This window comes from Streptomyces sp. NPDC001843 (assembly GCF_042891955.1).
Taxonomy (GTDB): domain Bacteria; phylum Actinomycetota; class Actinomycetes; order Streptomycetales; family Streptomycetaceae; genus Streptomyces.
In genome coordinates this window covers 204,085-253,798 of sequence record NZ_JBIATQ010000014.1, presented here as the reverse complement: position 1 = coordinate 253,798, position 49,714 = coordinate 204,085, and the positions used below count along the sequence as shown (strand labels likewise).

Genomic DNA, 49,714 nt, shown 5'->3' with positions numbered 1-49,714 from the left:
GTTACATTCCGAACCCGGAAGCTAAGCCTCACAGCGCCGATGGTACTGCAGGGGGGACCCTGTGGGAGAGTAGGACACCGCCGAACAAATATTGAAAAAGGCCCACACCTAATCAGGTGTGGGCCTTTTTGTGTTTCCGGTTACTGTGAGACGCATGAACTACGTCATCCGCTCCATACGCGCCGACGAGTGGCCCGCAGTCAAAGCGTTGCGGCTGCTCGCGCTCCGGGACCCGATCGCGCACCTCGCCTTCCTGGAGACGTACGAGGAGGCCCAGGCCAAGCTGGACTCCTTCTGGCAGGAGCGGGCGGCCGGCGCCTCGGAAGGGTCCTCCACCGTCCGGCAGTTCGTCGTGGAAGGGCCCGACAGCGAGTGGGCCGGCACCCTCACCGTACTGATGGAGGAGCCCGGAACCAAGGACTGGGCGGGGCTTCCCGTGGAGCGGCGGCAGGGACACGTCGTCGGCGTGTACGTGCGGCCCGAGCACCGCGGGTGTGGTCTGACCGAGGTGCTGTTCGACGAGGCCGTGCAGTGGGCCTGGGCGGCCGGCGCGGAACGGGTGCGGCTCATGGTGCACGAGGACAACGGGCGCGCGCAGCGCTTCTACCGTAGGGCCGGGTTCAGGCCGAGCGGTGTCACTGTTGCGTTCTTCAGGGACGCTGCCCAGCAGGAGCTGGAGTTCGTGCTCGAGCGGGACTGACGCTCACACCGGCAGCTCGTCGTGGGGCCAGCGGCTGCGGGCCTGTTCGCGGGAGCGGAGCAGGGCCAGCGTGGGCAGGCCGCGGTCCTTTCCCGTGGACAGGAGGTCCGGGAGCTGGGAGAGCGGGGCGACGGCCGCGACGTCCTCCAGGACCAGGGTGAGTGGTGGGTCGAGCCGACCGGAGGATGACCGTTCGGCCATGCGCCGGCCGCGCTCGACCACGCTGGAGACGAGGGCCGTCAGGAACGGCATCGCACCGGGGCTCGTCCTGGGGTCCTCGATGGATTCACCGAGCACATAAAGCGTGCCCCCTTCGTCGACGAAGGAATCCAAGGCAAGGGCATCAGTTCGGTTTGCCGTGCAGGCCTCGCGGATGTTGACCGTGGACAGTGCCGACAGGGCACGGCTCGTCAACTCGTGTGCCATGTCCCGGCGGTCGGGGTGCGAGGTGAGCGCGGCCTCCAGCTCGCCCGCGGCGCCGGGAGCCGCCTTCGGGTGCGTACGCAGGGCGCGGACCGCGTCCTGGATCTGGGTGCCCTGGGCCCAGCGGTGGACGTGGCGGATGCTGCGGTTGTCGAGGGCGGCGGCGTGGAGGTAGCTGCGCAGGAGTGTCTGGGCGGTGTCGCTGACCGCCTGGTCCAGCCGGGCGGTCGGTCGGACCGGGGTGAGCAGGGCGGCCGCTCGCTGGACCGCCGTTTCCTTGTCCCCGCAGCCCGCGGTCGGGGACCAGTGCAGACGGGCCGGCGTGTCGCAGAGGTGGGCGGGATCGTAGAGGAGGACAGGGCCCAGTTTCGCTCTCGCGTCCTTGGTTTCCTGCCAGAGTGCGGCATTGGAGCTGACCACGACGAGGGGACCTTCGGCGTCGCGGATAGCCTGGGCCGCGCTGGTCTGACGGTCCGCGGGGGCGCCGTACAGCACCGCGCCTTCGGCGCGGTTCGTGAAGGTCCGAGGCTCCTCAGGCACCGGTTCCCGCCGAGGCGCGGGCACCTCGTGCACAGGTTCGGGCACCTCGTGCACAGGCTCGGGCACCTCGTGCACAGGCTGGGGAAGGTCGTTCACAGGCTCGGGAACGTCATAGGGAGACACTGGTGCCGGCGCCGCGGAAGCCGCCGCCGCCCCCGGCACAGCTCCCGAGACCGCCCCCGGCACGGCCCCCAGCCTCCGCCGGGCCCGCCCCGCCCGCCACCGTGCCACCGTGCCGATCACGAACACGGTCAGCACGAACAGCACCATCAGCTGCCCTATGAACAGCCCCCAGAACAGCCCGTAGCCCGACAGCTGGTCCGCCGGGGTGTCCGGCCAGGCGCCGGTCATGTCGTGCGGTCGGCCGATGAGGTGGCGCATGGCCGTGGGCGTGTGGGTGAAGGTGACCCCGGACGGCCACGCGCCGCCCGCGAACCAGCCCGCGAGACCCGTCGCCGTCCACACCAGCAGGGTCATGCCGAGCAGGAAGGCGAGCAGTCCGATCAGCAGGCCGTCGGGAACGCCGCCCTGGCCCTCCCGGCGTCCCCGCCCGTGGTCGCGGTCGTCGGGTCTCACGCCGCCTCCCCTACGCCACCGTCGACTCCGACGACCCGTCCAGGTCGCCGATGTGCTGTTCCACGAAGGCCGCCGCCCGCTGCTCCGCCTCCAGTTCGGCGGCGCGCAGGGCGTCGTCGTACGCCTCGAGGTCGCTGGACGACTCGGTCATCGCGCGGTCGGTGAAGACCAGGGGGCGTTCCGTCTCGGTGACCAGGTGTTTGACCACCTGGACGTTGCCGTTGACGTCCCAGACCGCGATACCCGGGGTGAGCGTCGGGATGATCTCCACCGCCCAGCGTGGCAGTCCGAGCACCCGGCCGGTCGCACGAGCCTCGTCCGCCTTCTGGGCGTAGATCGTCCGCGTCGACGCCATCTTCAGGATGGCCGCGGCCTCCTTCGCCGCCGCCCCGTCCACCACGTCACTCAGGTGGTGCACCACCGCTACGAACGAAAGACCCAGCCGGCGTCCGAACTTCAGCAGCCGCTGGAAGAGCTGCGCGACGAACGGGCTGTTGATGATGTGCCAGGCCTCCTCGACCAGGAAGATGCGCTTCTTCCGGTCGGGGCGGATCCACGTGTGCTCCAGCCACACTCCGACGATCGCCATCAGGATGGGCATGGCGATGGAGTTGCGGTCGATGTGGGAGAGGTCGAAGACGATCAGCGGGGCGTCGAGGTCGATGCCGACCGTGGTCGGGCCGTCGAACATGCCCCGCAGGTCACCGTCGACCAGCCGGTCCAGCACCAAGGCGACGTCGAGTCCCCAGGCCCGTACGTCGTCTATGGCGACGTTCATCGCCTCGGCCGACTCGGGCTCCGGGTGCCGTAGCTGCTCGACGATGTCGGAGAGCACGGGCTGGCGCTCGACGATCGTCTCGTTGACGAACGAGTGGGCGACCTTCAGCGCGAAGCCGGAGCGCTCGTCGAGGCCGTGGCCCATCGCGACCTCGACGATGGTGCGCAGCAGGGCCAGCTGACCGGTCGTCGTGATCGACGGGTCCAGGGGGTTGAGCCGGATCCCGTGGTTCAGGGCGGCCGTCGGGTCCAGCCGGATGGGGGTTATCCCCAGCTCCTCCGCGATGAGGTTCCACTCGCCCACCCCGTCCTCGCCCTGCGCGTCGAGGACGACGACCTGGCGGTCGCGGAAGCGGAGCTGGCGCAGGACATACGTTTTCTCCAGCGCCGACTTGCCGTTGCCGGACTCGCCGAGGACCAGCCAGTGCGGGGCGGGGAGCTGCTGGCCGTACAGCTGGAACGGGTCGTAGATGTAGCCCTTCCCGGAATACACCTCGCGGCCGATGATGACGCCCGAGTCGCCGAGGCCGGGAGCGGCGGTCGGCAGGTAGACGGCCTGGGCCTGGCCCGTGGAGGTGCGCACCGGCAGCCGGGTCGTCTCGACCTTCCCGAAGAGGAAGGACGTGAAGGCGTCCGTGATGGCGGACAGCGGGTCCCGCATCAGGGCATCAACCCCTACCTTCGGATTCCGGTGGCGAACGGCAGCGTGTTCACGAACGCGCGGTGGTGCTCGCGGTCGCACCACTCCAGCTTGAGGTACGACTTTCCGGCGGACGCCCTTATCGTGCGCTTGTCGCGGTTCAGCGCCTCCGGGGAGCGCGAGGAGACGGTGATGTAGCCGACCAGGTTCACTCCGGCGGCGCCGCTGGCGAGGTCCTCGCCGCGCTGGTCCAGGCGGTTGTGGGCGGCGACGTCGCGCGGGTCCACCGTCCGGTTCATCTTGGCGGCGCGGGACGCCTCGGCGACGTCGTTGGTCTTCTCGGTCAGCATCCGCTCGATGGCGAGCTCGGTGGGTTCGAGGTCCATCGTCACGGCGACCGTGCGGATCACGTCCGGGGTGTGGACGAGGAGCGGCGCCAGGAAGTTGACGCCGACCGGGGTCATCGGCCACTCCTTCACCCATGCCGTGGCATGGCACCAGGGCGCGCGGGTGGTGGACTCCCGGGTCTTCGCCTGGAGGTAGGTGGGCTCCATGGCGTCCAGCTCGGCCGGCCAGGCGTTGCGCTGGGTCATCGCCTGGATGTGGTCGATCGGGTGGTCGGGGTCGTACATGGAGTGGATGAGGGACGCCAGGCGCCCCTGCCCCAGGGGCTGGCGGACCCGGATGTCGGCCTCCTGCAGCCGCGAGCAGATGTCGGTCAGCTCACGGGCCATGACGACCGCGAGTCCCGCGTCCCGGTCCAGCTTCCGCCCGCCCTGCGGCCGGGCCGCGCGGGCCATGGCCTGTGCCTCGGCGGCCAGCTCGCGGGAGTAGTGCATGCAGGCGACGAGGTAGGCGCGGTGCTGCTCGCTGCTGGTGGACACCATCGACTGCAGCTGGTCGTACGACTGCCTGAGCCATCCCGGGGCCCGCTCGTCGCCGCGCTGGGTGACGTCCTTGGCGTGGGCGTCGGGGTCGGCGGGCAGGGTGCGGGCGAGCATCTGCAGGCGGGTGACGAAGCCGTCGCCGTTCGCCACGTGCTTGAGCAGCGTGCCGAACCGGTCGACCAGGGCCTCCTGGTCCTCGGAGTCGCGCAGACCGACGCCCGGGCCCTCGATCTCGATGGCGGCGGTGACGGTCTTGCGGTCGGCGTGCAGCAGTACGGCGATCTCGTCCGGCCCGAACGGCGCGGCCAGCCAGCTGATCCGTCCGATGCCGGGCGGCGGCCCGATCTCGACCTCACGCCCGTCCAGGCGCGTGCCGGCCTCCATCACGTCGGAGCGGTAGACGGCGGCCCGCTTGACGGTGCGTTTGAAGCTGCGGTTGATCTCGAACCACTTGTAGAAGGTGCGGCGCTTGTACGGCACGTACACCGCCGCCAGCGCCAGCATCGGAAAGCCGGTCAGCAGCACGATGCGCAGCGACAGGACGGGGACGAGGAGCCCGCACATCATGCCGAGGAACGCGCCCGCGATGATCAGCGCGATCTCGCCGGACTCGCGGTTCCGGCCGATGATGCCGTTCGGCCGGGCGCGGCCGATCAGATACGTACGGCGGGGCGTGACCGGATGCGACATGTGGGACTGGGTCGTCAACGCCCTTCACCTCCCGTGCGGTTGCTGCTGTTGCGGGTGTTGCCTGCGTGCGGTGTGTTGACCGGGCTCGGGGCGCGCGGCGCTGGGGCGGCCGCGCCGCCCCCGCTCGGGGTACGGCTGCTGTGCGCGGCCACTCCGCCGGAGGCCGGGTTGGCCGGCCGGGGGCCCCCGGACGACTGGCCTCCGCCTGAGCCGTTGCTGTCGGCGCGGGTGCTGTGCGTCTTGATGCCCTGGGCGACCAGGGTCGCCGGGGAGCTGATGACCGCGGCGGCCTTGCCCTCGGCGCCCTGCATGATGCGGTTGTTGCGGCCGCTGGCGATCTCGTCGCCGAAGCCCGGTACGAAACGGTAGATCATCGCGCTCGCGAAGATGGCGAGCAGGATGATGGCGAGTCCGGAGACGACCGCGGAGAAGGCGTCCGGGCCGTTGTCGCCGGACAGTGCCCCGGCGAGGCCCAGCACGATGACGATGACGGGCTTCACCAGGATGACCGCGATCATGATCCCGGCCCAGCGCCGGACGTGTCCCCACAGGTTCTTGTCCACCAGGCCCGCGTAGACGACGGTGCCGAGGAGGGCGCCGACGTAGAGCAGGGCGGCGCGGATGACGAGCTCCAGCCAGAGGATGCCGGCGGCGAGGATGCTGACCAGGGACACGACGATCAGCATGATCGGGCCGCCGCCGATGTCGTTGCCCTTGCCCAGGGCGCCGGAGAACGTCCCGAAGAACGTGTCCGTCTGGTCGCCGGTGGCTTTGGCGAGTACGTCCGTGACCCCGTCGGTGGCCGACACGACCGTGTACAGGATCAGCGGCGTGAACGCGCTGGCCAGCACGGTCAGCCAGAGGAACCCGACGGCTTCCGAGATGGCGGTGGTGAGCGGAACGCCGCGCACCGCCCGCTTGGCCACGGCCAGCAGCCACAGCAGGAGCGTGAGGATCGTCGACGCCGCGAAGACCACCGCGTACTGCTGGAGGAACTTCTCGTTCGTGAAGTCGACGTTGGCCGTCTCCTTCACCGCGTCACTCAACTTGTCGATCGTCCACGACGCCGCCTCGGCGCAGCCCTTGGCCAGGGAGGAGAGGGGGTCGAGGGTGCTGGAGACGGGGGGGTCGGATGTCAGGCCGCGTTTGTTGCCCTTTTCGCAGTAGTCCTTGGCGGCCCCGTGGATCAGGTTGCAGGGGTCGTTGCTCGGCGACGGTGACGGACTGGGCGCGGCAAAGGCCCGGGTGGCCATGAGAACTGCGACGGCCTGTATGGCCGTAACGGCACCGGTCAGCTTGAGTACGCGGCTAGCGGGCATAAGTGAAGCCTCCGTACTCCTCGACTGCCTTCGCCATGTCATCAGCGGTGGAGGCCTTGTCGTCGCCGGGAACGGGCGCCGGGCCTTCCTTCTGGGAGTGCGTCACGATCTTCCAGTCCCCATCGGTCCACTGCAGTTTCATGGTGATGGTGAACCAACTGTTGGTGACCGGGTTGGTGGAGCTCTGGCCCGCCAGTCCGAGCAGGCCGCTGCACCAGACCTCAACGGTGGCGGTGCTGGTGGTGAACTCGGTGACCTTGGTTCCGATCGGGCTCGTACGGGAGACGAACGTGTTGCCCTTCGGGGTCGTACCGTCGTCGTTCAGGCCGATGCTCTTGTTGAGCGCAGGTGAGTACGCCCGGTCGAGAGCTGCCTCCATGCCGGCGACCCGGGAGGGCACGATGATGGTCTGCAGGATGGAGTCTCGCTGTGTCTTGCTGAACATCTCGGCCGAGCCGAGCGCCACGGAATAGTTCGCCGCCGCACTCTCCGCCCCCTGCTGATCCCGCGAGTACCCCGTGGGAATCCCCCCGGCCTTGGAAGCCACCGGCTTCGTCCCGCTGGCCGCGGTGGTCGCGACCTTGGGCTTGGCCTCTGATCCCGCGTCACCGCCGGAGGCATCGTCGTCGCCGCGGTTCGCGAAGGCGATCGCCGCGATGAGGAGGACGACCACGCCGACCACCGTGACCAGGCTCCTGGAGGATGACCGACCGCCTCGGCGGGCCCCGCCGTAGGGGTCGGTCTCCCGTTCGGGCAGCCGGGTTCTGGTCTCGCCCGCGCCGCCGTGACCCTGCTCGTCTCCGAGACTCATGCCGCGTACGCCCCCTCGACCTCGACCTCGTACCGGAACGCGTAGAAGTACGACGGTAGCCGTGCTGGTTCCCGCGCGGGCGCGGTGTGGTGACTCGACATCAGGGAAACGCAACCTCAGCCGGTGGGCACGACGGGCGGGTGGGGTGGTCGGGGCCGGGCGTGCCCGGAGGACTGGAGGAGTGGGAGACCGCTACACGGCCATCCCGTACACGATGGTGAACAGGGTGCCGAGGGAACCGATGATGAAGACGCCCGTCAGACCGGCGATGATGAGGCCTTTGCCCTGTTCGGCGCTGAACGTGTCCCGCAGGGCCGTCGCACCGATGCGCTGCTTGGCCGCGCCCCAGACGGCGATGCCGAGGCAGAGCAGGATCGCCACGGCCATCACCACCTCGATCATCACCTTGGCTTCGTTGCCCAGGCTGCCGAAGGGCCCCCAGTCCGGAGCGATTCCGCCGATGATGGTGTTGATGTCTCCCTTGTCGGCCGCAAAGAGCATGTAAGTCACCGCCCCTGGTGGGTTGTTCCGCAGTCCCCCTGCCCTGTGCAGAGGTCAGGCCTCATTGTCGCCGACAATCTCGCCGCCGTATGTCGACTTGGCGTCATTGTCGGGCTGGTTTCGTACGAATGACTCGTCTGGTCACTCTGTGTATCACGGCAGGTCACGCCGGGCAATGACGCCTGGGCGGAACCTGCCGTGTGGTTGTGTCGTTGTGCTTCTCTACGACCGGGCACGCTTTCTGACGGCTGGTCGGGTGACGCTTGTCGGGACGATGGTCTCACGAGGAAGCGGCCCCGGCGGTGGCTGAAGCCCAGAAAGAGGAAAGGGTCACGGCCGGCTGCCGTGACCCTTTCCCCTGCGTGCCGCCGAGGGGACCCCACGTCCCCCTCGCTGTGGCGGCTCCCCGTGACCCGACGGGGAGGTCATGCCGTGGGGTTCACCCGGTGAAGGCGGCGGTGCCCTCCGGGGTGCCCCAGCCGGTGGGGCCGTCGTAGCCGGACCTGGCGGTGCACAGGTAGCTCGCGCTTGAGGAGCAGCTGCCGTTGCTGCCGCTGGTGACGTCGTTGAGGGCCGAGGTGCCGGCCGACTCGTACGGGTACTCGGCGGGGTAGTCGCTGCTGCCCGGGGTGCCCGCGAGGGCGTAGACGCCGGCGATGATCGGGGCGGAGGCGCTGGTGCCGCCGAAGGTGTACCAGCCGGCGGTGACCCCGTAGGAGTCGTAGACCGCGACGCCGGTGGCGGGGTCGGCGACAGCCGAGACGTCGGCGATGGCGCGCTTGCCGCATCCGGTGTCGGTCTGCCAGCTGGGCTTGGCGTCGTAGGAGGAGCAGCCGGAGCCGGTGCCCTCGGTGCTGCTGGTGCTCCAGACGCTCTCGGTCCAGCCGCGGGAGTTCGAGGAGGTGGACAGGGCGGTGCCGCCGACGGCGGTCACGTACTTCGACGCGGCCGGGTACTCCGCGCCGTAGCCCTCGTCACCGGCGCTGACGGTGACGGCGACGCCCGGGTGGTTGAAGTACGAGGAGTCGTACGAGGTGTCGCTGGACGACTCGGAGCCGCCGTAGCTGTTGGAGACGAACTTGGCGCCGAGCTTGACCGCCTCGTTGACCGCGGTGCCGAGGTTGGCCATCGAGGAGGACTTGGCCTCGACGAGCAGGATGTTGCACTGCGGGCAGGTCGCGGAGGCCATGTCCAGGTCGAGCGACTCCTCCTCGGCCCAGCCGCTGTCGGCGGAGGGCAGGGAGGTCGCGGAGCCGGTCTGGCCGACCTTCTTGAAGCAGCCGTTGGCGGTGGTGCAGGAGGGGAGGCCGTAGTACGAGCGGTACTTCGCCAGGTCGGCCGCGGCGTTCGGGTCGTCGTACGCGTCGACGATCGCGATGGTCTCGCCGGAGCCGTTCGAGGCGGCGGCGTCGGTCAGGCCGTAGGCGTCCTGGAGGTCGCTGGGGCCGTAACCGGTGGGGGCCGCGGCGGCGGCCTTGGGGGTGACCTTCGCGATCTTGCCGGTCAGCTCGGCCTGCGCCTTCTGGAAGGCGGTGGTGCCGCCGGTGACCCGGAAGGAGTTGCAGGCCAGGTCGCCCTTGTGCTTGGGCGTGGCGCAGGGGGTGGCGGCCCAGGTCACCTTCGAGGAGGTGGCGGGCGTGGCCGTGGTGGTCGCGGCGCTCGCCTGGGCGGCGGTGCCCAGTCCGGTGAACGCGAGTGCGGCGGTGGCGACGGCGGCGGAGCCGATTCGGCGCCATCTGCCGGATATGTGGGGGGAGCCGGGGGTGGTCGTACGCAACGTACAGCCTCCTGGGAAGGGTGGGCAGAGGCCTGCGGGTGGGGGACCACCGATGTGCTCACCGGTGGGGGCGGCGGCCCGGCACGACGATTGCTTGTTGAGTACGCGACAACAAGGCGGGTGGCGGAATCCTGACTCCCGCGTTACCGAAACGGGCGCCCGGCTTACTGATCATTGGCGGGCGGATGGCGCCGGGGTGGGGGTGGCTTGACCCGGCGCACAGCCAGGTCACAGTCTGAGCGCCGCCCCCGGGGACCCTTCAGGGCTGCGTGTCCTGTACGCCCTCCACGAAGTGGTCGAACTCGCCCGCCTGCACGCCGAGTACGAAGGCGTCCCATTTGCGGCGGTTGGTGGTGACCACGTTGTCCGGGTCGCTGGTCTCGCGGATGTAGACCGGGGCCTCCCCGTCGTCCCCCGCGCCGAAGGCGATCTCGATCCAGGGCCCGGGCCCGGTCGCCTCCGGCGGGGCGGCGCGCTCCCAGGTGAGGTCGGGGGGGATGTCAGGCATTGCGGGGCTCCTTCTTGATCGGAGAATCCGTGACCACCGTATTCCCGCACTGACCTCCTCGCGGAGGCGGGCGCGGGCTGCACCTGGTGCGGGCTTGTGCGGACGCCTGGGGGGTATCCGCGTTGCGGGAATTGGGGGCTTCCAAGGGCGGGAAGCTGTTGTGGGCCGATTGCCATCGGGTCGATGATGGCGGCGATTCACAGCCAAATCTCAGCTAGGCAAGGGACGGATTCTCACCTTCGAGGGACACAGTGGGCCTGGTGAAGCGCACCTCACGCATCTCGTTCACCTCACGACCCTCGCTGCTCGGAGTCGTTGTGCTGCTGGCGCTGACGTCGGCCTCCGTCGCGGCGGCCGACGACGGGCCGGGCCCCCTCGGGGTCACCGCCGGGACCGTTCCGACGAAGGAGAGCGCACGGATAGGTGCGCTCTTCGGCGCGGACCGGGCCGACAAGCTCGCTGGGGGCCACTTCTGCACCGCCTCCGTCGTCCACAGCGCCCACGGCAACCTCATCGTCACGGCCGCGCACTGCGTGGACGGGGACGACGGCGGCGACCTGGTGTTCGTTCCGGGTTACCGGAACGGCGAGGCGCCGTACGGCCTGTGGAAGGTGAAGAGGCGGTTCCTGGCGGACGGGTGGTCCAAGGAGCAGGACGAGGACAGCGACGTGGCGTTCGCGGTGGTGGAGGGGCTGGGCGGTGAGAAGGGCAAGCGGCTGGAGGACGTCGTCGGCGCCAACCGCTTCGCCACGGGGGTGGCGACCGGCGCCACCGCCGTGACGGTGACCGGGTATCCCAACTCCGGCGAGGTCCCCATCACCTGCACCAACAAGCCCCGCGCACACAGCAGCACCCAGCAGCGGATCTCCTGCCCCGACTTCACCGGAGGGACCAGCGGCAGCCCTTGGGTCAACGGGGACCAGCAGGTCGTCGGCGTCCTGGGCGGCCACGAGGAGGGCGGAGCGACGGCCGACGTCTCCTACAGCGTGGTCCTGGGCGCGGAGGCAGCCAGGCTTTACCGGGAGGCGGCGGCGGATCCCTGAGCGGGGAGTGGGGGCCGGTGAGCTGGGCGCCGGTTGGGTGGTGGCCGTGGGGTCGGAACCACACCACGAGGGTTGTCACCATGAAGAAACTGCCGGGCAAGCTGGCGAAGACGGCCAGGGTCCTGGGCCTCGCCGTGGCCGCGCTGACCGCCGTGTCGGCTGCCCCGGCCGCGGCGAGCACCTCCGCCACGGCCGGCTGCACCAAGTACTACAAGCTCGACAACGTCCAAGTTCAGGTGGACAACTGCTCGGACGGCTGGGTCTGGATCTACACCGGCGACGGCACCTACTACACAGGCAGCGTCCGCATCACGGACTCTTTCGGGCCACGACCGGGGGGAACAGAGGGCGGACCGGGGCAAGTCCAACGCGACCAAGTACCTGCAGGTCAGCAGCATCCGCATCTGCGGCACCAAGTACCTCGGTTGGGTTCCCCCCAGGCCGTGGTGGACCGACTGCACCAACGAGATCCACGTGTGACCGTCAGGTCGTGACGCGAGGGCGGCGGTGGGCCTGGTCGGCCCGCCGGCGTACCGGCCGGGCACCGACCACCAGGTCCGGCCCCCTCGGCCCCCGGGCCCGGCTTCCCGCCCACTGATGTGCGGTCAGATCACCGGCTACCCTGACGGATCGGCGGCGGGAATACGCCGAAATGCTGGCTGAGTCGGTCGGCGCGAGGCGAAAGCGGACTTGAAGCGGGCGCGGATGGGGGAGGGTTGGGCCGTGCGGAAAGTTTGGGTGGCCGGTGGGGTCGCGGTCGGGCTCGGGCTGAGCTTCGTCATGCTGCTCGTGGTCGGGGTGTACGTCGTCGCCGGGAACCTCGTCAATGGGGTGGGCGGCGGGGCCGTCGCCCTTGCCAAGGGGGCCGTGCCCGCCGCGTACCAGACGCTCGTTCAGAAGTGGGGCAATCTGTGTCCCGCCATCAACCCCGCGCTGCTCGGTGCCCAGTTGTACCAGGAGAGCGGATTCAACCCGAACGCCAAGAGTCCGGCGAAGGCGGAGGGGATCGCGCAGTTCATCCCGGGGACGTGGGCCACGCACGGTGTCGACGGCGACGGCGACGGGGACCGGGACGTGTGGGACCCGAATGACGCGATTCCATCGGCCGCTTCGTACGACTGCCAGCTCGCCTCGTACGTGAAGACCGTCCCGGGGAACATCACCGAGAACATGCTCGCCGCCTACAACGCGGGCGCGGACGCGGTGATCAGATACCGGGGCGTGCCGCCGTACGGGGAGACGCAGAACTACGTGAAGACGATCACCACCCTGGAGAAGAGCTTCGCCGCCCCGGTCACCCGCGTCGACCCCAGCCAGCAGGCCGCCGGGGCCATCGCCTTCGCGCAGAAGAAGCTCGGCACGCCCTATCTCTGGGGCGGGAACGGTACCGCTGACCAGGGCGGACGGTTCGACTGTTCGGGACTGACCAAGGCCGCGTACGAAACCGTGGGGATCACTCTTCCGCGGGTCGCCAACGACCAGTACAACGCGGGACCGCACCCCAAGCGGGACGAGCTGCTGCCGGGGGATCTGGTGTTCTTCTCCGACGACCTCACCGACTCCCGGGCCATCCGGCACGTGGGGATCTACGTGGGCGGCGGCTACATGATCGACGCGCCGAGAACGGGTGCCGTGATCCGGTTCGACCCGATCGACACCCCGGACTACTTCGGGGCCACTCGGGTAACCGAAGATGGCGCGAAAGCACTCCCCACCAAGGTGTGAGCTGAGCGTGAACCTGCCCCCTGAGCTGCGGCGATGAGTCTCTCTTCGATAACGTCTGCGTGATCTTTCGGTGGAGAGTGGAACGTTGGGACCGGGGACGTGCGTTCCTGTTGACGTAGCCGAGCGGACGTCAGTGCGTCAGTGCAGCGGAAGCGGATCTACGAAACCACGGGGGTGGGTAGGAGCGGCGCACGCGAGGTGCGCCCGGAGAACGACGAAGGGGCCGCAGCACCATGGCTGTACTCGCCGATTCCGGATCTAACCCCGACGTCGACCTGCTGTACGACATCAACGGACTGGCGAAGGACGCGCCCGGGTGGTTCGACCGGGTGATGGAGTTCGTGGGTGAGTACGGGCTGTTGCTCGCCATGGTGCTCGTGGTGGTGTGGTGCTGGTGGTCGGTGCGGCGGCGGGCCGGGAGCGGGGACGAGGCGGCCGGTTCGGTCGCCGCGCTCGTGTGGGCGCCGTTGGCCGCCGGTATCGCCGTACTGGTGAACGTGCCCATTCGCGGGTTCGTGGAGCGGCCCCGGCCCTTCGTCGATCACCAGGGCCTGGATGTGCTCGTCTCAGGGAAGAACGACTACTCGTTCGTGAGTGATCACGCGACCCTGACCATGGCGGTGGCGGTCGGCCTGTTCGTCGCCAACCGGCGGTTCGGGCTCCTCGGGATCGGGCTGGCGCTGTTCGAGGGCTTCTGCCGGGTGTACATGGGGGTGCACTACCCGACCGACGTGATCGGCGGGTTCGCGCTCGGGACCGCGGTGGCGCTGCTGCTGTCGCCGCCGGCGATGGCCCTGCTCACCCCGGTGATGAGGGCCGTCGAGCGGTCGCCCCGGGTGGGGTGGGTCGTTCGGCGGCGGCCGGTGGACGGTGTGGCCGGCGACGCGCTGGTCCCCGGCGCGCGAAAGTCCGTGGCGTCGGAGGAGCGGGACCTCGCGGCCTGACCGCAGCCCCGCTGCCACCTGATCCGCCGCCCCGCCGTCCGACTACAGCCCCTGCGGGTAGCTGAAGAACCTCTCCGGGTCGTAGGTCTTCTTCACCTGTGCCAGCTTCGTCGCCGCGTCCCCGTAGTACGCCTTGCGCCAGTTCGTCAGCGTCGGGTCGGTGTAGTTCTGGTAGGCCGCGCCGGAGGCGTACGGCTTCATGGCGTTGTGGGCCGACGTCAGCCAGGACTGGGCCGTCGTGCCGGAGGCCCCCGCGCCCCAGGAGGCGATGTACTGGGCCAGCATGCGGGAGCGGCGGTGGACGAAGGCCGTGGCGGTCGGGGAGACCCGGTTGACCGCGCCGCCGAGTGCGGTGAGCGCGATGCTGCCCGCGCCGCCGCGCACCGACTTCAACTGGGCCAGCAGGGTCTGGATCCCGGCCGCCGAGAGGGAGCGGTCGAAGAAGTCCGAGCGGGCGGCGTATGTTTCGCGGCCCAGTGCGCCCTGCGGGGAGCGTCCCGGGGTGGAGCCGGGGAGGTGGCACTGGGCGGAGGTGGAGAAGGAGGAGCAGCCGGCGTAGATCTCCATGGCCTCCTCGTAGCCGCGGCGGTGGAGCGAGACGCTGCTCGCGTTCGCGCCCACCTTGTCCGCGAGGCGGTCCACCGCGTTCTTCAGCTCGCCGTAGGTGCCCAGGGAGAAGGCGGCCACGGAGATGGTCGGGGTGTGTCCCGGGGTGTTCGCCAGGTGCAGGGACGACCAGATCTCGTCGGGCTGGGTCGGGCCCCACTCCTGCCAGGCCTTGACCACCGCGGCGGCCTTCGCCCAGGGCCAGGTCAAGTAGCCGGTGACGGCCTGGGGGGCGGGGTGGGTCTTGAAGTGGAGCTCGGTCACGACGCCGAAGTTGCCGTTGCCGGCGCCGCGCAGGGCCCAGAAGAGGTCCTTGTTCGTCGTCGCGTTCGCCGTGAGCTGCTTGCCGTCCGCGGTGATCAGGGTCGCCTGGGTGAGGCTGTCGCAGGTGAGGCCGTAAGCGCGGGAGACGACCCCGTGGCCGCCGCCGAGGACGAGGCCGGAGACGCCGACGGTGGGGCAGGAACCGGCGGGGATCGTGACGCCCTTGGCGGCGAGGGCGCGGTACACGTCGATCAGCTTGGAACCGGCGCCGACCACCGCCTCCTGGCCGCTGACCCGGACCCGGTTCAGCTTGGAGACGTCGACTATGAGGCGGCCGTCACCGGAGGACCAACCCGCGTAGGAGTGGCCGCCGTTGCGTATCGCCACGCGTATGCCGTGGGCGCGGGCGTAGGACAGCGTCGTCCGGATGTCGTCGGCGTGGGCGACGTAGGCGACCGCCGACGGTTTCAGGCCGTCGAAGCGGGTGTTGTACAGCTGGTGGGCGGTCTTCCAGGACGCGTCGCCGGGGCGGACCAGGGTGCCGTCGAGGTCGCGGGCGAGGCCGGCCCAGTCGGCGGCGGCCGCAGCGTTGGTGGTCTTGAGGGGCGTACGCGAGGATGTGGCCGTAAGAGCCTTGGCCAACGGGTCCGAGGTGGTCGCCGTGTTCGTCGCGGATCCGGCGGAAGCGCCGCCGATCCCCCTGCATCCAGCCGCAGCGGCCGCAGCGATCGCGGCCGTGCCGCCTGTGATGAACGTACGCCGTTCCATACCCGTGCCCTTCGTCGGCTCCCGTGGAACGAGACGGAAGCCGAGGGCCAAAGGTTCCACCATACGTAACCCGGCAGTCGGAACCTCCACGTGCCCTCCCCGTAAGCATTCCGTGACCTCACCGGGCCGACGGCAGGGGTTCACCCTCCGTTCACTTCCGGCCATCGGCCGCTTCACCTGTTCTGCCTAATTTCGGCCGTACCAGGTGCTGAGTGCGGCCTTCGCGGCGTGCTCGGGCACTACAACGACTTCGCACGCCGCCGACGGTGGCGGCTCCTGGAAGGAACTCCCGAAAGTGAAGCTTCAGCGCAAGAACCGGCTTCGCGCCCTTTCCCTCGGTGCTGTGGCCGTCTCCGGCGCCCTGGCCCTGACGGCGTGCGGCTCCGACGACACGGGTACGAAGGCGGGCGGCGGTTCTTCGTCGACGGCGAAGGCCAGCTCGATCAAGTGTGACAACGCCAAGGGTCAGCTGCTCGCCGACGGCTCCTCGGCGCAGAAGAACGCGATCGACGCGTGGGTGAAGAACTTCTCCCAGGCCTGTGGCGTGCAGATCAACTACAAGGGCGGCGGCTCGGGCGCCGGTGTCACCGCGTTCACGCAGGGTCAGGTCGCCTTCGCCGGTTCCGACTCCGCGCTGAAGCCCGAAGAGGTCAAGGCCTCCAAGAGCGTCTGCAAGGGCGGCCAGGGCATCGACCTGCCGATGGTCGGCGGTCCGATCGCCATCGGTTACAACGTCCCGGGTGTGGACAACCTCGTCCTGGACGCGCCCACCCTCGCCAAGATCTTCGACAGCAAGATCAAGAAGTGGAACGACCCGGCGATCGCCGCCCTGAACAAGGGCGTCAAGCTGCCCGACCTGAAGATCCAGGCGTTCCACCGCTCGGACGAGTCCGGCACCACGGACAACTTCACCAAGTACCTGAAGGCCACCACCCCCGACAACTGGAAGTACTCCGGCGGCAAGGCCTGGCAGGCCCAGGGCGGCCAGTCCGCCCCGCAGTCCGCGGGCGTGGCCCAGCAGGTGAAGCAGACCTCCGGCGCCATCGGCTACTTCGAGCTGTCCTACGTCACGGACGGCATGAAGGCCGTCTCCATCAACACCGGTGCCAGCAAGCCGGTCGCGCCCAGCACCGAGAGCGCCACCGCCGACATCGCCGCCGCGAAGGTCATCGGCCAGGGCCAGGACCTGTCGCTGCAGCTCGACTACAAGACCAAGGCCGAGGGCGCCTACCCGATCACCCTGGTCACCTACGAGATCGTCTGCGACAAGGGCAACAAGGTGGACACCCTGCCCGCCACCAAGGCCTTCCTGCGCTACATCGCCAGCGAGGACGGCCAGAAGGTCCTGTCCGGCATCAACTACGCGCCGGTCCCCGACGCGATCATCTCCAAGGTCCGCACCACCATCGAGGGCCTGAGCTGACCCGAGTGCGGCCCGACTCCCCCGCGGAGCCGGGCCGCACCTTCCGGTGCACCGCCGCCAGGAGCCGCACCCCGCGTACGGCTCCACCGAGCCGCCCGACGCAGGCGGCTCCGCAGACCGGAGAACCCGATGGAAATATCGACGAAGCCAACCGACGCACCTCCACCCGTCCCCGAACCGACCGTGGCCGAGCAGAAGCGGAACGCCCGTGGCGCCACCCGCCCCGGTGACCGCATCTTCCTCGGCCTCTCCCGTGGTTCGGGAATCCTGCTGCTGGTGATCATGGCCGCGATCGCGGTCTTCCTCACCTACCGCGCCGCCCTCGCGATCAGCAAGGACCACGGCAACTTCCTGACCACCTTCGACTGGAACACCGGCGCCCAGCCGCCGGTCTTCGGCATCGCGGTGCTGGCCTTCGGCACGATCGTCTCCTCGATCATCGCCATGGCCCTCGCGGTCCCGGTCGCGGTCGCCATCGCGCTCTTCATCACGCACTACGCCCCGCGCAGGCTGGCCGGCCCGGTCGCGTACGTGATCGACCTGCTCGCCGCCGTGCCGTCCATCGTGTACGGCCTGTGGGGCGCGCTCGTCCTCGTACCGCACATGACCGGCCTGTTCGGCTGGCTGGACCACTACTTCGGCTGGACCGGCATCTTCTCCTGGGACGGCGGACCCGCCCGCTCGATGCTCACCGTCGGCGTCCTGCTCGCGATCATGATCCTGCCGATCATCACCAACGTCAGTCGCGAGGTGTTCCGGCAGGCCCCGCAGATGCACCAGGAGGCCGCGCTGGCCCTCGGCGCCACGCGCTGGGAGGTCATCCGCATGGCGGTGCTGCCCTTCGGCCGCTCCGGTGTGATCTCCGCCTCGATGCTCGGCCTCGGTCGCGCGCTCGGCGAGACGATGGCCGTCGCCACCGTGCTCTCCCCGACCTTCGACATCCAGGCCAGTCTGCTGAACCCGGGCGGCGGCACCTTCGCCCAGAACATCGCCAGCAAGTTCAGCGAGGCGACCGAGTACGGCCGTGACGCGCTGATCGCCTCCGGCCTGGTCCTGTTCGTCATCACCCTGCTGGTCAACGGCGCGGCCCGCATGATCATCGCCCGCCGCAAGGAGTACTCGGGGGCCAACGCATGAGCACCGCCAGCATCGCCGACAAGCGCCCCAGCACGCTCCGCGGCGCCAGCCTCCCGAAGTGGTCGCCCTGGGCCATCGCCGCCGGGTCCCTCGTCGTCGCGGTCGGCATCGGCCTCGCCGCCGGCCTGGACAGCAAGATCCAGTGGGGCCTGATCGCCGCGATCCTGTTCATCCTCGGCACGTTCGGCATCGCCGCCCGTGTCGAGGGCCGCCGCCAGGCCAAGGACCGCGTCGCGACCTCCCTCGTCTGGGTCGCCTTCCTGCTCGCCGTCGTCCCGCTGGCCTCCCTGATCTGGGTGACCGTCGCCCGCGGCGTCAAGGTCCTCGACGTCTACTTCCTGACCCACTCCATGGGCGTCGTCGCGGACTCCGAGCCGGGCGGCGGAATCTACGCCGCCATCATCGGCAGCCTCGAGCAGGTCGGCCTCGCCACCCTGATCGGCGCGCCGATCGGCATCCTCACCGCCATCTACCTGGTGGAGTACGGACGCGGCAGGCTCGCCCAGGCCGTCACGTTCTTCGTCGACGTGATGACCGGCATCCCCTCGATCGTCGCGGGCCTGTTCATCCTCAGCCTGATGCTGATCTTCGACATGCAGCCCTTCGGCTTCGCCGGTTCGCTGGCCCTGGCCATCCTGATGATGCCGGTCGTGGTCCGTTCCACCGAGGAGATGCTCAAGCTCGTACCGAACGAGCTGCGCGAGGCGTCGCTGGCGCTGGGTGTGCCGAAGTGGCGCACCATCCTGAAGGTGGTCGTGCCGACCTCGATCGGCGGCATCATCACCGGCGTCATGCTCGCCATCGCCCGTATCGCGGGTGAGACCGCGCCGGTGCTGCTGCTGGTGTTCGGCAACCCCTTCATCAACAACGACCCCTTCGAGGGCGCGCAGGCGTCGCTGCCGCTGTACATCTACCAGCAGTACGCCGCGGGCGCCGACCCGGCGCACGACCGCGCGTGGGCGGCGTCCCTCACGCTGATCGCCTTCGTGATGATCCTCAACATGGTGGCCCGGGGCATTGCCCGCTGGAAGGCCCCGAAGACCGGTCGCTAAGCATCAATTAGCGGCTACCGCCGCTTGGCGGCCTCTAGCGACTGACTGGAAGTGAAGTAGTTATGTCCAAGCGAATCGACGTGAGCGGGCTCACCGCCTACTACGGCTCCCACAAGGCGATCGAGGACATCTCGATGACGGTCGAGCCGCGCACGGTGACGGCGTTCATCGGGCCGTCCGGCTGCGGCAAGTCGACGTTCCTGCGCACGCTGAACCGTATGCACGAGGTCACCTCGGGCGGACGGGTCGAGGGCAAGGTGATGCTCGACGACGAGGACCTGTACGGGGCCGGGATCGACCCGGTGTCGGTGCGGCGCGAGGTCGGCATGGTGTTCCAGCGGCCGAACCCGTTCCCCACGATGTCGATCTTCGACAACGTGGCGGCGGGGCTGCGGCTCAACGGGAACTACAAGAAGAGCGAGCTCGGGGACATCGTCGAGAAGTCGCTCAAGGGCGCGAATCTGTGGAACGAGGTCAAGGACCGGCTGAACAAGCCCGGTTCCGGACTGTCCGGTGGTCAGCAGCAGCGGCTGTGCATAGCGCGGGCGATCGCGGTGGAGCCGAAGGTGCTGCTGATGGACGAGCCGTGCTCGGCGCTGGACCCGATCTCCACGCTGGCGATCGAGGACCTGATCGGTGAGCTGAAGGAGCGGTTCACGATCGTCATCGTGACGCACAACATGCAGCAGGCCGCGCGCGTGTCCGACCGTACGGCGTTCTTCAACCTCGCGGCGGTGGGGCAGCCCGGGAAGCTGATCGAGATCGACGACACGGAGCGGATCTTCTCTAACCCGTCGGTTCAGGCCACGGAGGACTACATCTCCGGGCGTTTCGGCTGAGCCGATGGCTCGATGACCCCTCGCGGTGCTGCATGGCGGTGCCACCGTGAGGATGCAAGGGCCCGCCCCCGGCTCCCGGGGGCGGGCCCATCGCCGTCCGGCGGTTTGGCTGTGTCGGCGGTGCGGTGGCCGCCGTAGCTGGGGCTCCGCCCCGGACCCCGCCAGGGGCTCCGCCCCTGGACCCCGGCGTTTCCCACCCACCCACCCGTGACGGTCGGCTGGAAAGTCCCCCCACCCTGGGGCTCCGCCCCAGACCCCGGCGGGGACTGCGTCCCCTGCACCCCTGCGGGCTTCGCCCGGGGCCTCGGCGGGGGCTGCGTCCGCTGTACCTCTGCGGGCTTCGCCCGGGGTCTCGGCGGGGGCTGCGTCCGCTGTACCTCTGCGGGCTTCGCCCGGGGTCTCGGCGGGGGCTGCGTCCGCTGTACCTCTGCGGGCTTCGCCCGGGGTCTCGGCGGGGGCTGCGTCCGCTGTACCCCTGCGGGCTTCGCCCGGGGTCTCGGCGGGGGCTGCGTCCGCTGTACCTCTGCGGGCTTCGACCCGGGCTTCGACGGGGACTGCGTCCCCCGCCCCTCTGCGGGCTTCGACCTGGGTTTTGGCTAGGGCTGCGTCCGCTGCGCCCCTGCAGGCTCGACCCGGGCTTCGGCGAAGGCTGCGTCCGCTGCGCCCCTGCGGGCTTCGCCCGGGGCCTCGGCGGGGGCTGTCTCGCCCGCACCGCTGCGGGGCGAGCGGGCCCCGCCTACAGGAACGCCAGCTTCACGATCCCGAAAGCCGCGGCGGCGACCAGGGCGGCTGCCGGCATGGTGATGAACCAGCCGAGGACGATGTTCTTGGCGACGCCCCAGCGAACGGCGTTGACGCGCTTGGTGGCGCCCACGCCCATGATCGCGGAGGTGATCACGTGGGTCGTGGAGATCGGCGCCTTGAAGAGGAACGCGGTGACGAACATGATCGACGCGCCGGTGGTCTCGGCGGCGAAGCCCTGGGGCGGGTCGAGTTCGATGATTTTCCGGCCCAGCGTGCGCATGATGCGCCAGCCACCGGCGTAGGTGCCGAGGGAGAGCATCACCGCGCACACCAGCTTCACCCAGACGGGGATGGGGTCCGCGAAGGTCTGGTGGCCGGCGATGACCAGGGCCAGCACGACGACACCCATGGTCTTCTGGGCGTCCTGGAGACCGTGGCCGAGGGCCATGCCGGCCGCCGACACCGTCTGCGCTATGCGGAAGCCGCGCTTGGCCTTGTGGGGGTTCGAGCGGCGGAACAGCCAGAGGATCACGGTCATCACCAGGTAACCGACGATCAGGCCCACCACCGGCGACAGGAACATCGGAGTGATGATCTTGTCGAGCACGCCGTTCCAGTGGACCGCCGTGCCGCCCGCGAGCGCCGCGCCGACCATGCCGCCGAACAGGGCGTGGGAGGACGACGAGGGCAGGCCGAAGTACCAGGTGACCAGGTTCCAGACTATGGCGCCGACCAGCGCCGCGAAGAGGATGGCCATGCCCGAGGAGCCGGTGGGCGTCTCGATCAGGCCCTCACTGACCGTCTTGGCGACCCCGGAGCCGAGGAAGGCACCGGCCAGGTTCATCACCGCGGCCATGGCGAGAGCCGCCCGCGGGGTCAGGGCCCGGGTCGACACCGACGTCGCGATGGCGTTCGCCGAGTCGTGGAATCCGTTCGTGTACGTGAAGAGGAGCGCGACCAGGACGGTCACGATCAGAGCGAAGGTGTCCATGGACGGGTCAGGACTCCTTGACGGCGATGGTCTCCACCGTGTTCGCCACGTGCTCGAACGCGTCCGCCGCTTCCTCCAGCACGTCCACGATCTGCTTCAGCTTCAGCACCTCGATCGCGTCGTACTTGCCGTTGAAGAGGTGTGCAAGAAGCTTTCTGTGGATCTGGTCCGCCTGGTTCTCCAGGCGGTTGACCTCGATCCAGTACTCGGTGAGGTTCTCCATGGTGCGGAGGTTCGGCATCGCCTCCGCCGTCAGCTCCGCCGCTCGCGCCAGGACCTCGATCTGCTGCTCGACACCCTTTGGCAGTTCCTCGACGTTGTAGAGGACGACCAGGTCGACGGCTTCCTCCATGAAGTCCATGATGTCGTCGAGGGACGAGGCGAGGGAGTAGATGTCCTCGCGGTCGAACGGCGTGATGAACGAGGAGTTCAACTGGTGGAAGATCGCGTGCGTGGCATCGTCACCTGCATGTTCCGCGGCCCGCATACGCTCTGCGATCTCGGCCCGGGCGGATGCGTCCGCCCCGAGCAGTTCCATCAGGAGTTTCGAGCCGGTGACGATGTTGTCCGCGGAGGCGGCGAACATGTCGTAGAAGCTCGTCTCCCTGGGGGTCAGACGAAAGCGCACTTGGGGTCCTCGGGGTGCTTCGGTTTCGGTCAGGGTGATGCTAGGCGCATCATCCGGCCACGGCTAATGGGCCGTCCCCCAGTGTCACCCATCAGTCAAACCGATCATCAGGGGGGCGTACCAAGACCCCTCTACCCACCGAAATTGGTTACCATATACCCGCCAGGGGTATCTGTCCGGAGCTCTGCTTTGACTGGAGGGGCGCGATGACGACGACCGAGGCCGGTGCCACGGCGCCCTCCGACACGGGCGGCGGCACCACCCACGGATATCACAAGCAGAAGAACGAGCACCTCAAGCGGCTGCGCCGGATCGAGGGCCAGATCCGCGGCCTGCAGCGCATGGTCGACGAGGACACCTACTGCATCGACATACTCACGCAGGTGTCCGCCTCCACCAAGGCCCTGCAGTCCTTCGCGCTCCAGCTGCTGGAGGAGCACCTGCGCCACTGCGTCGCGGACGCGGCCGTGAAGGGCGGGTCGGAGATCGACGCCAAGGTGGAGGAGGCCACGCGGGCGATCGGCCGCCTGCTGCGCACCTGAGGGGAGAACCCGCAGGTCAGCCGTCGGCCGGGGTCCTTTCCTCGGCCACGCGCAGCACCTGGTCGATGCTCTCCAGGCTGAGCCGTTCGTCGGCGGCCGACGCCGCGATGATCAGCTCTCCGCACAGTTCGATCTCGGCGAGGGCCACGTGGTCCTGAACTGCCGTACCGCCGACCGGAGCCACGTGCGTCACCTCTTCTCTGCCGTTACCGACTTCCTAGAGTAGGCAGGGCTCCACACACGGCGCATGGCACGGACGGGCTAGTTCACGGCCAGCCGCTCTGACTAGTGCTACCGTCCGCTGTTCCGTTCCTCGGATGGCTGGTTTTCGGCGATCCGGCCCGCGTAGATGTCCTTCGACGGCGGCAGCCGGACGTCCGCCGGGGTCCCGAAGCCGTACAGCAGTGTGGTCGAGGCCACTGCCACCGTACCCCTCTGCCGGCCGTTGACGAACGAGAAGCTCTGCCGGATCTTGCGGATGCGGCCCTCGTCGTCCAGGTAGGCGTCGAACGGGACCTCGGCCGTGGCGAACCCTTTCGCCGCCGCCGCCAGTGCCTCCCGGTTGCCCGCCGAGGCGCTGCGCGCCGCCCGGGCCAGGTCGGCGGTACCGCGGAAGTGCCGCACGCCGATCCCGCCGAGTTCGCTCCGCCCCACGTACCGCGCCGTCCGTGTCCCGCGCAGCAGCTCCGCAGCGGCGTACGGGTCGGTCGCCCCGCCCGTGACCAGGTTGCCGTCGGAGAGGGTCGCGATGTCCACCCGGACCCATTTGTCCGCGGGCACCCCGGCGCCGCGGTTCTTCATGAACAGGGCGCCGGGGGCGAGGAGTTCCGTGATCGGACGGTGCTCGGCGTTCCCCGCCGGGTCCTGCGGCAGCCGCACGGTCAGCTTGCCGAGCTGCCTGCGGTAGTCGTAGACGCCCTTGCCGCGGATGGTGACGCGGGTGCCGCCGGTGGCCATCTCCATCGACGTGGCGGCCTGGGAACTGCCCGCCTCGCGCAGTGTTCCGGCGGCGCGGTGCAGCGTGGTGACCGGGTCGCCCGCGCCGCGCGCGTCCTCGGCGGCGGCCCCGCTGAAGGAACAGCCCGTGGCGCCGAGGCCCACACCGGCGGCGATCCCCACCGCGAATCCCACCATGCCGGCCGTGCCGCCCGCCCGCCTGTGCTGCCGCCGATCCATCGCCTGCCTACCCCCAGCCGGTACGTCCGTCACACGCCCCCTGTCGATCCGGTTAACGACGAGTAGGGGGCGGCCGTCACGCGTGCTCCGGGCAGGTGCGGCCAGAGCTTGGCAAGGGGCGGACGAGTCGTTTACTCCCCTGTGGGTAACGTTGTCAGCGTGGCACAGCAGGACGGCCCGGAGCGGGGCCGGCAGGGGCAGGAACACTCCACGACGACGAGCGAACAGGGCCGCTTCTGCGTGGCCCGCTGTACGTGCGGCTGGCGCGGCCCCGCCCGCCGGGCCCGCAGTCAGGCGAGAGCGGACGCGGAGGGGCACACGGGCTGCTGACGGGCGTGCGGGTCACGCAGGTCACACGGGGGAGTGGCAGACCAGCTCGTCGACGAGGTCCCGGTCCCGGGGCTGGGTGAGGCGGTCACGGGCGGCGGCGGGGGTCAGCCAGAGGATGCGGTCCACCTCGTCGTTGGGGGTGAAGCCGCCCGCGACGGCCTCGGCCGCCCAGTAACGGACCTCCTTGGGCCGCCCGGCCGCGTAGTAGCAGACCGTGGACAGCTCGGCACCGGGCTCGCAGGTGTACCCGGTCTCCTCCGCCACCTCCCGCACGGCGCCCGCCAGTGCCTCCTCGCCGCGCTTGAGCTTGCCCTTGGGGTGGGACCAGTCGTCGTACTTCGGCCGGTGGACGAGGCAGACCTCCAGCCGGCCGTCCACCGGTGAGCGGCGCCACAGTACGCAGCCCGCTGCCTGTACGGGGGTGTCCCTCGGGGGCGTCACCGGTGCTTCACCGCCTCGTGTCGGAGATCGAAGGCCGACGATCGAAAGTCGAAGATCGAAAGTCGAAGATCGAAGGTCGAAGGCCGAAGTGAGTCAGGGGGTGTTGACCGTCCGCTTCTGCCAGCACTGCTGGAACGCGAACCGCGCCGCCTCGACCTCGTGGCGCTGGTCGGCGTGGAGCACACCGAGGGCGTACGCCGTCGCCGGGGCGATGCGCGGGGTGCGGGCCGCCTGTGCCGCCGCCGCGGCGGCCTCCGAGGCGTCCCGGTGCCGGTTGAGGGACTGGCCGGCCGTCAGCAGCCGCATGTCGACCGGGGTGCCCGGGCCGTGCAGCACCTCGCGGGCGTAGCGGTGCAGGCGCAGCAGCAGGCGGACCTGGTGCCACGGGCCGTCCTGGGGGTGGGGGGACGGGTCCGGGGACAGGCCGTGGACGAGGGCCTCCGCGTTGTACGGGTGGCCCGCGGTGACCAGGGGGAGTGTGGAGATCGCGTCGGTGAGACGTTCCTCCGCGGCGGCGGCCAGGGGGCGCAGGTCGGTGGTGGCGGCGGAAGTGGTGAGGGGGACCTCGCTGGCCAGTAAGGCGACCTTGTCGGCGACGGCGTGGAAGCGGGAGGAGCCCAGGGCCTGCAGGGCGGTGGAGTGGGCGCGGGTCCGGGCGAGGGTGAGCTGGCGGTCGAGCAGCGCACCCGCCTTCGCCGCACCCACGGTCAGGTTGCCGCGTTCCACCGGCAGTTGGGCGTGCGCCATGTCGGCGCGGCCGCCCACCGCCGCGCCGACCACCTGGGCGGACACCGCCGTCGACCCCGACAGCCGGTGCAGCGCCAGCAACAGCCGCTCCAGCCGGGCCTCGTAGGCGTGCTCCAGCCCCAAGGTCCCCGACAGCCAGGCCAGTTCCGGGCGGATCTCCTCCGACCAGGCGGTGTCGAGCAGGGGGCGGAAGGTGTGCAGGCTGCCGCTGATGCGGCGGGCCGAGCGGCGCAGGGCGCGCGCCGCGTCGACGGACGCCTCCGCGCCGCCTGCCTCCCCCGCCTTGGACTTCGCCCGATGGGGGGGACCGCCGTCGCCGGTCTCCCGGTGCTGCCGCAGCGCGCGGAGGAACTCCGTGGCCTGGGCTCGCAGGTAGCCCGCGAGGGCGTCCCCGTTCGTCACCCGGGCCGTCGGGTCCGTCGGGTCAAGGTGTTGCTGTGCCACGCCGGCGCCTCCGGGCGTCTATGAGCATCTCCTGGACGTTGCGCAGGGGCTGGCCGTCCCCGTCGACCGCGTGTCGCGTCCACTCGCCGTCCGGGCCCAGGTGCCAGGAGGCGGTGGTGTCGGACATGCCGGTGTCGAGCATCCGGTTGAGGGAGGCCCGGTGGGCCGGGTCGGTGACCCGGACGAGGGCCTCTATCCGGCGGTCGAGGTTGCGGTGCATCATGTCGGCGCTGCCGAACCACACCTCCGGTTCGCCCCCGTTGCCGAAGATGAAGACGCGGGAGTGCTCGAGGAAGCGGCCGAGGATGGAGCGGACGCGGATGTTGTCCGACAGGCCGGGGACGCCGGGGCGCACCGCGCAGATGCCGCGCACCCAGATGTCGACCGGTACGCCCGCCTGGGACGCGCGGTAGCAGGCGTCGATGATCGCCTCGTCCACCATCGAGTTGACCTTGATGCGGACGAACGCGGGACGTCCGGCACGGTGGTGCAGGACCTCCTTGTTGATCCGCGCGACCAGGCCGTCACGCAGGGACTTCGGGGCCACCAGCAGACGGCGGTAGGTCTCCCGGCGCGAGTAGCCGGAGAGGCGGTTGAACAGGTCGGACAGGTCCGCGCCGACCTGCGGGTCGGCGGTGAGCAGGCCGAGGTCCTCGTACAGGCGGGCCGTCTTCGGGTGGTAGTTGCCGGTGCCGACGTGGCTGTAGCGCCGGAGGGTGTCGCCCTCCTGGCGCACCACCAGGGACAGCTTGCAGTGGGTCTTCAGGCCGACGAGGCCGTACACGACGTGGCAGCCGGCCTCTTCGAGCTTGCGCGCCCACTTGATGTTGGCGTGCTCGTCGAAGCGGGCCTTGATCTCGACCAGGACGAGGACCTGCTTGCCGGACTCGGCGGCGTCGATGAGCGCGTCGACTATCGGGGAGTCGCCGGAGGTCCGGTACAGGGTCTGCTTGATGGCGAGGACGTCCGGGTCGGCCGCCGCCTGCTCCAGGAAGGCCTGCACGGACGTGGAGAAGCTGTCGTACGGGTGGTGCAGCAGCACGTCCCGGCTGCGCAGCGCCGCGAAGATGTCCGGCGGTGAGGCGGACTCCACCTCCGCCAGGTCCCGGTGGGTGCCCGCGACGAACTTCCGGTACTTCAGCTCGGGCCGGTCGAGGCCGGCGATGCGGAAGAGGCCGGTGAGGTCCAGGGGACCGGGCAGCGGGTACACCTCGGCCTCGGTGATCTTCAGCTCGCGTACGAGCAGGTCGAGGACCTCGCGGTCGATGTTCTCCTCGACCTCCAGGCGCACCGGCGGGCCGAAGCGGCGCCGCATGAGCTCCTTCTCCAGGGCTTGGAGCAGGTTCTCGGCGTCGTCCTCCTCGACTTCCAGGTCCTCGTTGCGGGTGACCCGGAAGGTGTGGTGCTCCAGCACCTCCATGCCCGGGAACAGCTCCTCCAGGTGGGCGGCGATGACGTCCTCGAGGGGGACGTACCGGCCCGGGGAGCACTCCAGGAAGCGGGACAGCAGCGGCGGCACCTTGACGCGCGCGAAGTGCGGCGTGCCGGTGACGGGGTTGCGCACCCGGACGGCCAGGTTCAGGGACAGGCCGGAGATGTACGGGAAGGGGTGCGCCGGGTCCACGGCGAGGGGGGTGAGGACGGGGAAGATCTGGTGCCGGAAGAGCGTGAAGAGGCGTGCCTGCTCCTTCTCGGTCAGCTCGCCCCAGCGCACCAGGTGGATGCCCTCCTCCGCGAGGGCGGGGGCGACGTCCTCGTGGTAACAGGCGGCGTGCCGGGCCATGAGCTCGCGGGAGCGGGCCCAGATCATCTCCAGTACCTCGCGGGGCTGGAGGCCGGAGGCGGAGCGGGTGGCGACGCCCGTCGCGATACGGCGCTTCAGGCCGGCCACCCGGACCATGAAGAACTCGTCCAGGTTGCTGGCGAAGATCGCCAGGAAGTTCGCCCGCTCGAGCAGGGGCGTGTCGGGGTCCTCGGCGAGCTCCAGGACCCGCTCGTTGAACGCGAGCCAGCTGCGCTCCCGGTCGAGGAAACGACCCTGCGGCAGCTGTACCCCGTCGACTTGCGACTCCTCGTACGCGTCGAGGTCGGCATCGATGTCGGGTTCCAGGTCGGAGACCACGGCGGCCACGGTGTGCGGGCGGTGCGCGGCGATGGAGCCCACGGAGGGCTGCGCGTGCTGGACCTGTGCCTGGGTGTCTGGCTGGCTCATGACCCCATTGTTCCGCGCCACGAGCGAAACGGGCGCGTCGGAACGTGCGGGTGGGAGCTTCACGGCCCCGTTCCCCGCGGACCCCTCGGGGGGTGGCGAAGGCTCTGGCACGGCGGGCTTCATTGGCTGAGCGTCGCAAGGTCGTCTGAATCGATGGTTACGGCGACATGACGTGCGGGATATCTGGGGGCGGCTCCCGGGCGTCCGGCCGCCGGGAGGGCGGGGAAAGTGACGGTCCCGTACGCCTTTCCCCCCGTGGAAAGGCGTACGGGACCGTCGGTCCGCGGTGGCCCGGCTCAGGCGGTGCGCCGGCGCAGCACCGTGTAGGCCGCCGTGGTCGCGGTGGCCGCCAGGGCGAGGACGATGCCGGTCTCCACCAGGTGGAGGGGCCAGAAATGGGACTCGGGCTGGTAGACGGCGAAGTAGCCGCCGGCGTTCCGCCCCCAGTTCAGGGGCCAGGCGCCGTCGGGCCAGTCGGGCCCCTTCGCCGACGTGCGGGTCTCCTTCGGCCAGAGGTCGGCGCGGTAGCGCGCCAGCAGGGCGTTGACCAGCCACATCGTGGCGAAGGCGGTGCCGAGGGCGGCGAGGGTGCGGCGCAGCAGTACTGCGGCGAGCGCGCCGACCGCGAGGGCGCACAGGCCGTAGGCCACCATGAGCGGTCCCCTGGCCACGAACGCCGCCGGCAAGGACCAGTCGTCGCCCGTCAGGTCGTGGTTGGCATCCCAGCCCCAGCGGTACACGGGCACCAGCACCGCGCCCCCGGCCACCACCGCCAGCGCGGGCAGCGCGAGCTTGGCGGTCAGCCAGCGGGCCGGGGTGACGCCCTGCGTCCAGGCCAGCTCGGCGGTGCCGGACTCCATCTCCCGCCCGACCAGCGCACCGCCCGCGAAGGCGGCGACGGCCAGGAAGCTGTAGCAGAGCAGCAGGCCGATCCAGGCGAAGGGTTTGCTGTAGGCGAGCGAGGCCAGGGGGTCGGTGCACAGGCCGAGGCGGGTGCAGCCCCGTTCCGCGCCGCGGACGTCGCCCGCGGTCACCTCGTTCAGCCAGACCAGCCAGCCGGCCATGCCGACGACGAACGCGGTCCAGGCGAGCAGGGCCGAGCGGTGCAGGCGCAGCACCGTGCGGGGCAGGCCCGTGAGTACGGCGGAACTCATCCGGCGGCTCCCTCGGTGATCGGGCCGGTGGCCTGCAGGGTTCCGGCGGTCGGCGGGATCCCGGCGGTCCGCAGTGGTCCTGTGAGCCGCCTGAGGACGAGGAACGTGGCCACGGTGAACAGGACGGCGATGGCCAGCACCAGGGCCGTGGCGGTCAGCTGGAGGGGCCAGAAGTGCGAGGAGGGGTGGAAGGTGTTGTAGTAGCCGACCCCGCCGAGCTTCTCGTACAGCCGCCGGCACTCCTCGGACGTGTTCGCGGAGCAGGCGGGCTGGGGGATGTGCCCGCCGGTGGCGGTGACCAGGCCCGTGTCGACCTCGAGGCCCGTGTACAGCTCGTCGTACCCCTGCTTGAAGCTGGTCACGTGCGTGACGGCGGGCCACAGGCGAGGCATGAGCCACCAGGCAAGGCCCCAGACGCCCGCGGTGAGGACCAGGGCGCCGGCCAGCGCGGGCAGGGCGCGGCGCAGGACCAGGCCCGTGAAGGCGCCGGCGGCCAGGCCGACCAGGGCGAAGGCGACGACGGTGGGGCCGTTGGTGAGGAAGGTCCACATGATGTGCCAGGCGTCGAGGCCGCGGATGCGGCCGTCGGCCGTCGACCAGGCCCGGCGGTGCAGGAGCACCAGCAGGCTCGTTCCCGCGGTGACCGCGGCGGCGGGGAGCGCCAGCTTGGCCGTCAGCCAGCGGGCCGGGGTGATCCCCTGCGTCCAGCCGAGCTGTGCGGTGCCCGACTCCATCTCCCGCCCGACGAGCGCGGCGCCCGTCCAGGCGGCCACCAGGAACGGCAGGGCGGCCAGGGCGAGGGTGAGGTAGGTGTACGCGTCGTCGAACAGCAGAATCGGCTTCTGGTCGTACGTGCACGTCGACGTGGCGCAGGAGCCCCACTGCCGCCAGCCCTTCGCCGCCGCGTCGGTCACCGGCCCGGCGAGCCACAGCAGCAGGGCGGTCCCGAGGACGACCAGCCCCGCCCAGACGAGCAGCGCCGGGCGGTGCAGGCGCAGCAGCCAGCGGGTCAGGCGTGGGCCGTCCGTCCGTTGCCGCCCGGCTGCCGAAGTAGACGCGGTCATGACACTCATACGGAGGCCTCCTCGGTCGCCGCGGCGGTGAGGCCGGGGGCCTCGGGGTTGCGCAGGTGGGCGAGGACCAGTTCCTCCAGGGACGGCGTGCCGGTGCGCCAGTCGGCGGGCAGCGGGCCGGTGGGCCGGATCAGGGCGCTGAGCTGGCGGCCGGTGACCCGGGACTCGACGACGGTGTGCGGGGCGAGGTCGGCGGAGTCGGCGGCGGCGCTGACGCGCGTGTGCGCGGCCAGTACGTCGTCGATCTCCCCGGCCAGCCGGATCCGGCCGCCGCCCACCAGCAGCAGGTGGTCGCAGGAGTCCTCCAGCTCGGCCACCACGTGCGAGGACATCACGATCGTGGTGCCGTGCTCGGCGGCCTGCGCCATGAGCCCGCCCATCAGCTCGTGCCGCGCCAGTGGGTCGAGGTCGGCCATCGGCTCGTCCAGGAGCAGCAGCTCGGGCCGCTTGCCGAGGGCCAGGGCGAGCGCGACGCGGGTGCGCTGGCCGCCGGACAGGGAGCGGATCCTCGCCTTCGGGTCGAGGTCGCCGGCGGTGGTCGTCCGCTCGGCGACGGCCGCGTCCCACCGCTCCGGGTTGAGTTCGGCGCCCATGCGGAGCGTTTCGGCGACCGTGAGCTGCGGGTGGAGCGGCTTGCTCTGGGCGACGTAGGAGACGCGTGTGCGTGCCCGGGCCGGATGCGTCCCGAGGACGGTGATCGTGCCCTCGGTGGGGACGAGCAGTCCCGCGGCCAAGGCGAGGAGCGTGGACTTGCCCGCGCCGTTGGGCCCGACGACGGCACACACGCGTCCGGCGGGCAGGGCGAGGGTGCAGTCGCGCAGCGCCCAGCCCCCGCGCCGGCCGAAGCGCTTGCCCAGCGCGTCGGCCCTGAGTGCCGTGTTGGTCATGACGGGTCTCCCTGGAAGTGTTTCTCGAGTACGGCAGTGAAGAGTGCGGCCACGTCGTCCCGCTCCAGCCCGGCGTCGCGGGCGCGGGCCGCCCACTCCTCCAGCTCGGTGCGCAGGGGGGAGTCGGCGGGGGCGGCGCCGAGCGAGCGCCGTACGAAGGTGCCGAGGCCCCGCCGGGCCTCCACCAGTCCCTCGCGTTCCAGCTCGCGGTACGCCTTCAGGACGGTGTTCGGGTTGATCGCCGTGGCCTCGACGACCTCCCGTGCCGTGGGCAGCCTGTCTCCCGGCCGCAGCAGCCCCAGGCGCAGGGCCTGTTTCGTCTGCTGGACGATCTGGACGTAGGTGGCCACGCCGCTGTGCCGGTCGATGCGGTACTCGACCACTCGGACAATCACCCTTTCACTAATTGAGTAGTGAAAGGGTGATCCAAAGAAGGGGCGGCGTCAAGATCGCCGCCCCTTATGCGAGGTGAATCAGGTTTCGGTCCGGTACATCAGGTCCGTCTCGTACGTCGTGAACCCCAGCCGCTCGTACACCGCCACCGCCGCCTTGTTGTCCGCGTCGACGTACAGCATCACCGCCGGCAGCCCCTGCGCCGCCAGATGGCGCAGGCCGACGGTGGTGAGCGCCTTGCCGAGGCCGCCGCCCTGGTTGCCGGGGGCCACGCCGAGGACGTACACCTCGCCCAGCCTCCCCCAGTCCCGGCTTCGCTCGACCGGGGGGACCCCCGTCTGCGCGTGCACCTTCGTCCAGTGGAAACCCACGAGTTCGCCCTCGCGCTCGGCGAGGAAGAAGCCCGCCGGGTCGAACCACGGCTGGGCCTTGCGGTCGTCGAGGTCGCGCTGGGTCAGGGAGCCCTGCTCGGGGTGGTGGGCGAAGGCTGCGGCGTTGACGGCCAGCCAGGCCGCGTCGTCGACGCCGGGGGCGAAGGTGCGTACCGTCACGCCCTCGGGCAGCACCGGGTCGGGCAGGTCCAGTCCGGCCAACGGCCGCCGCATCTGGCGCAGTTCGCGGAACAGGGTGAGCCCGAGCACCTGGGCCAGGTGACGGGCGGCGGAGTGCCCGCCGTGCGCCCACACCCGCAGCCGCTTGCCCGAGGCGGCCAGCAGCGCCGAGCCCAGCGCCCGGCCGTGCCCGTGCCCGCGGTGCGAGGGATGGACGACCAGTTCGGCGGCCGGTGCCTCCACCGGGTCGGTGTCCTCCAGCTGGGCGTAGCCGACGAGTTCGCCGCCGACGAGCAGCAGCAGATGGGAGACGCCTTCGCGGGCACCTCCCGCCAGTCGCAGGCGCCCCTGCTCGGACACCGGCTGCTGCCCGTCGGTACGGGCGGCCTCGGCGAGCAGGCCCTGCACTGCCTCGGCCTGGTCCTGGGAGAGCGCGGAGTAGGTCTCGATGGAACGGGAGTGGGCGGGCCGTGCGGTGTCGTCGCTGGTCATGCGTATGAGGGTACGGGCGAGGGACGCCGATGCCAGTCTGGTGGGTACGGTTCCTCACACGCCGCCCGCTGCCCGGGCCGCCCGGCGCGAGTGCAGCACGGCGGCGAGGACGGTGAAGGCGGCGAGCGGAACCCACAGGAACAGCAGCAGGGCAGGCGGTCTGCCCACGCTGAACAGCAGCACGACCCAGGCCACGAGGGCGGCGCCGTAGACGATCAGCGTCCCGGTGACCGTCCGCTCCCACGCCTTGCGACGCCCGGCCCGCCGCTGGATCCGTGCCTCCACCTCGGGCCGCCGCGTCCACTGCGCACCCCGGTACCCCGCGGCGACGGCACGCAGCTCGGCGACCTCGCCGGGCGGGTCCTTCAACTGCCAGTCGTCGATGTGGGGGAGGAGGAAGCGGCGGCCCTCCGTGTCGTACAGGTAGGTGAGCCACTTGCGCTGGTACGAGGACGCGCCGGGGACCGGCTCGGTGCGGATGTCGTAGACGTCGGGCCAGGTACGGGTGCGCCTCGTCAACGCCCGGCGGGCAGTGACCCCGTGAGGACCGACCAAGGTGCGGGCGCGCCACAGGTAGAGCACCGTCCAGCCGACCGCCACGAGGCAGAGGCCGGTGACGGCCTCCGGAGCCCACTCGGGGAGGAGGTGGACGGCGCGCGCAGCGTGGAGGAAGCCCTTGCCCGCCAGCAGCCCCATGACCGCGGTCGTCCCCCAAGGCACTTTCCTGACCTTGCGGTACTCCCGCTCGGTCCAGCCCTCGTGTGCGGCCACGCACCCCACCCGCCGATCCGCTCCGGACGCTTGTTCGGGGATCTTAGGGTGGGGCCGGTGAGGTGGGGAAACGGGGTCTCAGGACGCGGTCGGCGTCCAGCCCCCGAGCCAGTCCGCGACCTCCTGTTCCGCCGCCTGGGCGTCGGTCAGCTGGGGGCGGTCGCTGCTCGCCGGGCCCGAGCCCGCGCCGGTGTTCTTGTACTCGGCGAAGCGGTCGTCCTTCCAGGAGAAGCCGCTCATGTCGGTCCACGGGGTGGTCCTGATCGCGGCGCTCAGGGACGTGTTGCGGACCGTGGTCTGGGGGTCGAGGGTGGCGTCGCCGCCTGCGTGCCAGGGGCGGCCGAGGTAGAAGCTGCGGTCGGACACGTCACCGCTCACCGTGGAGTTGGCGATCAGGATCCCCTTGCGACCGGCGGCCGTGCTCGGGGCCGTGACATAGCCGGCCGAGGTGCCGTTGTAGCGCTTCTTCAGCGTGATGACGGACTTGTCGATCACGGCGGTCGCGCGGCCGAAGACGAAGTCGACGTTGCCGATCACATAGGAGTTGGCCATGTAGACGCGGCCGAGCTTCTCCTTGGCCGCGGTGTCCACCAACAGGGTGTCCTGGTCGCCGCTGACGATCACGCCGTCGAGGAACACCTTGTCGGAGGCGGTGCGCAGGGCGACGGCCTGCTGGCTGATGTTCTGGTGCGCGGCCTCGTCGAAGTCGTTGGAGATGGTCAGGTTGCGGGCCTGGAAGTCGTCGGCCTCGACGGCGACGGTGGCACTGCCCCCGGTGCCGTAGGGGCCGGAACCGTCCGGCTTCTGCGTACCCGCCGCGTTGTTGTAGACGATCACCGTGTCCTTCCGGCTGCCGCCGGTGCCCTGGATGGTGACGTGCGGCTTGTTGGACGGCACCTTGACCAGCTCGCGGTACGTGCCCGGCTTGACGCTGATCAGCACGCGGGAGGCGTTGCCCGCGGGGACGGCGTTCACCGCGGCCTGGACCGTCCTGTACTGGCCGGTGCCGTCCTGGGCGACGGTGAGGGTGGTGGCGGCCGACTTGACGGAGGCGGTGGTCGCCGTGCCGATCGAACCGCGGGGTCCCGCACCGGACTCCAGCAGGGCGGGGACGTCCGCGGCCTTGTCGAGGGTGTAGCCGTAGTACGACTTCGGGTCCCAGGCCGCGCCGCTGCCCCCGCTCTCGTTCCTGCCGCTCGTACCGGAGAAGACGTTTCCGCGTTGGACCAAGGTGGCCGTGCTGTCCCGGATCACGGGGTTGTTCATGCCCTGGAAGTAGGAGTTCTCCAGCAGCATGTTGGTCCTGCCGCGCGAGTAGTCGCCGTAGGAGGACCTGATGGTGGTGCCCGCCTCGTCCTCCAGGAAGTTGTTGTACATATGCGCGTGGGCCACGTTGTCCGTGGAGGGGTTGCGCTGTTCCGTCTCGCGGATCCAGTTGTGGTGGATCGTGATGTCCGCGGTGGCGTTGTCGGTCCAGCCGATGCCGAAGGCCTTGTTGTCCTGGCTGAGCTTGTTCCAGGAGACGGTCAGGTAGGTCGTGTCCTTGCGGCTGTCGATGAGCCCGTCGGCCATGTGCCGGATGTCGTTGTGGTCGATCCAGACGTGGTGGGCGCCGTCCATCTGGATGCCGTCGTAGTCGTGCTCCTTGTCGTTCCAGGTGCCCTGGTACGTGTCCCGGATCGTCAGGTTGCGGATGATCACGTTGTGGACGCCCTGGCCGAGGAAGAAGCCGCCCCCGACGATCTGCCCGGCGGTGCCGGCGCCGACGATCGTCTTGTTCGACTGGACCTTGATCTCCTTGCCGACCGGGTCCACGTCGATCGCCGCCGCGACGACGATGACGTACGGCTCGGTGGCCGTCGCGTACTTCTCGAGGTCCGCGAGGGTCCTGACGGTGACGGTCTTGCCGTCGCGGCCGCCGTACGTGCCGTTCTGGCCCAGCGCGTCGACGGAGGCGAAGCCGTCCGCGGTGGCGGTGGCCCAGGCGGGGGCGGTGGTGGCTGCGGCTGCGGCCTGTTGCTGGGTGGCGGCGCCGAGGAATCCGTAAGCGAGAGCGCCGGCGCCGGTCAGAGCGACCGGCAGGCCGAGCGCGAGGGCTTTGCGGTGTCTGCGGTGGCGGGGGGTGGCCATGAGGCGGCTCCTGTTCGGTCGTGCCCTGTCAGGACTTGACCTGGAGTCGCCGCGGAGCGGGGGGAGGTTGCCCCTTCCTACGCCGTGCGGGCTGCGGCGAACTCGGCCGGCAGCCGCGGAGGAGCGCCCTGTGTCCACACCACCCGCAGCGCGGAGGCGGAGATCCGCCAGCCGTCGGCCGTCCTGACCAGTTCGGTGTCGGTATGGCCGGCGGAAATGAAGACGCCGCCCGAGCCGTCTGCCAGTACGTGGGTGTTCAGTTGGGCGCCACGGGCAGTGGCCCGGGCGCCGTCGAGCTCGGTGATCGCGTTGGTGCCCAGATGCACGGTCCGGTCGAACAGCGCCATGGCCCGCCGGACACGTTCCAGCAGGGCGTCACGTCCGTGGACGGTTCCGACGGGCATCTCCGCGGTGACGTCTTCCGTGTGGAACGCGCGAGCCCACTCCTCGTCGAAAACCCCGTCGTCCAGGGAACGCAGGTAGCGGTCCAGCAGGTCGGTGATCTCAGCGCGGTCGGTCAGGGCCTGCACCTGTCGCCGCATCTCTTCGGTGTCCATGCCGCAAGACTCCTTCCTCAAGCGCGCTTGAGGTCAAGGCGCGCGTCGCCGCCCTTCACGGGCACGGTTGCCCCTTTCGAGTGACCGATTGCCCGCCGCTCCACCAGGCCCCTCTCGATCAGCACCGTGAGCAGCCCCACCAGACGCCTGGCCGGGATGCCCAGCGAGGAGGCGAGTTGCTGCTGCGCATGTTCCTCGCCGTCACGCAGCCCGCGCAGCACGGCGAAGTGCCGCGGATGCAGGTCCTCCGCGGCCAGGGCGGACTCGAACGCGAGAGCCGCGGCATTGCCCACCGAAGCGATCACGAAGCCGAGTGGCTCGTCCGCCCCCGCGCTCCGCGGGGCAGGTCCCTTCCTCATCCGGGATACGTAACAGCGGCTCACCGATCCGTTCGTGTACCGAATGTCCGGCCAAGGCCGAATGACAAGCCGTTAGATCACTTCCCCGAGCACGTCGTTCACCGGGGTGACGCTCACGCCGAGGATCTTCTCGGTCTCGGAGTAGTCGATGACAAACGGGTGGCCGGGCTTGGTGAGTACTTCGTGCATTTCCGCCCAGAACGGCTCGGTGAACGCCAGCAGGGTCAGGTCGCGTTCGGTCATCTCTTCCATCCGCGGTTCAGGTGCACCCGCGAGGTCGGCGAGTCGCCCGGCCAGTTCCCGCACCGACAGGGTCGAGGTGGGTACGTGCCAGGCACGGCCGTACGCCTGCTCGTTGCGGCTCGCGGCAACCAGCGTGCGTGCGGTGTCGCCGATCGCCGAGTAACTGTGGGGCACGTCGAGTTCCTGCGGCACCAGGACCAGCCTGCCTTCCATGACCTGCCGCTGCACCATGAGGCTGAACACCGAGACAGCGCCGGCGCCGTAGAACTGGGCGGCCCGCACCTCGGTGACCTTCACCCCTGAGGCGGCGGCCTCCTCCCAAGCCCGCGCTCTGGTCCGCCCCTTGGGACCGGTCGCCGTCAGGGGGAAGTCCGGCGTGATCGGCCCGCTCACCGGCCCGTAGGCGTAAAGGTTGCCGAGCATGACGTACGCGACCCCGGTCCGCCTCGCCGTGCTGAGGAGCGACGCCGACAAGGCCGGGAACTGCTCGGGCCAGAGGTGGTACGGCGGCGCGGCGGTGGTGAACAGCGTGTCCGCCCCCTCTGTCAGCTCGGTGAGCCGATCGGTGTCGGTCGCGTCCGCGGCGACCCTGTCGATGAGCGGGTGGTCGGGCCCGCCGCCCGTCCGGCTGACCATTCGCACCCGCTCGCCGTCTTCGGCAAGAAGAAGAGCGGTCTTCGACGCAGCGGCCCCACGACCCACGATCACATGAGATTTCATGCCGACAACGGTGCCGCTCCGCGGCGTCGTGGAATAGTGGCCACAATGCCAACCATCCGGAGGATCTGGCCATGCATCGCGTCGTCGCGGTCATCGTGCCGCCCGTACTGAGCTTCGACGTCTCTATCCCGCTCATGGTGTTCAACAACGTCGAGCACTACGACGTGCGTGTCTGTACGGCGCGGCCCGGCCCGACGCCGACCGTCGGCGGCCCCGACATCGTGGTGCCGGACGGCTTGGACGCGATGGAGGGCGCAGACACGGTGATCGCCGTCGGCAGCGGCGGCGAGCAGGCTCCCCCGGAGGTCCTTGACGCTCTACGGACAGCCGCGGCCACCGGTGCACGCATCGCCTCCCTGTGCACGGGTGCGTTCGTACTGGCTCAGGCCGGCCTGCTCGACGGGCTCCGCGCCACCACCCACTGGGGACTGGCCGACGACCTCGCCACCCGATTTCCATCCATCGATGTACAGCCCGACCTCCTCTTCGTCGAGGACGGTGGCATCTTCACCTCGGCGGGCGCCGCGGCCGCCATCGACCTGTGCCTGCATCTGGTCAGGATCGACTACGGCGCGTCGGCCGCCAACGCGGCCGCGCGGCTCGCGGTCGTCCCTCCCGTACGGCCGGGCGGCCAGTCCCAGTTCATCGAGACCCCGCTGCCGCCGGAGCGGGGCACCTCCCTCGCCCCCACTCGCGTCTGGGCGCTCGAACACCTTGATCGACCGCTCACCCTGACCGACTTGGCCCACCACGCCAGGACGAGCGTGCGCACCCTCACCCGGCGCTTCCACGCAGAGACCGGACTGAGCCCGCTCCAATGGCTGCTGCACCGGCGCATCGACCGGGCCAGAGAGCTCCTGGAGACCACCGAGCTGCCCATGGACCAGGTAGCCAGGGAGAGCGGTCTGGGCAGCGCGGACTCCCTCCGCAAGCACATGGTCGGTCGGGTCGGACTCACTCCCACGGCCTATCGCGCGAGCTTCAACCGGGCGCCCACTGGTGCCTCCCGCTGATGTGGGAAGCACCTGCCGGGGTTTCAGGGGGCCTCGGGCGGAGCCGTCGGCGCCCCCGGCAGCCGTACCGTCGCCACCGTGCCGCCGCCCTCGGCCCGGGCCAGGGAGACCTCGCCGCCCGCCTGCTGGACCGTGCGGGCCACTATGGACAGGCCGAGGCCGGAGCCGGGGAGGGCGCGGGCCGAGGGGGAGCGCCAGAAGCGGTCGAAGACATGGGGGAGTTCGTCGGCGGGAATGCCGGGGCCGTGGTCGCGGACCGTCAGGACGCCGCCGGTCAGTTGGACGTCGACGGTGCCGCCCTCGGGGCTGAACTTCACCGCGTTGTCCAGGATGTTGACCACCGCCCGCTCCAGCGCGGCCGGCTCCGCCCGGGTGTACCAGGGCTCCAGCGACGCCGTGATGGTCAGCTCCGGACCGCGCAGACGGGCTCGGCGCAGGGCCGCCTCCACCGTGTCCTCCAGGGAGACCACCTGGACGCGTTCGCCGCGCTGGCCTTCCGAGCGGGACAGTTCCTGCAGGTCTCCGATGAGCGAGGCCAGCTCCGTCATCTGGGCCTTCACCGAGGCGAGGAGCGCCTTGCGGTCCGCCGGGGGGAGGGGGCGGCCCGTCTCCTCGCTTCGGGTGAGGAGTTCGATGTTCGTGCGGAGGGAGGTGAGGGGCGTGCGGAGTTCGTGGCCCGCGTCCGCGATGAGTTGCTGCTGCAGCTCGTGGGAACTGGCCAGGGCCGACGTCATCGAGTTGAAGGAGCGGGAGAGTCGGGCGACCTCGTCCTCGCTGTCCTCCTCGACCGGGATGCGGATGCTCAGGTCCTCGGTGCGGGCCACGTGTTCTACGGCCTCCGTGAGCTTGTCGACGGGGCGCAGGCCCGCGCGGGCGACCGCGAGGCCGGCTGCTCCGGCGCCTACGACTCCGACGCCGGAGACGAGGAGGAGGATGAGGGCCAGGTCGTTGAGGGTGTTCTGGGTGCCCTTGAGGGGGACTGCGACGACGAGTCCGATGTTGGGCCCGGTCTCCCCTGTGGCGGCGACGTGGGTGGCTCCAAGCGGCCTGGTCATCACGCGCACCGCGTTGCCGTCCGCGTCGGTGCCGTTGCGGAAGTAGACCCGGTTGTCCGCCTTCTTGATCTCGTTCTTGTCGTCCTGGGTGACCTTGATTCGGTCGGTGGCGCCCGGGAAGAGGCAGACGGTTCCGTCTTCCTTGACCACCTGGGAGTAGGAGGTCCGGTAGTAATCGTCCGACTGTGGAGTGTCGGTGCAACTGGCGAGGGCGATATTGACCGGCCCATCGCTTTGGGTGACCGGCCCCCTCGTTTGCTTCATCAGATCATCGTTCAGCTGCCCGTACAGCTTCCCCTGCACGATGAACCAGCACGTCACCGAAACCGCCGCCACCGCGAACGCCACCGCCGCCGCCACCAGCAGCGCCAGCCGGGAGCGGATGGGGAGGGAACGGTAGCGGCGCAGGAGCCGTTTCACTCGGCGCCGCCCTGTCGTAGGACGTAACCCACGCCGCGCACCGTGTGGACGAGGCGCGGCTCGCCGCCGGCCTCCGTCTTGCGGCGGAGGTACATCACGTAGACGTCGAGGGAGTTCGACGACGGCTCGAAGTCGAAGCCCCAGACCGCCTTCAGGATCTGCTCACGGGTGAGCACCTGGCGCGGGTGGGCCATGAACATCTCCAGGAGCGTGAACTCGGTGCGGGTCAGCTCCACCTGCCGGGCGCCGCGGGTGACCTCGCGGGTCGCGAGGTCCATGCGCAGGTCGGCGAAGGTGAGGGCCTCGTCCTCCTGGGCCTGGGCGGAGACGGCCGCCGCGTAGGAGCTGCGGCGCAGGAGGGCACGGATGCGGGCGAAGAGCTCGTCGAGTTCGAAGGGCTTGACCAGGTAGTCGTCGGCTCCGGCGTCCAGCCCCGTGACCCGGTCGCCGACCGTGTCGCGTGCCGTGAGCATCAGGATCGGGGTGGTGTCGCCCGCGCCCCGGATGCGACGGGCGGCCGTCATGCCGTCCATGCGCGGCATCTGGATGTCCAGGACCACCAGGTCCGGCTTGTACGCGGTCGCCTTCTCCAGCGCGTCCGCTCCGTCGACCGCGACCTCGGTGTCGTACCCCTCGAAGGCGAGGCTGCGCTGCAGTGCTTCGCGTACGGCGGGCTCGTCGTCGACGATCAGGATGCGCTGGGGGTCACGGTCGCCTTCGGCGGGGCTCATCGCTCGGGGTTCCTCGGGGTGCGGTGGGTGAGGGTCGCTCTCAGCCTCGCACGTCTGCGGGCCGGGCCGTAAGAACGGAGCGGCGTCAGCCACGGACCGCGGTCAGGCGCTTCAGCGGCACCTTGTGGCGGTGCGGGTGGGCGGCGGCGGGGACGCGCAGGCCCATCAGCTGGGGGGCCGCGACCTCGGGGGCGCGCGGCGCCGGTGCGTGGAGGTCGTACGCCACCTCGAGGGCCAGGGTGATGCCGGCCGGGTCGGTGTCGGCGACCGTGTGCGTGACCTGCGTGACCTGCGTGACCTGCGTGGTCTGCTTGATCATGACGTACTCCCTGACATGCGGGGTGGGTGGGTCAGCTGGTGGAGCCCGACCGCAGCTTGGCGAGGTCGGACTTGACCGTGTTGATCGGGATGGCGAAGCCGAGGCCGACGCTGCCCGCGTCGGAGGACGAGGACGCCTGGGCGCTCGAGTACATGGCGGAGTTGATGCCGACGATGTTGCCGCCGGCGTCGATCAGGGCGCCGCCGGAGTTGCCGGGGTTCAGCGAGGCGTCGGTCTGGATCGCCTTGTAGGTGGTGGTCGAGGAGCCGGTGTCGCCGTTGAACTGCCGCCCGCCGAACTGGAACGGCCAGCGTCCGTCGCCGCCCTGGCTCTGGCCCTGGTTCTCGTCCGTGGGGACGGTCACGTCACGGCCCAGCGCGGAGACGATGCCGCTGGTGACGGTGCCGGTCAGGCCCTCGGGGGAGCCGATCGCCACGACCGTGTCGCCGACCTGGACGCCGTCGGAGTTGCCGAGGGTCGCCGCCTTGAGGCCCGAGGCGCCGCTCACCTTGATGAGGGCGAGGTCCTTGGAGCTGTCGGTGCCGACTACCTGGGCGGAGTAGGACTTGCCGTCGCTGGTCGTCACCTTGATGGACGAGGCGCCGGAGATGACGTGGTTGTTGGTGACGATCTCGCCGCTGGAAGAGATGATCACGCCGGAGCCGGTGGAGGAGCCGTCGCTGAGGGTCGCCTGGATCTCGACCACGCTGGGGCTGACCGCGGCGGCGATCGCGGCGACGTCGCCCTTCTTGCCGGCGGGCACCACGTTGGTGGTGGTGCTGGTGGCGGCGACGGTGTCCGTGCCGGCGAGCTCCTGGAAGGCGTACGCCGTGCCGCCGCCCACGGCCGCGGCGACTATCGCGACGGCGGCCAGCAGGGCGAGCGGGCCCCGGGTGCGCTTCTTCGGCGCCGGGCCGGTGGCGGCCTGGCCGGCGTCGCCCGGGACGGTGGTGAGGAGAGCGGTACCGCCGCCGTGGCCGCCGTCCGAGCCGCCCGCCGCGGTCTGCGTCTGCGGGCCCGGCCACACCGTGCTGCCCGGCTCGACGGCGACCGGCTGTGCGGGCTGGTACGCCGGCGGGGCCGGCCAGTCGGGGTTCACGGGGGAGGAGGCGTGCTGCTGCCGGGGGTACGCGCCCTGGTGGGCGTCACCCTGGGGGTTCTCGTACTCGCCGCTGCGGCGGAAGCTCTCGGTCATGTCATAGAGCTTTGCCCGCGATCATGAGAGCTTCCTGAGTGCCCGCTGAGAAGCCCGGCAGAACCTCGTGTGCCCGATATAAAGACCGTCCTCGCAGGTCGGGGCGGGTTCTCAGGTGGCCTTCATCGTGGCAGGTACAGGTGCCTCACAGCGCCGGCCGCTGTGTCACTTGCAGCCGCAGGACCGGCGGACCACCAGCCGGGAGGGGAACGTCTTGAGCCGTTCGCGCCGGGAGCCCGCCACCCGCAGGCCGTCGTCGAGGACGAGGTCGACGGCGGCCCGGGCCATCGCCGGGCGGTCCGAGGCGATCGTGGTCAGCGGCGGGTCGGCGAGCGCCGCCTCCTTGATGTCGTCGAAGCCGGCCACCGCCAGCTCGCCGGGGACGTCGATGCGCAGCTCGCGTGCGGCGCGCAGCAGGCCGATCGCCTGGTCGTCGGTGGAGCAGAAGACCGCCGGCGGGCGGTCCGGGCGGGAGAGCACCTCCAGGGCCACGCGGTAGGCGTCGTAGCGGTTGTACGGGGCCTCGAAGAGCCGGCCCTCGGTGGGCAGCCCGGCCTCGGACATCGCGCGCCGCCAGCCCTCGACGTGGTCGGAGACCGGGTCGCCGACCGCCGGGGTCTCGGCGGTGCCGCCCATACAGGCCACGTACTCGTAGCCGTGCTCCAGCAGGTGGCGTACGGCGAGCTGGGCGCCCCCCAGGTCGTCCGTGACCACGGCGACGTCGTCGATGGCCTCGGGGCGTTCGTGCAGCAGCACCACGCGGGCGTCCCAGGCGTCGATCTCGGCGGCTGCCAGGTCGTTCAGCGCGTGCGAGACGAGGATGAGGCCGGAGACGCGCATACCGAGGAAGGCGCGCAGATAGTGGACCTCGCGTTCGGCGATGTAGTCGGTGTTGCCGACGAGGACCATCTTCCCGCGCTCGGAGGCGGCCTGCTCGACCGCGTGCGCCATCTCCCCGAAGAAGGGCTGGCGGGCGTCCGGGATGATGAGGCCTATGAGGTCGGTGCGGCGCGAGGCCATCGCCTGGGCGACCCGGTCGGGCCGGTACCCCAGCTCCTTGATCGCGGCGAGGACACGCTCGCGCGTGGCCGGGGCGACCGGCCGGGGTCCGTTGTTGATGACATAGCTGACCACAGCGGTGGAAGTCCCCGCCAGCCGAGCCACATCGTCCCGAGTCACCTTGGCCACGCGCGGAGTCTACGCGGAGAGACCCGCTCTGGGCAGGGCATTCGGAGCCCGCTGTGCGGCGGCGACGCCCTGCGTGAGTGCGGAGTGAGTGTGGACGAGCGCCTGCTACGCCTCCGCGGGGACCCCGGAGGCGTCCAGGGAGGGCGAGCTGTCCTCGTTGTCCGGTTTTGCGTGGGAGGTCTTCGCCTTGCCCTCGTCCGAGGAACGGTCCCCCTTCTCGGGAGTAACGAATCGATAACCGACGTTCCGGACGGTTCCGATCAGCGACTCGTGCTCGGGTCCGAGCTTGGCGCGCAGCCGTCGTACGTGCACGTCGACCGTGCGGGTGCCGCCGAAGTAGTCGTAGCCCCAGACCTCCTGCAGCAGCTGGGCGCGGGTGAACACCCGGCCCGGGTGCTGGGCGAGGTACTTCAGCAGCTCGAACTCCTTGAAGGTGAGGTCGAGCACCCGGCCCTTGAGCTTGGCGGAGTAGGTCGCCTCGTCGACCGACAGGTCGCCGTTGCGGATCTCCATGGGGGAGTCGTCGGCGACGATCTGCTGCCGGCCCATGGCCAGTCGCAGACGTGCCTCCACCTCGGCGGGGCCGGCGGTGTCGAGCAGTACGTCGTCGATGCCCCAGTCGGCGGTGACGGCGGCCAGGCCGCCCTCGGTCACGACCAGGACGAGCGGACAGCCGGGGCCCGTGGAGCGCAGCAGCTGGCACAGGCTGCGCACCTGTGGCAGGTCGCGGCGTCCGTCGATCAGGATGACGTCGGCGCCGGGGGTGTCGACGAGCGCCGGGCCCTCGGCCGGGGCCACGCGCACGTTGTGCAGCAGCAGGCCCAGGGCGGGCAGCACCTCCGTCGACGGCTGGAGGGCGTTGGTCAGGAGCAGCAGAGAACTCATACGTCTGGTTCCTCCTCGGTCCCTGCGAGGACGTGTGCGGTACGGAACTGCTCTGCGATCCCGAAGGCCCGTACACCTGCGGTTTCCCGCTTCGTATACAACGCTTCCGAAAGCACAAAAGGACCCGGGGGCAACGCTGCCCGAGTCCTCTGCCCAGCAGAATAGCCCACATGAGCAACAGTCCGGCAGGTCATGTGGCAGGTTCCACCGTTCGTCCGAAGCATGAGACGAGCAGAGGCACCCCTTTGCGGACGTTTCTGCACACTGCTGACGGGGTCGCGATCGATTCCGTATACGACCCGGGGTCGGCCGTATACGACGTCTCCGCGCCACCCTCCCGTGACCGGGTGTTCGTCGTCGCGCACGGCTTCACCGGCGCCGTGGACCGGCCGCATGTGCGAAGGGTGGCGGGGGTGCTCGCCCGTTACGGGGCCGTCGTCACCTTCTCCTTTCGGGGGCACGGTGAGTCGGGTGGCCGCTCCACGGTCGGCGACCGGGAGGTGCTGGACCTCGCAGCAGCGGTCGAGTGGGCCCGCGGCTTGGGGCACGCGCGCGTGGTCACCGTCGGCTTCTCGATGGGCGGCTCGGTGGTGCTGCGGCACGCGGCGCTGCACGAGGGCACGGACGCCGTCGTCTCGGTGAGCGCGCCGGCCCGCTGGTACTACCGGGGCACCGCCCCCATGCGCCGGCTGCACTGGCTGGTCACCCGCCCGGAGGGTCGCCTGGTCGGCCGCTACGGACTGCGTACCCGCATCCACCACCGGGACTGGAACCCGGTGCCGCTCTCCCCGGTCGAGGCGGTGCCGAGGATCGCGCCGACCCCGCTGCTGATCGTGCACGGCGACAGCGACGGCTACTTCCCCGTCGACCACCCCCGGATGCTGGCCGACGCGGCCGGTGACCACGGCGAACTCTGGCTGGAGCCGGGCATGGGCCACGCCGAGCACGCGGCGGACGACGCGCTCCTGGCCCGGATCGGGGACTGGGCGGCCGTCCGGGCGGGCTAGCCTGGCCCCATCCGTCTCTTACTTACCTTCGTCCATACGAGGAACCAGATGTCCAAGGTCACGGTGCGCTACTGGGCCGCCGCCAAGGCCGCGGCCGGGGTCGCCGAGGAGCCGTACGACGCGGCGACCCTCGGCGAAGCGCTCGCCGCGGTGCGGGAGCGACACCCCGGCGAACTCGCGCGCGTACTGCAGCGATGCTCGTTCCTCATCGACGGTGACCCGGTGGGGAGCCGCGCACATGAGACGGTACGGCTGGCCGACGGCGGCACGGTCGAGGTGCTTCCGCCGTTCGCAGGAGGGTGAGCGATGACCGACCAGCCGTATGAGGGCCAGAACCCTTACCAGCGTCAGGGGTACGACGGGTACCACGGGCAACAGGCGTACGAGGGCCAGGAGCCGTACCAGCCGCAGCAGCCGCAGCAGCCGCAGCAGGCCCAGCAGGCGTGGCCCGGGCAGGCGGGGTACGGCCAGGGCGGGTACGACGACCGGGCCGGGTACGGCGACCGGGCCGGGTACGACGACCGGGCCGGGTACAGCCGGACGGGGCACAACCCTTCCGGGTACGGCCCTTCCGGGTACGACCAGGCCGGTTTCGGCCAGGCCGCCGGGTACGACGAGCAGCACACCCAGCAGTGGCAGGGCCAGACCTGGGAGACGCAGGTGCACGCGCCCGTGCAGCCCCCTGTGGCGGCCGCCGAGACGGCTTACCTGCCGCAGCAGGGCTACGAGCCCGCCGCGCCCGCCCACCCGCAGCCTCCCGCCGCGCAGCCCGCCGCGCCGCAGCCCGCCGCATCACAGTCCCCCTCCGAGTCGCGGTCCGGCCCCGGCTACGGCCCGGCCACCCTCTCCGGCAACTCCCGCATCACCGACGCACAGCGGGCCCGCCTGGAGGGCCGCTCCCCGATCATCGAACCGGGCATGCAGCCGGCCGCGCTGACGGCGCTGCTCGGCCTGCTGCTCTCCGGTACTGCGGCCGTCGGGACGTACGCCCTGGTGGTGCCGCTGGTGCTGCTCCAGGCGGTCACGGCCGCCGGCTGGTTCCGGCTGAACGGCATGTGGCCCGCCCGGCAGGGCATCGCCCTCGCCTTCGCCGGGGCGCTCACCGCGGACGTGGCGGTGCTGGTGGCGGGCCGGGAGAACGCGCCGGCCGCGATCCTCGGTCCGCTCGGGATCTGGGTGCTGCTCACCCTGGTGCTGCAGCTGCGCTCGCACGCCTCTCCCGACGAGCGCATGTACGGCCTGACGGCGACGGTCGTCTCGACGGCCCTCGCGGTGATCGCCACCGGCTACCTCGGCGCCGAGCCCGACGCGGTGACGGTCGGCGCGGCGGCGGTGGCGGTCGCCCTCCTGGCCCGCGCGCTGCCACTGCCGACCCCGGCCTCGGTGGCCGTCGCCGTGCTCGCCGCGGCCGGCGCGGGTATCGCGCTGGGCGGTGTGACGGACCTGGGCACGAAGGGCGCGCTCCTGGGCGCCGCCGCCGCGGTCTGCGCCCTGGTCGGCCACCGTGTCGCCAGCTACGACTACCCCTCCCGCTTCGTCCACTTCACGGCGGGCGTGGCCCTGCCGCTGTCGGCGGCGGCACCGGTGGTGTGGGTGCTGGGGCGGGCGCTCGGGTAACCGGAAGGCGTGGACGTGAGCCCCCTGTCACAGATGATCGACAATTTCCCTGCGGCCCGCCCCCGCAGGGATACCGTCGGCGTTGCACCACCAGTGTCCGAGCGCCACAACACCGCCTGACCGGGGGAACAACCGATGCGCGCCCTGCGAGTACTTCTGATCGTCGTCGTGATCCTGGGCATACTGTTCGTGATCGTCGACCGCGTCGCCGTGCACTTCGCGGAGGGCGAGGCCGCCGACAAGCTCAAGGCGACCCAGAACCTCGCCGACACCCCCGACGTGTCGATCAACGGCTTCCCCTTCCTCACCCAGGTGGCGGGCGGCTCCCTGGACGATGTCGAGGTGGGCATCAAGGACTACGAGGCGGCCACCGGCAACGGCAACCAGCAGATCCGCATCGACGACCTCAAGGCCGACATGAAGGACGTCGAGTTCTCCGGCGACTACAGTTCCGCCACCGCGTCCACGGCCACCGGCACCGCGACCATCGCCTACGACGAGCTGCTGAAGACCGCGAAGCCCGAGCCGACCCAGGTCGCCCCCGGGGTCACGGCCCGTGTGGTCGGCCTCTCCGACGGCGGGAACGGCAAGATCAAGGTCGCGGTGGACCTCAAGGTGCCGGCCCTGAACATCGACAAGACGGTGCCCGTGCTCAGCACGGTCACCGTCGAGGGCGACCAGGTGAAGGTGCACGCCGACAACCTGCCCGCGGTAGGTGGCGTCGCCCTCGCCGAGAACCGGGTCCGTGAGATCACCGACATCCAGCAGGGCATCGACCGGCTGCCCGGCGGCATCAAGCTCGACTCGGTACAGGCGGCGCAGAACGGCGTCGAGATCACGGTGAAGGGTTCGAACGTCAAGCTGGCCGGGTAGGACAGCAGCGGTGGACAAGGGCGTCCGAGTGGCGAGACGCCCGCGTCCGTAACGCAGATGCCCCGGCCGCGTCCGACGCCCGGAGGGCCTTCGCGCGGGCCTCCTCGCCCTCTCGCGTCCCATATGGTGGACGATCCCATCTCAACATACGACACCCCGGTGACACGCCCCGTTGTCCGTCCCTACGATCGAGCTCATGAAGCGACAGGCGGATCTCACGAAGCGGCGGGCAGTGGACCTGTGCCGCGTTGCCGCCATGCTCTGTCGCCCCTTCTGAGCGGAAGCCCGACTTCCGCGCTCACCCCTCGCCCCGCCCTGCTCAGGGCACCCGTGCGCCGACCCGGACCGGGCCGCGCACCCACGCACTCGCACGCCCCGCCGCAACTGCCCCGGAGGAGAAAGAGCATGAGCCGCAGCGACGTCCTGGTCGACGCCGACTGGCTCCAGGAGCACCTGGACGACCCGACCATCGCCATCGTCGAGGTGGACGAGGACACGTCCGCCTACGAGAAGAACCACATCAAGAACGCGATCCGCATCGACTGGACCAAGGACCTGCAGGACCCGGTCCGCCGCGACTTCGTCGACCAGGAGGGCTTCGAGAAGCTCCTGTCGTCGAAGGGCATCGCCAACGACCACACGGTGATCCTCTACGGCGGCAACAACAACTGGTTCGCGTCGTACGCCTACTGGTACTTCAAGCTCTACGGCCACGACAACGTCAAGCTCCTCGACGGCGGCCGCAAGAAGTGGGAGCTGGACGCCCGCGAGCTGGTCGACGGCACCGAGGTGCCCGAGCGCCCGGCCACCGAGTACAAGGCCAAGCCGCAGGACACCTCGATCCGCGCCTTCCGTGACGACGTGGTCGCCGCGATCGGCTCGCACAACCTGGTCGACGTGCGCTCGCCCGACGAGTTCTCCGGCAAGCTGCTCGCCCCCGCCCACCTGCCGCAGGAGCAGTCGCAGCGCCCGGGCCACGTCCCGTCCGCCCGCAACATCCCGTGGTCGAAGAACGCCAACGACGACGGCACCTTCAAGTCGGACGACGAGCTCAAGGAGCTCTACGCCGCGGAGAGCGTCGACCTGGCCAAGGACACCATCGCCTACTGCCGCATCGGTGAGCGCTCGGCCCTGACCTGGTTCGTCCTGCACGAGCTGCTGGGCGTGGAGAACGTCAAGAACTACGACGGCTCCTGGACCGAGTACGGCTCCCTCGTCGGCGTGCCGATCGAGCTCGGCGCCAACAAGTAACCCATCCGACCGACCTTCCGGTCAGACCCAAGACCCCCTCTGGAGAAAGACATGTGTGGAGCGAAGGCCGGCGGCCCGGACGCCTCGACGATCAAGCCCGGTGAGACCACGATCCAGGGTCAGGTGACCCGCGACGGCGAGCCGGTGACCGGCTACGTCCGCCTGCTGGACTCGACCGGCGAGTTCACCGCGGAGGTGCCCACCTCCGCCACCGGGCAGTTCCGCTTCTACGCGGCCGAGGGCACCTGGACCGTGCGCGCCCTCGTCCCCGGCGCCACCGCCGACCGCACGGTCGTCGCCCAGCAGGGCGGCCTCGCGGAGGTCGCGATCGCGGTCTGAGCATCCTCAGTACCGGCTGAAGGGCCGCACCCCCGGGTTGGACGCCTGGGTGCGGCCCTTCCGTCTGCCCGGGCCCACGCCGCACGGGCCGAGCGTCGCGCGCGCCCCTACGCCCCGCCTTGACGCGGACCTCGCACTGCTGCGCAGGCTTCGGCCCGCTGCGCCGGACTCCGTCCGTCGGCCTTGTGCCCGCCGCACGGGCCGAGCGTCGCGCGCGCCCCTACGCCCCGCCTTGACGCGGACCTCGCACTGCTGCGCAGGCTTCGGCCCGCTGCGCCGGACTCCG

The 49,714-nt window shown here is 70.5% G+C and carries 51 protein-coding genes and 1 rRNA gene; 20 read left to right on the top strand and 32 right to left on the bottom strand.

Annotated features, from left to right (window positions below; all coding sequences use genetic code 11):
* Positions 1 to 86, top strand: a 5S ribosomal RNA gene (gene rrf / locus ACFYZQ_RS31855); the annotation flags it as partial.
* A 68-nt stretch (positions 87 to 154) separates the two neighbouring features.
* Positions 155 to 700, top strand: a complete 546-nt coding sequence (locus tag ACFYZQ_RS31850; protein WP_389155224.1) for a GNAT family N-acetyltransferase — start codon at positions 155 to 157, stop codon at positions 698 to 700.
* Positions 701 to 703: 3 nt separating this feature from the next.
* Here ACFYZQ_RS31850 and ACFYZQ_RS31845 read toward each other — a convergent pair whose 3' ends face one another.
* The 8 genes from ACFYZQ_RS31845 to ACFYZQ_RS31810 all read right to left on the bottom strand — a co-directional run bounded on the left by ACFYZQ_RS31845 (position 704) and on the right by ACFYZQ_RS31810 (position 10,149).
* Positions 704 to 2,239, bottom strand: a complete 1,536-nt coding sequence (locus ACFYZQ_RS31845; RefSeq protein WP_389155221.1) for a type VI secretion protein — start codon at positions 2,237 to 2,239, stop codon at positions 704 to 706.
* A gap of 10 nt (positions 2,240 to 2,249) precedes the next feature.
* The gene (locus tag ACFYZQ_RS31840; RefSeq protein WP_389155218.1) at positions 2,250 to 3,677 is read right to left on the bottom strand and encodes an ATP-binding protein; all 1,428 of its coding nucleotides are present in this window, start codon (positions 3,675 to 3,677) and stop codon (positions 2,250 to 2,252) included.
* Positions 3,678 to 3,691: 14 nt separating this feature from the next.
* Positions 3,692 to 5,251, bottom strand: coding sequence for an SCO6880 family protein (locus tag ACFYZQ_RS31835; RefSeq protein ID WP_389155216.1), 1,560 nt, complete (start codon positions 5,249 to 5,251; stop codon positions 3,692 to 3,694).
* Positions 5,248 to 6,552, bottom strand: a complete 1,305-nt coding sequence (locus ACFYZQ_RS31830) for a hypothetical protein (protein WP_389155214.1) — start codon at positions 6,550 to 6,552, stop codon at positions 5,248 to 5,250. The genes ACFYZQ_RS31835 and ACFYZQ_RS31830 overlap by 4 nt, the downstream gene beginning before the upstream one ends.
* Positions 6,542 to 7,363, bottom strand: a complete 822-nt coding sequence (locus ACFYZQ_RS31825) for a hypothetical protein (RefSeq protein WP_389155211.1) — start codon at positions 7,361 to 7,363, stop codon at positions 6,542 to 6,544. Before ACFYZQ_RS31825 ends, ACFYZQ_RS31830 begins: the two co-directional genes overlap by 11 nt.
* A gap of 192 nt (positions 7,364 to 7,555) precedes the next feature.
* Positions 7,556 to 7,864 carry a hypothetical protein gene (locus ACFYZQ_RS31820; protein WP_014673544.1) on the bottom strand — a complete coding sequence of 103 codons (309 nt, stop codon included), beginning with the start codon at positions 7,862 to 7,864 and terminating at the stop codon, positions 7,556 to 7,558.
* A 439-nt stretch (positions 7,865 to 8,303) separates the two neighbouring features.
* A complete protein-coding gene (locus ACFYZQ_RS31815) occupies positions 8,304 to 9,641 on the bottom strand; it encodes a peptidase S8 (RefSeq protein WP_389155208.1) in 1,338 nt (445 codons plus the stop codon).
* A gap of 259 nt (positions 9,642 to 9,900) precedes the next feature.
* Positions 9,901 to 10,149, bottom strand: a complete 249-nt coding sequence (locus tag ACFYZQ_RS31810; protein ID WP_389155206.1) for a DUF397 domain-containing protein — start codon at positions 10,147 to 10,149, stop codon at positions 9,901 to 9,903.
* 260 nt (positions 10,150 to 10,409) lie between these two features.
* On the opposite strand from ACFYZQ_RS31810, the gene ACFYZQ_RS31805 reads away from it, so the two are divergent.
* The 4 genes from ACFYZQ_RS31805 (at position 10,410) to ACFYZQ_RS31790 (ending at position 13,861) form a co-directional block, all read left to right on the top strand.
* The gene (locus tag ACFYZQ_RS31805; protein WP_389155203.1) at positions 10,410 to 11,192 is read left to right on the top strand and encodes a trypsin-like serine peptidase; all 783 of its coding nucleotides are present in this window, start codon (positions 10,410 to 10,412) and stop codon (positions 11,190 to 11,192) included.
* A gap of 80 nt (positions 11,193 to 11,272) precedes the next feature.
* Entirely contained in the window at positions 11,273 to 11,686 is a 414-nt protein-coding gene (locus tag ACFYZQ_RS31800) for a hypothetical protein (protein WP_389155201.1), read from the top strand.
* Positions 11,687 to 11,897: 211 nt separating this feature from the next.
* The gene (locus tag ACFYZQ_RS31795) at positions 11,898 to 12,917 is read left to right on the top strand and encodes an NlpC/P60 family protein (RefSeq protein ID WP_389155261.1); all 1,020 of its coding nucleotides are present in this window, start codon (positions 11,898 to 11,900) and stop codon (positions 12,915 to 12,917) included.
* 233 nt (positions 12,918 to 13,150) lie between these two features.
* Entirely contained in the window at positions 13,151 to 13,861 is a 711-nt protein-coding gene (locus tag ACFYZQ_RS31790; protein ID WP_389155198.1) for a phosphatase PAP2 family protein, read from the top strand.
* A 42-nt stretch (positions 13,862 to 13,903) separates the two neighbouring features.
* Here ACFYZQ_RS31790 and ACFYZQ_RS31785 read toward each other — a convergent pair whose 3' ends face one another.
* Entirely contained in the window at positions 13,904 to 15,499 is a 1,596-nt protein-coding gene (locus tag ACFYZQ_RS31785) for an FAD-dependent oxidoreductase (RefSeq protein ID WP_389155196.1), read from the bottom strand.
* A 295-nt stretch (positions 15,500 to 15,794) separates the two neighbouring features.
* Between ACFYZQ_RS31785 and pstS the strand changes: the two genes are divergently transcribed.
* The 4 genes from pstS (at position 15,795) to pstB (ending at position 19,950) form a co-directional block, all read left to right on the top strand.
* Positions 15,795 to 16,922, top strand: coding sequence for a phosphate ABC transporter substrate-binding protein PstS (pstS, locus tag ACFYZQ_RS31780; protein WP_389155193.1), 1,128 nt, complete (start codon positions 15,795 to 15,797; stop codon positions 16,920 to 16,922).
* 129 nt (positions 16,923 to 17,051) lie between these two features.
* The gene (gene pstC / locus ACFYZQ_RS31775) at positions 17,052 to 18,059 is read left to right on the top strand and encodes a phosphate ABC transporter permease subunit PstC (protein WP_389155190.1); all 1,008 of its coding nucleotides are present in this window, start codon (positions 17,052 to 17,054) and stop codon (positions 18,057 to 18,059) included.
* Positions 18,056 to 19,111 (top strand): phosphate ABC transporter permease PstA, encoded by a 1,056-nt coding sequence (gene pstA / locus ACFYZQ_RS31770; RefSeq protein WP_389155187.1) that lies wholly within the window; start codon positions 18,056 to 18,058, stop codon positions 19,109 to 19,111. The genes pstC and pstA overlap by 4 nt, the downstream gene beginning before the upstream one ends.
* Positions 19,112 to 19,173: 62 nt before the next feature.
* Entirely contained in the window at positions 19,174 to 19,950 is a 777-nt protein-coding gene (gene pstB / locus ACFYZQ_RS31765) for a phosphate ABC transporter ATP-binding protein PstB (RefSeq protein ID WP_389155185.1), read from the top strand.
* A 736-nt stretch (positions 19,951 to 20,686) separates the two neighbouring features.
* Here pstB and ACFYZQ_RS31760 read toward each other — a convergent pair.
* Positions 20,687 to 21,685, bottom strand: a complete 999-nt coding sequence (locus ACFYZQ_RS31760) for an anion permease (RefSeq protein ID WP_389155182.1) — start codon at positions 21,683 to 21,685, stop codon at positions 20,687 to 20,689.
* 7 nt (positions 21,686 to 21,692) lie between these two features.
* Positions 21,693 to 22,313: a DUF47 domain-containing protein gene (locus ACFYZQ_RS31755; RefSeq protein ID WP_055490603.1), complete on the bottom strand. Its 621-nt coding sequence runs from the start codon at positions 22,311 to 22,313 to the stop codon at positions 21,693 to 21,695.
* A 206-nt stretch (positions 22,314 to 22,519) separates the two neighbouring features.
* Here ACFYZQ_RS31755 and ACFYZQ_RS31750 point away from each other — a divergent pair, with 206 nt between their 5' ends.
* Complete coding sequence (locus tag ACFYZQ_RS31750; RefSeq protein WP_388791411.1) at positions 22,520 to 22,855, top strand: metal-sensitive transcriptional regulator; 336 nt, start codon at positions 22,520 to 22,522, stop codon at positions 22,853 to 22,855.
* Positions 22,856 to 22,871: 16 nt separating this feature from the next.
* Here the strand turns inward: ACFYZQ_RS31750 and ACFYZQ_RS31745 are convergent, their stop codons facing one another.
* Complete coding sequence (locus ACFYZQ_RS31745) at positions 22,872 to 23,039, bottom strand: hypothetical protein (protein ID WP_389155264.1); 168 nt, start codon at positions 23,037 to 23,039, stop codon at positions 22,872 to 22,874.
* A gap of 107 nt (positions 23,040 to 23,146) precedes the next feature.
* Positions 23,147 to 24,031 carry a hypothetical protein gene (locus tag ACFYZQ_RS31740; RefSeq protein ID WP_389155179.1) on the bottom strand — a complete coding sequence of 295 codons (885 nt, stop codon included), beginning with the start codon at positions 24,029 to 24,031 and terminating at the stop codon, positions 23,147 to 23,149.
* 159 nt (positions 24,032 to 24,190) lie between these two features.
* Between ACFYZQ_RS31740 and ACFYZQ_RS31735 the strand changes: the two genes are divergently transcribed.
* The gene (locus ACFYZQ_RS31735; protein ID WP_389155176.1) at positions 24,191 to 24,361 is read left to right on the top strand and encodes a hypothetical protein; all 171 of its coding nucleotides are present in this window, start codon (positions 24,191 to 24,193) and stop codon (positions 24,359 to 24,361) included.
* 21 nt (positions 24,362 to 24,382) lie between these two features.
* Here ACFYZQ_RS31735 and ACFYZQ_RS31730 read toward each other — a convergent pair whose 3' ends face one another.
* The 13 genes from ACFYZQ_RS31730 to ACFYZQ_RS31670 all read right to left on the bottom strand — a co-directional run bounded on the left by ACFYZQ_RS31730 (position 24,383) and on the right by ACFYZQ_RS31670 (position 37,535).
* Positions 24,383 to 24,802, bottom strand: a complete 420-nt coding sequence (locus ACFYZQ_RS31730) for an NUDIX hydrolase (RefSeq protein ID WP_389155173.1) — start codon at positions 24,800 to 24,802, stop codon at positions 24,383 to 24,385.
* A 93-nt stretch (positions 24,803 to 24,895) separates the two neighbouring features.
* On the bottom strand, positions 24,896 to 25,993 hold the full coding sequence (locus ACFYZQ_RS31725; RefSeq protein ID WP_389155170.1) for a CHAD domain-containing protein: 1,098 nt from the start codon (positions 25,991 to 25,993) through the stop codon (positions 24,896 to 24,898).
* Positions 25,974 to 28,328, bottom strand: coding sequence for an RNA degradosome polyphosphate kinase (locus ACFYZQ_RS31720; RefSeq protein WP_389155168.1), 2,355 nt, complete (start codon positions 28,326 to 28,328; stop codon positions 25,974 to 25,976). Before ACFYZQ_RS31720 ends, ACFYZQ_RS31725 begins: the two co-directional genes overlap by 20 nt.
* 173 nt (positions 28,329 to 28,501) lie before the next feature.
* Positions 28,502 to 29,359 (bottom strand): hypothetical protein, encoded by an 858-nt coding sequence (locus ACFYZQ_RS31715; protein WP_389155165.1) that lies wholly within the window; start codon positions 29,357 to 29,359, stop codon positions 28,502 to 28,504.
* On the bottom strand, positions 29,356 to 30,432 hold the full coding sequence (locus ACFYZQ_RS31710; RefSeq protein WP_389155163.1) for an ABC transporter permease: 1,077 nt from the start codon (positions 30,430 to 30,432) through the stop codon (positions 29,356 to 29,358). The genes ACFYZQ_RS31715 and ACFYZQ_RS31710 overlap by 4 nt, the downstream gene beginning before the upstream one ends.
* The gene (locus ACFYZQ_RS31705; protein ID WP_389155160.1) at positions 30,429 to 31,319 is read right to left on the bottom strand and encodes an ABC transporter ATP-binding protein; all 891 of its coding nucleotides are present in this window, start codon (positions 31,317 to 31,319) and stop codon (positions 30,429 to 30,431) included. Before ACFYZQ_RS31705 ends, ACFYZQ_RS31710 begins: the two co-directional genes overlap by 4 nt.
* Complete coding sequence (locus ACFYZQ_RS31700) at positions 31,316 to 31,702, bottom strand: GntR family transcriptional regulator (protein ID WP_388792385.1); 387 nt, start codon at positions 31,700 to 31,702, stop codon at positions 31,316 to 31,318. The genes ACFYZQ_RS31705 and ACFYZQ_RS31700 overlap by 4 nt, the downstream gene beginning before the upstream one ends.
* A gap of 90 nt (positions 31,703 to 31,792) precedes the next feature.
* Entirely contained in the window at positions 31,793 to 32,755 is a 963-nt protein-coding gene (gene mshD, locus ACFYZQ_RS31695; protein ID WP_389155157.1) for a mycothiol synthase, read from the bottom strand.
* 54 nt (positions 32,756 to 32,809) lie between these two features.
* Positions 32,810 to 33,526 (bottom strand): PH domain-containing protein, encoded by a 717-nt coding sequence (locus tag ACFYZQ_RS31690; RefSeq protein WP_389155153.1) that lies wholly within the window; start codon positions 33,524 to 33,526, stop codon positions 32,810 to 32,812.
* A 78-nt stretch (positions 33,527 to 33,604) separates the two neighbouring features.
* A complete protein-coding gene (locus ACFYZQ_RS31685; protein ID WP_389155150.1) occupies positions 33,605 to 35,656 on the bottom strand; it encodes a pectinesterase family protein in 2,052 nt (683 codons plus the stop codon).
* 77 nt (positions 35,657 to 35,733) lie between these two features.
* Positions 35,734 to 36,213, bottom strand: a complete 480-nt coding sequence (locus ACFYZQ_RS31680) for a nuclear transport factor 2 family protein (RefSeq protein ID WP_389155147.1) — start codon at positions 36,211 to 36,213, stop codon at positions 35,734 to 35,736.
* Positions 36,214 to 36,230: 17 nt separating this feature from the next.
* Positions 36,231 to 36,518 carry a MarR family transcriptional regulator gene (locus ACFYZQ_RS31675; protein ID WP_389155144.1) on the bottom strand — a complete coding sequence of 96 codons (288 nt, stop codon included), beginning with the start codon at positions 36,516 to 36,518 and terminating at the stop codon, positions 36,231 to 36,233.
* Positions 36,519 to 36,644: 126 nt separating this feature from the next.
* A complete protein-coding gene (locus tag ACFYZQ_RS31670; RefSeq protein WP_389155140.1) occupies positions 36,645 to 37,535 on the bottom strand; it encodes an NAD-dependent epimerase in 891 nt (296 codons plus the stop codon).
* 71 nt (positions 37,536 to 37,606) lie between these two features.
* Between ACFYZQ_RS31670 and ACFYZQ_RS31665 the strand changes: the two genes are divergently transcribed.
* Positions 37,607 to 38,548, top strand: a complete 942-nt coding sequence (locus tag ACFYZQ_RS31665; RefSeq protein WP_389155137.1) for a GlxA family transcriptional regulator — start codon at positions 37,607 to 37,609, stop codon at positions 38,546 to 38,548.
* A 23-nt stretch (positions 38,549 to 38,571) separates the two neighbouring features.
* Here ACFYZQ_RS31665 and ACFYZQ_RS31660 read toward each other — a convergent pair whose 3' ends face one another.
* From ACFYZQ_RS31660 to ACFYZQ_RS31635, 6 genes are all read right to left on the bottom strand, one after another.
* On the bottom strand, positions 38,572 to 40,023 hold the full coding sequence (locus ACFYZQ_RS31660) for a sensor histidine kinase (RefSeq protein ID WP_389155134.1): 1,452 nt from the start codon (positions 40,021 to 40,023) through the stop codon (positions 38,572 to 38,574).
* Complete coding sequence (locus tag ACFYZQ_RS31655; RefSeq protein ID WP_389155131.1) at positions 40,020 to 40,754, bottom strand: response regulator transcription factor; 735 nt, start codon at positions 40,752 to 40,754, stop codon at positions 40,020 to 40,022. The genes ACFYZQ_RS31660 and ACFYZQ_RS31655 overlap by 4 nt, the downstream gene beginning before the upstream one ends.
* Positions 40,755 to 40,839: 85 nt before the next feature.
* On the bottom strand, positions 40,840 to 41,073 hold the full coding sequence (locus ACFYZQ_RS31650) for a hypothetical protein (RefSeq protein WP_389155128.1): 234 nt from the start codon (positions 41,071 to 41,073) through the stop codon (positions 40,840 to 40,842).
* Positions 41,074 to 41,104: 31 nt separating this feature from the next.
* A complete protein-coding gene (locus tag ACFYZQ_RS31645) occupies positions 41,105 to 42,268 on the bottom strand; it encodes a S1C family serine protease (RefSeq protein WP_389155125.1) in 1,164 nt (387 codons plus the stop codon).
* 165 nt (positions 42,269 to 42,433) lie between these two features.
* A complete protein-coding gene (locus ACFYZQ_RS31640; RefSeq protein WP_389155122.1) occupies positions 42,434 to 43,456 on the bottom strand; it encodes a LacI family DNA-binding transcriptional regulator in 1,023 nt (340 codons plus the stop codon).
* A 105-nt stretch (positions 43,457 to 43,561) separates the two neighbouring features.
* Positions 43,562 to 44,341, bottom strand: a complete 780-nt coding sequence (locus tag ACFYZQ_RS31635; RefSeq protein ID WP_389155119.1) for a response regulator transcription factor — start codon at positions 44,339 to 44,341, stop codon at positions 43,562 to 43,564.
* A 170-nt stretch (positions 44,342 to 44,511) separates the two neighbouring features.
* Here ACFYZQ_RS31635 and ACFYZQ_RS31630 point away from each other — a divergent pair, with 170 nt between their 5' ends.
* The 7 genes from ACFYZQ_RS31630 (at position 44,512) to ACFYZQ_RS31600 (ending at position 49,428) form a co-directional block, all read left to right on the top strand.
* Complete coding sequence (locus tag ACFYZQ_RS31630; protein ID WP_389155116.1) at positions 44,512 to 45,348, top strand: alpha/beta hydrolase; 837 nt, start codon at positions 44,512 to 44,514, stop codon at positions 45,346 to 45,348.
* 48 nt (positions 45,349 to 45,396) lie between these two features.
* Positions 45,397 to 45,651 (top strand): MoaD/ThiS family protein, encoded by a 255-nt coding sequence (locus ACFYZQ_RS31625; RefSeq protein WP_388791450.1) that lies wholly within the window; start codon positions 45,397 to 45,399, stop codon positions 45,649 to 45,651.
* 3 nt (positions 45,652 to 45,654) lie between these two features.
* Positions 45,655 to 46,965 (top strand): hypothetical protein, encoded by a 1,311-nt coding sequence (locus tag ACFYZQ_RS31620; RefSeq protein ID WP_389155113.1) that lies wholly within the window; start codon positions 45,655 to 45,657, stop codon positions 46,963 to 46,965.
* Between the two features lie 135 nt (positions 46,966 to 47,100).
* Complete coding sequence (locus ACFYZQ_RS31615; protein ID WP_389155110.1) at positions 47,101 to 47,838, top strand: DUF2993 domain-containing protein; 738 nt, start codon at positions 47,101 to 47,103, stop codon at positions 47,836 to 47,838.
* A 196-nt stretch (positions 47,839 to 48,034) separates the two neighbouring features.
* The gene (locus ACFYZQ_RS31610; protein ID WP_350751515.1) at positions 48,035 to 48,115 is read left to right on the top strand and encodes an Ms5788A family Cys-rich leader peptide; all 81 of its coding nucleotides are present in this window, start codon (positions 48,035 to 48,037) and stop codon (positions 48,113 to 48,115) included.
* Positions 48,116 to 48,243: 128 nt separating this feature from the next.
* Positions 48,244 to 49,089, top strand: a complete 846-nt coding sequence (locus ACFYZQ_RS31605; RefSeq protein WP_389155107.1) for a sulfurtransferase — start codon at positions 48,244 to 48,246, stop codon at positions 49,087 to 49,089.
* Positions 49,090 to 49,140: 51 nt separating this feature from the next.
* Positions 49,141 to 49,428 carry a DUF1416 domain-containing protein gene (locus ACFYZQ_RS31600; protein WP_010351646.1) on the top strand — a complete coding sequence of 96 codons (288 nt, stop codon included), beginning with the start codon at positions 49,141 to 49,143 and terminating at the stop codon, positions 49,426 to 49,428.
* Positions 49,429 to 49,714 lie beyond the last annotated feature (286 nt).

Coding starts and splice junctions, on each gene's coding strand:
- ACFYZQ_RS31795 (WP_389155261.1), top strand. CDS start 11,898: ATGGGGGAGGGTTGGGCCGTGCGGAAAGTTTGGGTGGCCGGTGGGGTC.
- ACFYZQ_RS31820 (WP_014673544.1), bottom strand. CDS start 7,864: ATGCTCTTTGCGGCCGACAAGGGAGACATCAACACCATCATCGGCGGA.
- ACFYZQ_RS31800 (WP_389155201.1), top strand. CDS start 11,273: ATGAAGAAACTGCCGGGCAAGCTGGCGAAGACGGCCAGGGTCCTGGGC.
- ACFYZQ_RS31825 (WP_389155211.1), bottom strand. CDS start 7,363: ATGAGTCTCGGAGACGAGCAGGGTCACGGCGGCGCGGGCGAGACCAGA.
- ACFYZQ_RS31790 (WP_389155198.1), top strand. CDS start 13,151: ATGGCTGTACTCGCCGATTCCGGATCTAACCCCGACGTCGACCTGCTG.
- ACFYZQ_RS31650 (WP_389155128.1), bottom strand. CDS start 41,073: ATGATCAAGCAGACCACGCAGGTCACGCAGGTCACGCAGGTCACGCAC.
- ACFYZQ_RS31670 (WP_389155140.1), bottom strand. CDS start 37,535: ATGAAATCTCATGTGATCGTGGGTCGTGGGGCCGCTGCGTCGAAGACC.
- ACFYZQ_RS31665 (WP_389155137.1), top strand. CDS start 37,607: ATGCATCGCGTCGTCGCGGTCATCGTGCCGCCCGTACTGAGCTTCGAC.
- ACFYZQ_RS31655 (WP_389155131.1), bottom strand. CDS start 40,754: ATGAGCCCCGCCGAAGGCGACCGTGACCCCCAGCGCATCCTGATCGTC.
- ACFYZQ_RS31605 (WP_389155107.1), top strand. CDS start 48,244: ATGAGCCGCAGCGACGTCCTGGTCGACGCCGACTGGCTCCAGGAGCAC.
- pstC (WP_389155190.1), top strand. CDS start 17,052: ATGGAAATATCGACGAAGCCAACCGACGCACCTCCACCCGTCCCCGAA.
- ACFYZQ_RS31600 (WP_010351646.1), top strand. CDS start 49,141: ATGTGTGGAGCGAAGGCCGGCGGCCCGGACGCCTCGACGATCAAGCCC.
- ACFYZQ_RS31710 (WP_389155163.1), bottom strand. CDS start 30,432: ATGAGTGTCATGACCGCGTCTACTTCGGCAGCCGGGCGGCAACGGACG.
- ACFYZQ_RS31625 (WP_388791450.1), top strand. CDS start 45,397: ATGTCCAAGGTCACGGTGCGCTACTGGGCCGCCGCCAAGGCCGCGGCC.
- pstA (WP_389155187.1), top strand. CDS start 18,056: ATGAGCACCGCCAGCATCGCCGACAAGCGCCCCAGCACGCTCCGCGGC.
- ACFYZQ_RS31785 (WP_389155196.1), bottom strand. CDS start 15,499: ATGGAACGGCGTACGTTCATCACAGGCGGCACGGCCGCGATCGCTGCG.
- ACFYZQ_RS31645 (WP_389155125.1), bottom strand. CDS start 42,268: ATGACCGAGAGCTTCCGCCGCAGCGGCGAGTACGAGAACCCCCAGGGT.
- ACFYZQ_RS31615 (WP_389155110.1), top strand. CDS start 47,101: ATGCGCGCCCTGCGAGTACTTCTGATCGTCGTCGTGATCCTGGGCATA.
- ACFYZQ_RS31810 (WP_389155206.1), bottom strand. CDS start 10,149: ATGCCTGACATCCCCCCCGACCTCACCTGGGAGCGCGCCGCCCCGCCG.
- ACFYZQ_RS31680 (WP_389155147.1), bottom strand. CDS start 36,213: ATGGACACCGAAGAGATGCGGCGACAGGTGCAGGCCCTGACCGACCGC.
- pstB (WP_389155185.1), top strand. CDS start 19,174: ATGTCCAAGCGAATCGACGTGAGCGGGCTCACCGCCTACTACGGCTCC.
- ACFYZQ_RS31720 (WP_389155168.1), bottom strand. CDS start 28,328: ATGAAGCCCGCCGTGCCAGAGCCTTCGCCACCCCCCGAGGGGTCCGCG.
- ACFYZQ_RS31760 (WP_389155182.1), bottom strand. CDS start 21,685: ATGGACACCTTCGCTCTGATCGTGACCGTCCTGGTCGCGCTCCTCTTC.
- ACFYZQ_RS31635 (WP_389155119.1), bottom strand. CDS start 44,341: ATGAGTTCTCTGCTGCTCCTGACCAACGCCCTCCAGCCGTCGACGGAG.
- ACFYZQ_RS31840 (WP_389155218.1), bottom strand. CDS start 3,677: ATGCGGGACCCGCTGTCCGCCATCACGGACGCCTTCACGTCCTTCCTC.
- ACFYZQ_RS31705 (WP_389155160.1), bottom strand. CDS start 31,319: ATGACCAACACGGCACTCAGGGCCGACGCGCTGGGCAAGCGCTTCGGC.
- ACFYZQ_RS31685 (WP_389155150.1), bottom strand. CDS start 35,656: ATGGCCACCCCCCGCCACCGCAGACACCGCAAAGCCCTCGCGCTCGGC.
- ACFYZQ_RS31830 (WP_389155214.1), bottom strand. CDS start 6,552: ATGCCCGCTAGCCGCGTACTCAAGCTGACCGGTGCCGTTACGGCCATA.
- ACFYZQ_RS31610 (WP_350751515.1), top strand. CDS start 48,035: ATGAAGCGACAGGCGGATCTCACGAAGCGGCGGGCAGTGGACCTGTGC.
- ACFYZQ_RS31740 (WP_389155179.1), bottom strand. CDS start 24,031: ATGGATCGGCGGCAGCACAGGCGGGCGGGCGGCACGGCCGGCATGGTG.
- ACFYZQ_RS31715 (WP_389155165.1), bottom strand. CDS start 29,359: ATGAGTTCCGCCGTACTCACGGGCCTGCCCCGCACGGTGCTGCGCCTG.
- ACFYZQ_RS31750 (WP_388791411.1), top strand. CDS start 22,520: ATGACGACGACCGAGGCCGGTGCCACGGCGCCCTCCGACACGGGCGGC.
- ACFYZQ_RS31620 (WP_389155113.1), top strand. CDS start 45,655: ATGACCGACCAGCCGTATGAGGGCCAGAACCCTTACCAGCGTCAGGGG.
- ACFYZQ_RS31850 (WP_389155224.1), top strand. CDS start 155: ATGAACTACGTCATCCGCTCCATACGCGCCGACGAGTGGCCCGCAGTC.
- mshD (WP_389155157.1), bottom strand. CDS start 32,755: ATGACCAGCGACGACACCGCACGGCCCGCCCACTCCCGTTCCATCGAG.
- ACFYZQ_RS31630 (WP_389155116.1), top strand. CDS start 44,512: ATGAGCAACAGTCCGGCAGGTCATGTGGCAGGTTCCACCGTTCGTCCG.